The 57,671-nt window shown below is 43.5% G+C and carries 49 protein-coding genes and 6 tRNA genes (1 of these 55 only partly in view); 18 read left to right on the top strand and 37 right to left on the bottom strand.

What is annotated here, in order from left to right; translation table 11 throughout:
• The 6 genes in view from AACX38_RS00415 to AACX38_RS00390 are tightly spaced (at most 3 nt apart) and all read left to right on the top strand, a layout consistent with a single transcriptional unit that may run on beyond the window.
• Positions 1-2,114 carry the final stretch of a non-ribosomal peptide synthetase gene (locus tag AACX38_RS00415; protein WP_228862798.1) on the top strand. Its footprint begins 3,568 nt before the window's first position, so the window shows 2,114 of its 5,682 coding nt (coding positions 3,569-5,682); the start codon falls outside the window, past its left edge; the stop codon is at positions 2,112-2,114.
• Complete coding sequence (locus AACX38_RS00410; protein WP_099121673.1) at positions 2,111-3,361, top strand: MFS transporter; 1,251 nt, start codon at positions 2,111-2,113, stop codon at positions 3,359-3,361. Before AACX38_RS00415 ends, AACX38_RS00410 begins: the two co-directional genes overlap by 4 nt.
• A gap of 1 nt (position 3,362) precedes the next feature.
• The gene (locus AACX38_RS00405) at positions 3,363-4,394 is read left to right on the top strand and encodes a ketopantoate reductase family protein (RefSeq protein WP_228862797.1); all 1,032 of its coding nucleotides are present in this window, start codon (positions 3,363-3,365) and stop codon (positions 4,392-4,394) included.
• Positions 4,394-5,599 (top strand): aromatic ring-hydroxylating oxygenase subunit alpha, encoded by a 1,206-nt coding sequence (locus AACX38_RS00400; RefSeq protein WP_228862796.1) that lies wholly within the window; start codon positions 4,394-4,396, stop codon positions 5,597-5,599. Before AACX38_RS00405 ends, AACX38_RS00400 begins: the two co-directional genes overlap by 1 nt.
• Complete coding sequence (locus tag AACX38_RS00395) at positions 5,596-8,943, top strand: non-ribosomal peptide synthetase (RefSeq protein WP_228862795.1); 3,348 nt, start codon at positions 5,596-5,598, stop codon at positions 8,941-8,943. The genes AACX38_RS00400 and AACX38_RS00395 overlap by 4 nt, the downstream gene beginning before the upstream one ends.
• Positions 8,944-8,946: 3 nt before the next feature.
• Positions 8,947-9,714, top strand: a complete 768-nt coding sequence (locus AACX38_RS00390; RefSeq protein WP_228862794.1) for a thioesterase II family protein — start codon at positions 8,947-8,949, stop codon at positions 9,712-9,714.
• A 71-nt stretch (positions 9,715-9,785) separates the two neighbouring features.
• Here AACX38_RS00390 and emrB read toward each other — a convergent pair whose 3' ends face one another.
• The 5 genes from emrB to AACX38_RS00365 all read right to left on the bottom strand — a co-directional run bounded on the left by emrB (position 9,786) and on the right by AACX38_RS00365 (position 14,553).
• Positions 9,786-11,327: a multidrug efflux MFS transporter permease subunit EmrB gene (gene emrB / locus AACX38_RS00385; protein ID WP_228862793.1), complete on the bottom strand. Its 1,542-nt coding sequence runs from the start codon at positions 11,325-11,327 to the stop codon at positions 9,786-9,788.
• A gap of 15 nt (positions 11,328-11,342) precedes the next feature.
• Positions 11,343-12,539, bottom strand: a complete 1,197-nt coding sequence (gene emrA / locus AACX38_RS00380; RefSeq protein WP_255711869.1) for a multidrug efflux MFS transporter periplasmic adaptor subunit EmrA — start codon at positions 12,537-12,539, stop codon at positions 11,343-11,345.
• A 237-nt stretch (positions 12,540-12,776) separates the two neighbouring features.
• The gene (mprA, locus tag AACX38_RS00375) at positions 12,777-13,304 is read right to left on the bottom strand and encodes a transcriptional repressor MprA (protein WP_099121678.1); all 528 of its coding nucleotides are present in this window, start codon (positions 13,302-13,304) and stop codon (positions 12,777-12,779) included.
• Between the two features lie 129 nt (positions 13,305-13,433).
• Complete coding sequence (gene ygaH / locus AACX38_RS00370) at positions 13,434-13,769, bottom strand: L-valine transporter subunit YgaH (RefSeq protein ID WP_099121679.1); 336 nt, start codon at positions 13,767-13,769, stop codon at positions 13,434-13,436.
• Positions 13,762-14,553, bottom strand: coding sequence for an AzlC family ABC transporter permease (locus AACX38_RS00365; RefSeq protein ID WP_228862792.1), 792 nt, complete (start codon positions 14,551-14,553; stop codon positions 13,762-13,764). Before AACX38_RS00365 ends, ygaH begins: the two co-directional genes overlap by 8 nt.
• A gap of 1,394 nt (positions 14,554-15,947) precedes the next feature.
• On the opposite strand from AACX38_RS00365, the gene AACX38_RS00360 reads away from it, so the two are divergent.
• Together AACX38_RS00360 and cspE are read left to right on the top strand one after the other, a co-directional pair.
• A complete protein-coding gene (locus tag AACX38_RS00360; protein WP_099121681.1) occupies positions 15,948-16,424 on the top strand; it encodes a methylated-DNA--[protein]-cysteine S-methyltransferase in 477 nt (158 codons plus the stop codon).
• 197 nt (positions 16,425-16,621) lie between these two features.
• A complete protein-coding gene (cspE, locus tag AACX38_RS00355) occupies positions 16,622-16,831 on the top strand; it encodes a transcription antiterminator/RNA stability regulator CspE (RefSeq protein ID WP_045969514.1) in 210 nt (69 codons plus the stop codon).
• A gap of 69 nt (positions 16,832-16,900) precedes the next feature.
• Here the strand turns inward: cspE and crcB are convergent, their stop codons facing one another.
• The 3 genes from crcB to lipB all read right to left on the bottom strand — a co-directional run bounded on the left by crcB (position 16,901) and on the right by lipB (position 19,033).
• Positions 16,901-17,275: a fluoride efflux transporter CrcB gene (crcB, locus tag AACX38_RS00350; RefSeq protein ID WP_099121682.1), complete on the bottom strand. Its 375-nt coding sequence runs from the start codon at positions 17,273-17,275 to the stop codon at positions 16,901-16,903.
• A gap of 12 nt (positions 17,276-17,287) precedes the next feature.
• The gene (gene lipA / locus AACX38_RS00345; protein WP_228862791.1) at positions 17,288-18,253 is read right to left on the bottom strand and encodes a lipoyl synthase; all 966 of its coding nucleotides are present in this window, start codon (positions 18,251-18,253) and stop codon (positions 17,288-17,290) included.
• Between the two features lie 144 nt (positions 18,254-18,397).
• The gene (gene lipB / locus AACX38_RS00340) at positions 18,398-19,033 is read right to left on the bottom strand and encodes a lipoyl(octanoyl) transferase LipB (RefSeq protein WP_099121736.1); all 636 of its coding nucleotides are present in this window, start codon (positions 19,031-19,033) and stop codon (positions 18,398-18,400) included.
• Positions 19,034-19,213: 180 nt separating this feature from the next.
• Between lipB and AACX38_RS00335 the strand changes: the two genes are divergently transcribed.
• Positions 19,214-20,674: a TrkH family potassium uptake protein gene (locus AACX38_RS00335; protein ID WP_099121684.1), complete on the top strand. Its 1,461-nt coding sequence runs from the start codon at positions 19,214-19,216 to the stop codon at positions 20,672-20,674.
• 113 nt (positions 20,675-20,787) lie between these two features.
• On the opposite strand, the gene ybeD is transcribed toward AACX38_RS00335, so the two are convergent.
• From ybeD to miaB, 20 genes are all read right to left on the bottom strand, one after another.
• Positions 20,788-21,051: a DUF493 family protein YbeD gene (gene ybeD / locus AACX38_RS00330; protein ID WP_086953830.1), complete on the bottom strand. Its 264-nt coding sequence runs from the start codon at positions 21,049-21,051 to the stop codon at positions 20,788-20,790.
• A gap of 108 nt (positions 21,052-21,159) precedes the next feature.
• Positions 21,160-22,368 (bottom strand): D-alanyl-D-alanine carboxypeptidase DacA, encoded by a 1,209-nt coding sequence (gene dacA / locus AACX38_RS00325; RefSeq protein ID WP_228862790.1) that lies wholly within the window; start codon positions 22,366-22,368, stop codon positions 21,160-21,162.
• Between the two features lie 215 nt (positions 22,369-22,583).
• Entirely contained in the window at positions 22,584-23,612 is a 1,029-nt protein-coding gene (gene rlpA, locus AACX38_RS00320; protein WP_228862789.1) for an endolytic peptidoglycan transglycosylase RlpA, read from the bottom strand.
• Between the two features lie 12 nt (positions 23,613-23,624).
• Positions 23,625-24,737: a peptidoglycan glycosyltransferase MrdB gene (mrdB, locus tag AACX38_RS00315; protein ID WP_099111181.1), complete on the bottom strand. Its 1,113-nt coding sequence runs from the start codon at positions 24,735-24,737 to the stop codon at positions 23,625-23,627.
• A 4-nt stretch (positions 24,738-24,741) separates the two neighbouring features.
• A complete protein-coding gene (mrdA, locus tag AACX38_RS00310; RefSeq protein ID WP_228862788.1) occupies positions 24,742-26,670 on the bottom strand; it encodes a peptidoglycan DD-transpeptidase MrdA in 1,929 nt (642 codons plus the stop codon).
• A gap of 36 nt (positions 26,671-26,706) precedes the next feature.
• Positions 26,707-27,177, bottom strand: a complete 471-nt coding sequence (gene rlmH / locus AACX38_RS00305; protein WP_099111164.1) for a 23S rRNA (pseudouridine(1915)-N(3))-methyltransferase RlmH — start codon at positions 27,175-27,177, stop codon at positions 26,707-26,709.
• A gap of 2 nt (positions 27,178-27,179) precedes the next feature.
• Positions 27,180-27,506: a ribosome silencing factor gene (rsfS, locus tag AACX38_RS00300; RefSeq protein ID WP_099111163.1), complete on the bottom strand. Its 327-nt coding sequence runs from the start codon at positions 27,504-27,506 to the stop codon at positions 27,180-27,182.
• 98 nt (positions 27,507-27,604) lie between these two features.
• Entirely contained in the window at positions 27,605-28,291 is a 687-nt protein-coding gene (gene nadD / locus AACX38_RS00295) for a nicotinate-nucleotide adenylyltransferase (RefSeq protein WP_099121688.1), read from the bottom strand.
• A complete protein-coding gene (gene holA, locus AACX38_RS00290) occupies positions 28,275-29,342 on the bottom strand; it encodes a DNA polymerase III subunit delta (RefSeq protein ID WP_228862787.1) in 1,068 nt (355 codons plus the stop codon). Before holA ends, nadD begins: the two co-directional genes overlap by 17 nt.
• Positions 29,339-29,866, bottom strand: coding sequence for an LPS assembly lipoprotein LptE (gene lptE / locus AACX38_RS00285; RefSeq protein WP_099111160.1), 528 nt, complete (start codon positions 29,864-29,866; stop codon positions 29,339-29,341). The genes holA and lptE overlap by 4 nt, the downstream gene beginning before the upstream one ends.
• Positions 29,867-29,882: 16 nt before the next feature.
• Positions 29,883-32,477: a leucine--tRNA ligase gene (leuS, locus tag AACX38_RS00280; protein ID WP_228862786.1), complete on the bottom strand. Its 2,595-nt coding sequence runs from the start codon at positions 32,475-32,477 to the stop codon at positions 29,883-29,885.
• Between the two features lie 314 nt (positions 32,478-32,791).
• Entirely contained in the window at positions 32,792-33,517 is a 726-nt protein-coding gene (locus AACX38_RS00275; RefSeq protein ID WP_099121691.1) for an amino acid ABC transporter ATP-binding protein, read from the bottom strand.
• The gene (gene gltK, locus AACX38_RS00270; RefSeq protein WP_099121692.1) at positions 33,517-34,191 is read right to left on the bottom strand and encodes a glutamate/aspartate ABC transporter permease GltK; all 675 of its coding nucleotides are present in this window, start codon (positions 34,189-34,191) and stop codon (positions 33,517-33,519) included. The genes AACX38_RS00275 and gltK overlap by 1 nt, the downstream gene beginning before the upstream one ends.
• A 3-nt stretch (positions 34,192-34,194) precedes the next feature.
• Positions 34,195-34,935, bottom strand: coding sequence for an amino acid ABC transporter permease (locus AACX38_RS00265; RefSeq protein ID WP_099124711.1), 741 nt, complete (start codon positions 34,933-34,935; stop codon positions 34,195-34,197).
• Positions 34,936-35,023: 88 nt separating this feature from the next.
• Positions 35,024-35,911: a glutamate/aspartate ABC transporter substrate-binding protein gene (locus tag AACX38_RS00260; protein WP_099121693.1), complete on the bottom strand. Its 888-nt coding sequence runs from the start codon at positions 35,909-35,911 to the stop codon at positions 35,024-35,026.
• Positions 35,912-36,386: 475 nt separating this feature from the next.
• Positions 36,387-37,916: an apolipoprotein N-acyltransferase gene (gene lnt / locus AACX38_RS00255; RefSeq protein WP_228862785.1), complete on the bottom strand. Its 1,530-nt coding sequence runs from the start codon at positions 37,914-37,916 to the stop codon at positions 36,387-36,389.
• A gap of 10 nt (positions 37,917-37,926) precedes the next feature.
• Positions 37,927-38,805, bottom strand: coding sequence for a CNNM family magnesium/cobalt transport protein CorC (gene corC, locus AACX38_RS00250; RefSeq protein ID WP_228862784.1), 879 nt, complete (start codon positions 38,803-38,805; stop codon positions 37,927-37,929).
• 69 nt (positions 38,806-38,874) lie between these two features.
• Positions 38,875-39,342, bottom strand: coding sequence for an rRNA maturation RNase YbeY (gene ybeY, locus AACX38_RS00245; RefSeq protein WP_099121696.1), 468 nt, complete (start codon positions 39,340-39,342; stop codon positions 38,875-38,877).
• Positions 39,339-40,316, bottom strand: coding sequence for a PhoH family protein (locus AACX38_RS00240; RefSeq protein ID WP_228862815.1), 978 nt, complete (start codon positions 40,314-40,316; stop codon positions 39,339-39,341). The genes ybeY and AACX38_RS00240 overlap by 4 nt, the downstream gene beginning before the upstream one ends.
• 160 nt (positions 40,317-40,476) lie before the next feature.
• The gene (gene miaB / locus AACX38_RS00235) at positions 40,477-41,910 is read right to left on the bottom strand and encodes a tRNA (N6-isopentenyl adenosine(37)-C2)-methylthiotransferase MiaB (RefSeq protein ID WP_099121698.1); all 1,434 of its coding nucleotides are present in this window, start codon (positions 41,908-41,910) and stop codon (positions 40,477-40,479) included.
• 216 nt (positions 41,911-42,126) lie between these two features.
• Here miaB and ubiF point away from each other — a divergent pair, with 216 nt between their 5' ends.
• Together ubiF and AACX38_RS00225 are read left to right on the top strand one after the other, a co-directional pair.
• Complete coding sequence (gene ubiF, locus AACX38_RS00230) at positions 42,127-43,314, top strand: 3-demethoxyubiquinol 3-hydroxylase (RefSeq protein ID WP_228862814.1); 1,188 nt, start codon at positions 42,127-42,129, stop codon at positions 43,312-43,314.
• Positions 43,315-43,415: 101 nt separating this feature from the next.
• Positions 43,416-43,544, top strand: a complete 129-nt coding sequence (locus tag AACX38_RS00225) for a hypothetical protein (protein ID WP_255711862.1) — start codon at positions 43,416-43,418, stop codon at positions 43,542-43,544.
• Positions 43,545-43,549: 5 nt separating this feature from the next.
• On the opposite strand, the gene AACX38_RS00220 is transcribed toward AACX38_RS00225, so the two are convergent.
• The 9 genes from AACX38_RS00220 to nagB form a co-directional block, all read right to left on the bottom strand.
• Positions 43,550-43,624, bottom strand: a tRNA-Gln gene (locus AACX38_RS00220).
• A 13-nt stretch (positions 43,625-43,637) separates the two neighbouring features.
• Positions 43,638-43,714 (bottom strand) — tRNA-Met (locus AACX38_RS00215).
• 41 nt (positions 43,715-43,755) lie between these two features.
• A tRNA-Gln gene (locus AACX38_RS00210) sits at positions 43,756-43,830 on the bottom strand.
• Between the two features lie 74 nt (positions 43,831-43,904).
• Positions 43,905-43,979: transfer RNA gene (locus tag AACX38_RS00205), tRNA-Gln, on the bottom strand.
• A 71-nt stretch (positions 43,980-44,050) separates the two neighbouring features.
• A tRNA-Leu gene (locus AACX38_RS00200) sits at positions 44,051-44,135 on the bottom strand.
• Between the two features lie 5 nt (positions 44,136-44,140).
• Positions 44,141-44,217: transfer RNA gene (locus AACX38_RS00195), tRNA-Met, on the bottom strand.
• Positions 44,218-44,370: 153 nt separating this feature from the next.
• On the bottom strand, positions 44,371-45,594 hold the full coding sequence (nagC, locus tag AACX38_RS00190; RefSeq protein ID WP_099121699.1) for a DNA-binding transcriptional regulator NagC: 1,224 nt from the start codon (positions 45,592-45,594) through the stop codon (positions 44,371-44,373).
• A complete protein-coding gene (gene nagA / locus AACX38_RS00185; RefSeq protein WP_228862783.1) occupies positions 45,581-46,795 on the bottom strand; it encodes an N-acetylglucosamine-6-phosphate deacetylase in 1,215 nt (404 codons plus the stop codon). Before nagA ends, nagC begins: the two co-directional genes overlap by 14 nt.
• Before the next feature lie 42 nt (positions 46,796-46,837).
• A complete protein-coding gene (gene nagB, locus AACX38_RS00180; protein ID WP_228862782.1) occupies positions 46,838-47,644 on the bottom strand; it encodes a glucosamine-6-phosphate deaminase in 807 nt (268 codons plus the stop codon).
• A gap of 336 nt (positions 47,645-47,980) precedes the next feature.
• Here nagB and nagE point away from each other — a divergent pair, with 336 nt between their 5' ends.
• The 7 genes from nagE to glnS all read left to right on the top strand — a co-directional run bounded on the left by nagE (position 47,981) and on the right by glnS (position 57,512).
• A complete protein-coding gene (gene nagE, locus AACX38_RS00175) occupies positions 47,981-49,999 on the top strand; it encodes an N-acetylglucosamine-specific PTS transporter subunit IIBC (protein ID WP_228862781.1) in 2,019 nt (672 codons plus the stop codon).
• A 594-nt stretch (positions 50,000-50,593) separates the two neighbouring features.
• Positions 50,594-51,445 (top strand): phytanoyl-CoA dioxygenase family protein, encoded by an 852-nt coding sequence (locus tag AACX38_RS00170; RefSeq protein WP_228862780.1) that lies wholly within the window; start codon positions 50,594-50,596, stop codon positions 51,443-51,445.
• 24 nt (positions 51,446-51,469) lie between these two features.
• On the top strand, positions 51,470-52,231 hold the full coding sequence (locus AACX38_RS00165) for a glycosyltransferase (RefSeq protein ID WP_228862779.1): 762 nt from the start codon (positions 51,470-51,472) through the stop codon (positions 52,229-52,231).
• A gap of 134 nt (positions 52,232-52,365) precedes the next feature.
• On the top strand, positions 52,366-53,013 hold the full coding sequence (locus AACX38_RS00160) for an HAD-IA family hydrolase (RefSeq protein WP_228862778.1): 648 nt from the start codon (positions 52,366-52,368) through the stop codon (positions 53,011-53,013).
• A gap of 240 nt (positions 53,014-53,253) precedes the next feature.
• The gene (locus tag AACX38_RS00155; RefSeq protein ID WP_228862777.1) at positions 53,254-54,378 is read left to right on the top strand and encodes an MFS transporter; all 1,125 of its coding nucleotides are present in this window, start codon (positions 53,254-53,256) and stop codon (positions 54,376-54,378) included.
• A 54-nt stretch (positions 54,379-54,432) separates the two neighbouring features.
• Positions 54,433-55,662, top strand: a complete 1,230-nt coding sequence (locus AACX38_RS00150; RefSeq protein WP_228862776.1) for a DegT/DnrJ/EryC1/StrS family aminotransferase — start codon at positions 54,433-54,435, stop codon at positions 55,660-55,662.
• A 182-nt stretch (positions 55,663-55,844) separates the two neighbouring features.
• Positions 55,845-57,512 (top strand): glutamine--tRNA ligase, encoded by a 1,668-nt coding sequence (gene glnS, locus AACX38_RS00145; RefSeq protein WP_228862775.1) that lies wholly within the window; start codon positions 55,845-55,847, stop codon positions 57,510-57,512.
• Positions 57,513-57,671: the final 159 nt, after the last annotated feature.

The raw sequence follows: 57,671 nt of genomic DNA, 5'->3' as shown, positions 1-57,671 counted from the left end.
CTGATATTACTACTCATCTTAAATCACTGGATGCGTCTTCTATTGCCATAGGAACAGTGCGGAAGGATTTTCTGTATCAGGCACCGATCCATGCCTTGTTTGAGCAACGTGCTTCTGATGCACCACAGGCGTGTGCATTAGTTGATACCAGCTTGCCAGAAGGGGTAAAACAACTTTCATTTTCTGAGCTGAACCGTCAGGCAAATGCGTTGGCTCATCACCTGTTACATCAGGGATTACAGCCAGAAGAACCTGTTTTTGTCAGGGTGCGCCGCGGTGTTCCTTTGGCAATCTCCGTGTTAGCCATACTGAAAGCAGGGGGCGTATATGTTCCTGTCGATAAAAAATTACCGGTGACTCAGGTTGAATATCTGCTCTCAATACTGACTCCACGATTTGCCCTTATCGACGAAGATTATGGCACCTTCAGCACTCTCTCACATGTGCAATATTTAAACTTTTATGATGAAGAGACGCTGCTACGTCAATGTGGCATGGATGAGAGTGAAGTGAGTGAGGGAAATTCGGCGTTACTGAAAAATCCCGAAAAAGTGATTCCAGCAGGCCAGACGGCTTACATTACCTGTACTTCAGGCAGTACTCAGCAACCGAATTGTGTGATGAATTCTCATGGAGCCATTGCCCACCACTGTTTGATGATGAAGGAATATCTGGCGATTGGGCCCGAAGATCGGATGCTTCAATTTACCGATTTATTCTGGGATATTGTTCTTGAGGAGCTTTTCCCTGTCTGGAGCGCCGGCGGTCGGGTTGTCTTTCTGGGAGATACACCGCCAAGCACTTTCTCTGATTTTAATCAATTGCTGACTGAGCAACAGATTACGCTGGCTGATTTACCGTCGACTTACTGGCAAGGCTGGGTGGAAAGTTTAGACGATCCGGCGATGGAGTATCCCTCTCACTTACGACGTATTTTAGTCGGGACGGAAAAAGTTGATCCACAGACACTGAAAAAATGGCAGCAGCACGTTCCGAAAGGCGGAGTTTTCTCCAATGCTTATGCTCAGACTGAGACAACCATCACCGCGACGGATTCGGTAATCACTGCTGATACATGGGTCGGTGAAACAGTTCCGCTGGGCAAGCCATTAGCGAATACCGGTTTTTATGTGCTGGATGAAGCCGGGCAGCCAGTGCCCCGAGGCGAACCCGGTGAATTGTATATTGGCGGCCCGCTGGTATCCAAAGGGTATTACGGTAATAACACCCTGACTGCTGCCAAATATGTGGCTGATCCGTATATTCCGCGTGAAGCCTGCAACCATGCCACTCCGCGTATGTATAAAACCGGTGATTTGGTCAGCATGGATGAGCAGGGATGCCTGTCATTCCTCGGTCGTACCGATTTCCAAATTAAGGTACGTGGCTATCGCATTGAGCCGACTCAGCTGGAAAGTATTATCGGCCAGTGGGAAGGTGTTGAGCAGGTTGTACTGACAACAAACAGTGTCATTGATCCACGTATTCCGCCGGCGGAAACAAAATTACTCTGTTATGTGAAAACTCAGGCGGATAAAGCGGAACAAAAAGCGTTAAGTGAGCGGATACGCCAGTATATCCGTGGTAATTTTGCTCATTATATGCAGCCACATGCCATTATTTATCTGACTGACTTCCCTAAAACCACCAATGGCAAAGTATCGATAAAAAGATTTCCTTTGCAACCTGACCTATTCCCAAATAGCGCGTTACAACACCGTTCATTACAGATGCATGTTTCTGAACGTGTCACGCAAGCGCCATCACCGGCGGATCTTAGCAGCATAGCGGGTCGTTTGCTGATGACTCATCTTGGACAGCATGGTTTGAATATGAATGAAAGCTTTGTTGCATTGGGCGGAGATTCGTTAATTGCGATAAAAATTCTGTCCGCCTTGCAAAAAGAATATGGCATGACGCTGAGACTACCGGAGTTTATGGCCTGTGAAACCTTGGCTGATCTGATTGGGTGGATTGAATCAATGCTGGCTGAGAGCAGGGTTACAGTCCGATCTCAGTCATCCTTACCGAATAATCATGCAGAGATGGCCGGGCAAAAAGCAAAACCCGTATTACAGGCCCGTAGCCGAAAAAAGAAGGTAATGGTTGAATGAAGGGGATCAATGGTTTTTATCCGCTGTGGATTGGCATTGCAGTGTCGATTTTTGGCAGTGAGCTGACCGAATTTGCATTCGGGCTGTGGTTGCTGGAAAAGCAAATGTCAGTCACTGCCTATACGAATATGTATCTGGTATTAGTGCTTCCGGCCTTTTTACTGATGCCGTTAGTCGGGTATGTGATTGATCATTACGATAAACGTAAGGTGTTATTGTTCACAGAGGGCATTGCGGGTTTAGCCCTGGCGATTGTGCTTATTTTCAATCACTTTGGCTATCTCAATAACATCGTGGTTTATCTCTATATCGCATTGACCAGTGTGTTGACGGCGTTACAAATTGATTGTTACAGCACGCTGGTTTTCCGGCTAGTTCCGGCTGCTTCACTGAATCGGGCGAATTCATTGGGCAGCCTCAGCGATTCATTACCACAAATGCTTGCCCCGATCATCGGGGCGTTTCTGTTTTCTCATTATGGTTTGGGGATTGTGCTGACGCTCGATCTACTGACTTTCATGATCAGTGCCTTTGCTGCCGGATTATTGTTCAGGGTCAGCGCTGTGCAGTTTCTGCCGCATGATGATGGCACGCTCTCTAAATTGAACTGGAAAGCCATTTTTCCTGATATGGGGTGTGTCCGGTTGGTCAGGGCATCGCCGGAAATGACTTATATGATTGCGTACACCTTTTTTAAAGCCATTCTGGTCGGGGGAACGCTAATCACTATTGTGCCTTATTTCACCACTTATTTTTCTGTCGCAGATGCTGGTTACATGATGTCTATCGGTGGTGTCTCCATGGTGATCGTCAGCCTTATCTCAGCATGGCGGCCTTCTATATTAAAACGTATGCCGCTATTTGCGCTGGAATTCCTGTTCGCGGCGGGTTTTGTGATATTGACCCAGATAAAGAATATTTATGTCGCTGGCATATGTATTGCGCTTAGCTTTATCACGATGCGGATAAGCATCATTAAAATGCAAACGTTATGGCAAACAACGGTGCCGAAAATATATCACGGCCGAGTCTTCGCACTGCGTAATCTGGTTAAGACATTCAGTAGTTTCATTATTTATCTCATCACCGGAATTGTATTGGATCTCTTACTGGCTCAAGAGGGTGGATGGGCGATTTGGGGGCAGGGTAATCCTATGGATCTTTACTTTATAGGGATTACCTTACTGATATTACCTCCCTTGCTTATCTCGACACGCAGGCTGTTAGTCGCTATAGGGGGAGAATAATATGCTCAGAATAGGCATTATCGGTACGGGGGCGGTTGCGTGTTACTTAGCCCATCAATGTAAACAACAAGGGTGCCAGGTTTTTTTATTGTCTTCACGCGGTACAAGACATCAGGCACATCCGATCAGCCAAATACAGCTGTTCGATGAGACAAAACCAGAATACGCCGCGAGTGTGGATCTCGGTAGCATTACTATTGATGGACATCTTACCGACTACAGTGCTTTTTTGGCTAAAGAGTTTGATCAACTGTATGTGTGCAGTAAAACCGTTTCCAACCTGCATATTTGTCAGCAATTGTCCCGCCATAAAAACCGTCTTAAAGGCCCGGTGATCTTATTTCAGAATGGGTTTGCCACTGAACGGACATTCATTGATGAAGCTCTGGATGTCACCATTATCCGAGGAGTGCTCAATTTCTCTGTGACTCAGCACGGGAAACAAAAACTGAAATTAAGGTTCCTGAAAACCAGTTATCTTGGTGTCCCTGAGCAGATCAAAAGAATCAGAGAACGGCCAGAAACGGACATTTTAGCGGCGTTGGATTTGCTCAACCGCGTGGGCATTCCCTTCGAAGGCTGTACAGATATAGAGCATAAAGCATTTGCTAAAAACACCCTGAATGCGGCGGCTTCCGTGTGTGGGTTAGTCCGTTCCGGCGTAGAAACAGCGATGCGTAACAGCAGTTCCCGAGCCGTGATACAGGCGATTGTTGATGAATGTACGGCTATTGGTGAGAAGGCAGGATACGTCGGAGATAGTGAAAATTTTCGTCGTCAGTCTATGGGATATTTGATGTCGATTCCTGATTTTAAATCCTCATTGGTGCTGGATGTACTTCATGGCAAAGAAACAGAAGCTGAAACCTTGCTCGCTTCTTTTATCAATCTCAGTCAACGAATGGGCATTGCGGTACCAAATCTGGATTTCGTTTATCGTTATTTCGATTTTTACAATACCTATATAACTCAGTCGTGCATAACCCAGTCTTATACATTCACAGATATGACTCTGGTTGAAGGAGATGTGTAATGAGCGGAACAATAGTCAGTTCGCTTGATGATGGTGAAGGCGTTCTGAATAACGTATTTTCTCCTTATTCTGATTATTTTATCGACATACTTAGTCAGCGTAATTCTTTTATTGCAACGCAACCCGTTGGGATCTATGAAAGCCAGATTAAACACTATATTTGTCAGGATTATTTTAAGGACGAACAGCAAAAGCTGTGGAAAAAAATCCCTCAGTTTATAACTCCTATTCAGTCACTGGAAAATATCGGGGATTTTATTACGGTTGATTACCAAGGCCGTGTTCCTATGATCGTAAGCAAAGTAGACAGTGATCGCTGTGCTGTATTTGCAAACGTGTGTCCACATCGGGGAGCAAGGCTGGAAAACCAGACGGAAGGATGCAAGAAAGCCTTTGTTTGCCCTTATCATAGCTGGTCATTCAGCCATCAGGGGCACTTAATTGCTGCGCGCTGGCGGGAAGCCTTCCCCGAAATACCAGACCAATACCGTTCACTGAATTCAATTAATGCCCGACAAAGATTCGGTATGTTGTGGCAAATGCCGAGCGATCCTAAACCTGATTTTTCGCTGGATAACTGGTTCGCTGCCATTGAAGATCAAATGACAGCCATCGGTTTTGAACAGCATCAACTGCTGAATTCCCGCGAAAGAATGGTGCAGGCTAACTGGAAACTGCTGATTGAAAACTTTATCGAATACTATCACGTTCAGTCGTTGCACCGGAACAGTCTGGCACCCACATTGAATGGTCAATTGTACTCACTGGATTCTTTTGCCCAGCACGGCCGTATTCTGACTCCGCTGAAAAATCTGGCTCAGGTTCGCCAGCAAACTCCTCATAAGATACGCCGGGAAATGGTTGCGACTTATTTACTGTTCCCTAACGTGATTATCGGGGTGCAGCCTTATCATGTTTTTGTCTCTTTTTACCATCCTGTATCGGCTAATCAAACGTGGTCGAAGACCTTCAACTTTATCCATAACGCAGATGAAGAGATTAAGGAAGTATGCCAGCTGGATGTGGAGTATTTGGCGGAAGCGTTGGAAGAGGATTACGAGGCCATCGAACAAGTACAGAAGAATCTGGAAGTATCCAGTGCTCCGAGCCTGTTATATGGTGAGGCTGAGTCTCTCATCAGCCAGTTGCACCGCAACTTAGCGGCGATTTTACATCCAAATGGCAGGAAGGAAAGTCAGGCATGAATAAGATGAAAGACCAGATGCATACTGATACTGAGATGGAACGTACCTTTGAAATTGATGAAATACAGGCCTCTGCCGGTCAGCAAGATTTATGGCTGGCGGAGCAGTTGACCGAAAAACAGCTCTACATTGTGCCTGTCACCTACGAGTTGGTCGGAACGTTGGATCAGGTGAGGTTATTGGATGCCATTGAACAGACGATCCAAAACAGTGAAGCTTTCCGTACGGCATTTGTCGAAACTGAACAGGGGCTGGTGCAGCATATTTACCCTGTGGTTGAATTACCGGTGACGGTTGTAGATCTGTCCGGGCAAAATGAGATCCCGGATGATCATCAGCAGTCGCAACTGCAACGTGCACTGGCTTACTGCCAGAATAATCTGGAAACGCCATTTACATTGAGCCAGCCCGGTTTAGCCCGCTTTCTGTTGATCAAATTAGGAGAGCAACGGCATATTCTGCATTTTTGCCTTCATCACCTGATTTGTGACAATGATTCTGTTGCCTTAATTCTCAATAACATTGCGACTGCATACGCAGGAGAACGGTTATTCGGTGATGATGCAGGAGCCGATATCCTCGAGTACGCTGATTTTGCAATTTGGCAGGACGAGTTACTGCGTGGTGATTACTTGGATGGTGATGAAACTTACTGGCTGAATGAATTGTCCGGAGTAGATGGCCGATTGGAGTTTGCTATTGGTAATCCCGTCTCCTCAAAGAGTGAGCAGGGCGGTATGGTTCGACGTTTGCTGGACTCGCATTTAGCTAATACTTTCAATCACTGTGCTTCTGGTCTGGGTATTTCACCGGCACTTGCTTACTTCACTGTATACGCTGCGCTGCTATACCGACTGACGGGACAACAAACGATTGTGTTCGGCGTCCCCACCTCTTTGCGGGATGATGCACGTCTTGATAAAACAATAGGTTATTTTATCAATGTGTTACCCATTAAAGTGACCTTCCACCCGAAAATCAGTTTTGCCGATATTGCTACTCAACTGAGTAACCAGCTTTATACCGGTATACAGCATCAGCAATTTCCTTACAGCTCTATTGTGCGCAGTGTCAGCCATGCGCAGCAGACCTCACAAACTCCGTTATTTAATGTGATGTACAACTATTTTGTCGGTCAGACAGATTGGAGGTTACCCGGTACTCGTGCTTATTTACATGAGTTAACGCCGGTCGGGGGAAAATTCCCACTGACGTTGTTTGTGGTGAATCACGTTGATACCGTGGAGCTATGTTTTGAATATCAATATAACCATGTTGCGGCAGACTATTCTGACGTATTAATCAATAGCTATCAGCAGTTATGTACCGCGATGACTCTTAATGCTGATCAGGAAGTATTGGCTCAGTCTTTGCTGAGCGAGGATGATTACCAACGTCAGGTACTGGCATTCAATCAGACCGATACTCTCTTTCAGGAAGACTTCTGTCAGCATTTTTTGCGCCAATTAAGTACAGAGCCTGAGTTAACAGCAGTTGAATATTTAACTGGCTCACATGATGAAAGTATGAGTTATGAAAAACTATATTCTCTGAGCCAGAAAATCGCTGATGAGTTACGCCGGCATATTACGTCAGAAACGGCGCAGCAGGCCCGGGTTGTGATTTTCTCCGGTGCTACCCCTTTGACTCTGGCGACTATTATTGCCTGTTTGATGGAAGGCATTGTCTGGATACCTGTCGATAGCCATTTACCTCTTAACCGTTTGCTGATGATTATTGAAGATGCCTGCCCTGACGCTGTTGTGATTGAGGAAAGTGGTGTCGAGGGTAAAAATGCGTCTTTGGCTGCGGAGATATCGCGTTTCAATACGCCTGTTATTGAGCTGACGCGCGAATGGGAAACGGCCAGCAGAGACAACAGAAACTTTGGTGCCTTAGTCCCTCAATGGGAACAAATTCCCCAGAATAACAGCCTTTGTTACATGATTTACACCTCCGGTACGACAGGCAAACCCAAAGGCGTTGAAGTTTATCGTAAGGGGCTGAATAACTATCTCAACTGGGCAGCACAAACCTATATTCCGACAAAATCCCATGATTTAGGTGGGCTGGGTGTTCCCGTAACAACATCCTTCGGTTTTGATGCCACTATCACCAGTTTACTTTTGCCGTTAATGGCACGGGGACATGTCATACTGTTCTCCTCACAAGCCAGTCAGGATAGCCAGGATGGGCCATTACTGCGCCTATTAGAACTGAATAAGCCACTGGGATTAATGAAAACAACACCTTCACAACTGGAGCATCTGGCACTCAGTCTGGGGCAGAAACAGACATCGCTGGACGTTAAAGTGGTCGTCGTCGGTGGCGAGCAAATGAGTCGTATCCATCTGGAGTATCTGAGCGCTATTGTGCCTGAAAGTGTGTGTTTTAATGAGTATGGCCCGACAGAAACGGTTGTGGGTTGTTGTGTCGAGCGATTGAATATCGGGTCAGACCTCCAAAGGAATCAGGGGGTGTTACCAATTGGATCTCCCATTGCCAATACACAGATGTATGTTCTCAATGAACGGGGCTGCCATCAGCCAGCCGGAGTGGTTGGTGAGTTATTTATCGGTGGTGCGGGGGTCGCGAAAGGATACTGGCAGCGTCCCGACTTAACAGTGGCTGCATTTATTGAAGATACTTTCTCCTGTATCAACGGCGAACGGCTTTATAAAACCGGTGATCTGGGTTGTTTTACTCTGGATAACACGTTGTTGTGTCTGGGGCGGAAGGATAAGCAAATAAAACTCCGAGGCTATCGTATCGAGCCGGAAGAGATTGAATCTTGGATTAAGCAAGTACCGAATATTGATAAAGCTGTCGTCGTTGTTGAAAAACAGCCCCATGAGCGGCTCTGTGGTTATTTGGTGCCAGCTTCGGGGGTTATGGAGAGCCCTCATCAACTTATTGATCTGGTCAAACAGCACCTGCAAGGCCAATTGCCGGATTATATGATCCCAACGCAATGGCGGGTAATCGATGCTATCCCTTATACCATAAACAATAAGATTGATACTGCCGCTTTATTGATATTAGGGCAAAACCAACATTCTCCACTGACAGAGAAACATGTGGAGTGTGAATTTAACTCTGAGATTGCCAGACAGCTCTGTTCCCATTTCAGTGAGGCTCTCAATCGCAGCACTGTTTCGCCGGAGGACAATTTTTTTGAGCTGGGAGGAGATTCTCTGATGGCTGTACGCCTGCTGGCAAAAATTAATGCCCATTTTAGTATTGAGCTAAAACTTAAGGCCTTTTATCAGCGCCCGTCTCTGACAAATTTGATTGCGTTAGCGGAAGAACAGCTGCGCTCTCGCAATACGCATATGAATAGGTAATTTATGGAAAAACAGGAGGGTAGTTTGGAGAGTAATAAGCTATTTATTATACCTAAGCCGATCCATAACCCGAGGCTGAGAATATTCTGTTTTCCCTATGCGGGGGGCTCTGCCAAGACGTACCATGACTGGGCTAAATATTTTACGGATGATATTGAAATTGTTGCCGTACAGCCGCCGGGTAGAACAACCCGGATTGATGAAGCGCCATATGAAGATTTGCAATTACTGATCGATGAATTAGTGGCTCATGCAGAATTTATTACGACAATCCCATATGCTTTCATCGGACACAGTCTGGGCTCCCGGGTGGCATTTGAGCTTGCCTGCAAACTTCAATCCCGTGGTTATCCGGTTCCTGTGCATTTGTTTGCATCAGGCTGTACAGCTCCGCATTTGAGACATAATTACCCCGTAACTCACGACTTACCGCATGATGAATTTATCTGTGTATTACGGGAAATGAATGGTGCTACGGATGAAGTCCTGTTAAACAGGGAACTGATGGATTTCTTGCTGCCGCTTTTAAGGGCTGATTTTAAAATGGCCGAAACTTATCCGATAAAACGGTGCTTGTTGAAAAGCCCGATAACCGTTTTAAGCGGAGATTCAGACCCGGACATTAAACCAATTGAACTCTATGCCTGGTCAGAATTATCCAGTGAAGGTGTAACCGTACAATATGTTCAGGGCGGCCATTTTTTTATTGATAAAAATAAAGAGAAGGTTATTGAAATTGTGTTAGCGTCACTGCCTGAAGAACCCGAATGATCCCGGGTTCTTTCAGTCAGAGAATGAGCGGCAATTGTCGGAAAAACCATGAACGGAAATATAAAATCCGCTCAGTGTGCTCCGCCACTACCCTGTTTTCCTGCTACAAAAGGTGGTTTCGCCATCCAGATAAGTAATATCAGGATCAAGAATATACCTGCTGAAATCCAAAAAATTTCATTAGCTGAAATGATCAACCCCTGATGAGTGATCTCTTTTGCCAGATAGGCGGCAATTTGCTGATCATTCATTCCCAATTGAGAGAGTTGCTGATGAACCTGCTGATAATTGGGGTTATACGGGGTGATCTGCTCGGTAAAGTTTGCATGGTGCATCGATTCACGTTGTGTCCACAGTGTGGTTGTGATCGATGTACCAATTGAGCCTGATAATATACGGGTAAAGTTTGACAGGCTGGAAGCGGATGCCATGCGTTCAGGCCCCAAACCTGACAAAGTGATGGTTGTCAGTGGCATGAAGAAGCAGGCCATCGCAAGCCCTTGTAAGAATTGGGGCCATGCCGCCGCTGCAAAATCCATTCCTGGTTCGAATGTATATGCCCGCCAGTAAAAACAGATAGCATAAACAATAAAGCTGAAGGTGATGAGGACACGCATGTCAACTTTATGACCATATTTACCGAAAAGTGGTGACAGTAACAGCGGGAGTATCCCCACCGGGGCGGCTGCAAAACCAGCCCATGTTGCGGTATAGCCAAATACTTCCTGTAGTAGCTGCGGTAGCAGAACGATGCTGCCGAAATACAACATAAAGGCGAGGCTGATACTCAATGTTCCGATAGTAAAATTACGCTCCCGGAACAATGAAAGGTCGATAATGGGGTTATCGTCGGTTAATTCCCATATGACCAAAAGCACTAATGAAATAACAGCGATAGTTGCGAGAATAATAATTTCAGTCGAATTAAACCAATCCAGCTCCTTACCCTTATCAAGCATGATCTGTAAGCATCCGACACCTGCGATGAGTAAAATTAAGCCAACTGTATCAATCGGTTTAATTTCTGTTTTGGTTTCCCGGCTCCGCAGGAGTTTCATTGTGACAAAGATAATTCCGATACCAAGAGGGACATTGATAAAGAAAATCCAGCCCCAGTGGTAGTTATCACTGATATAACCGCCCAGTATCGGGCCACAAATGGGAGCAACCACCACCATGACAGACCAGAGTGCCAGCGCCATATTCCGCTTGGCTGGTGGGTAGTTATTCAATAACAGGCTTTGGCAAAGCGGAAGCACTGGGCCTGCTACTAATCCCTGAATAATACGAAAAGCGATTAACATCTCAAGGCTGCCTGAGATCCCACACAGCCATGAAGAGAGGGTAAACAGTGCGGTAGACCAGATGAACAGCCTGACTTCACCAATACGTTTTGCCAGCCAGCCGGTAATGGGGATGGATATGGCGTTGGCAACCCCAAACGAGGTGATAACCCATGTTCCCTGGGAGTTTGATGCCCCTAAATTCCCCGCAATAGTTGGTATGGCAACATTGGCAATGGTTGAATCCAAGACCAACATAAAAGTAGCCATTGCGAGAGAAATGGTCACTAACGCCAGTTTTGCGCCTGTAAGTGGTGCTCGTGTTACCATGGCTCCCCCTTATAATTAATTCTTTAAGTTACTATTAATGATGTCAGTAACTATTTTGTTTGCAGGAGACATGTCTATCGCCAACGCATTTGTGTGATAGGCTGGTTTAATGCGTTCAGTAGTGGATAAGGCAATTCCGTTGGTATCCGCTGTATCAACGGTGGTTTTTGTTGATAGCCCGATGCGGAGAGGATGTTTTATCAGGTTTTCTGAGTCAATTTCAATGCGGACAGGCAGGCGCTGGACAACTTTGATCCAGTTTCCACTGGCATTTTGAGCAGGTAGCAGAGAAAATGCGCTGCCTGTACCCATATCAAGGCCGACAACTTTTCCTTTATACACGATTTTATCACCGTAAAAATCGCTGACGATTTTTGCTGGTTGACCAATCCGCATATTAACGAGCTGGGTTTCTTTGAAGTTAGCTTCAATCCACATGCCGGTGGCGGGTACGATAGCCATCAAAGGCGTTCCTGTATTGATACGGGAGCCTATCTGTACATTACGGCGGGAAACATACCCGTCTACAGGGCTGATAATTTTGGTTCTCTGTAAATTCAGCCAGGCATCACGGACATCGGAGGCTGCTTTTTCCACTGCGGGTTGTTTTTCCAGCGGTGTATGCAAAATAACAGCCTGATTACTATTGTACTGTTCAATTGCGACATTCAAATCTGCCTGAGCAAGCGCGACACTTTCATAAGCATGTTGTAGCTCTTCTTTACCAATTACTTCTCGGCTACCCAGTATTTTCCTGCGGTCAAAATCATTCTGTGCTTTTCTGAGGGCAATTTTTTTCTGTGCAATGATTGCCTGATATTTTTCACTATTAACTATCTGTTGCTGAGTGTTCCGAACCGCCATGGCAAGTCCATTCTGTGCTTTTTCCAGTGCAAGTTCTGCATCTTTAGGATCGAGCTGGACCAGAACACTACCACTTTTCACGAAATCGGTATTATCAAAATAGACCGTGGTAACACTGCCATTCACCTGAGACATGATCTGAATCTGATTGCCTGTGACATAGGCGTTATCCGTTTCTTGCTGGTGGCGCGAGAAGAGATACCAGTAAATGGTGTAAATAACTCCGACGATGAGAAATAATAAAGAGATTAAAATCAATGCATTGCTACGAGAGCGTTTTTTGTTTCTCATATTTTTTTGAGGTTGATTCGAAGTTGGTGGTACTGGATTTCCCTCACTAGAACTCATAGTGAATCTCCGTAATTTCTGTTTATGTTGCTGTATGACATAAATATCATAAAAACCATTCAATTCCAGTAGTGTAGATGACACTACTGGAAAAGATAGACTTATGGGATTGATTATTATCAGAGGATAATCGTTAGCCATATGAAGTATCAAATGATACAGGCTAGCGGAAAAGTTTTTTTAGGTCATATTGCCATAATGTGATTTTTTGACTCAGTACTATTCAGGGAGAAACAATCACTTTTTCAAACAATCCCCAATATTATCCAACTGTGTCAGCAATTTTCTCATCAAATTCTCTAATTGTTTTTGTTCCTCCAGATCAAGGGCAGACCAAAGTTTAACCAAGCACTCATGCTGAGGCGGGAGTAAACTATTCAAAAAAATTGTACCTTTTTCTGTCAGATGAAGATGGAGACAACGGCGGTCGTTGTGGCTCTCCTTTCTTTCTATCCAGCCTTGCTTCTCTAATTCATCAGCAATTCGAGTTGCGTTTGTACGAGAAGAACCCAACGCTGCACTAAGTTCTGATGGCTGAATGCTGCGACTTTCTTTGGTATCCAGGATCATCAGTGCCATAAACAAGGTTTCGTTGATTCCTTGAGCTCTCAGCATGTTATTTCTATTTTCCAGCATCTTACTCTGGACATGCATCGATAAGCGAGTCAGTAATATCTCTTGATAGGGCAAACTTTTGTTCAACTCTTTTTGCTGTGCAACACGGCAATTAAGCAACTCTTCTGTGGGAGTGAATGAACTTTCCATTGTTTAGATACCTTATTAGTTTCAACCGGTAAAGTAACTTCTGTTAAAAACCATACAAATACTATATTAAAAGTTAAATTTAGCAATTATAGTTATTTATTATCATCATATTTCTTTTAATATTGATACCTAATTCATAAATACTTTGAATGTTAATCCAAAAATGGCTGCTCCGGACAGTGTAGATATGATAATGCTACGCGTCTTATAGAAGCATATACCGATAGCCAGACAGCCCAACAGTGTAGGAAAAAACTTGTTATGTGCCCGCATCACCTCAGGAATTCCTGCAACGATGAGGAGCGAACAAATTGATGCCACTCCAATACTGTCCAATATGATCCCGATGTTTCCCATTTTTGCGCCGGGAGAACGATTCGAGCCAAAGCACAGTGGCAGATAGCGGAACAAAAAGTTGGCTATTCCTACAACCATTCCAATTATGAATATCTTATGATCAATCATGAGATGCTTTTTCCCCCACTTGAGTTAGGTGAGCTTGTACAAGAGCACCTAAGCAGCCACCAATAATTCCTGCCAGAATGGCAACCGGGATAGAAAAAAACATGACACCTATTAACGCGCCTGCCAGAGAAGCAATAACGCAGTAACTATTTTGTTTTTTGAAGGAAGAGAGCAGAAAACTTAAAAACAGGGCTGGCAGCATAAATATCATTGCTGCTTCAATAGCGGGGTAAGATTCGAGATAACCATTACCCAGCAATGCGCCCGCTACTGTGCCTAATACCCATGACAGCCACGAACACATGGCAATGGCGACCATCCAGTTTTCGCTCCAGCTGCGCTGATCTTTTATTAATTTCGTTGTAGCAGCAGCGAAAACTTCATCGGTTAATCCGAACGCCCAAATAACTGTTTTCTTTTGGGATAACTTTTGCTTGAGCCGATAGCGTAAGGCTGGGCCATACAGAATGTGGCGGATATCCATCGCCATAACCGTCAGGGCTGCAATCCATAAAGATGTACCTGCACTGAGTAATGCTGTGATGACGAATTGGCTGGCACCTGCGTAGATAACACACGAAAAAAATATGGCTTCGAGAGGAGAAAAACCCAGTTTGACTGCACTTAGACCGAAAGCAAAAGAGATTGGAATATAGCCGATGACAATGGGGAGACTATCAAAAATACCTTCAATAAATGAGGAACTTTTGCCTGTTATAGTGTGGTCATTTATCGGCGTGTCTGAACTTAAGCTATCGGGCACGGGTGTATCAGGTATCGACATAGGGTAATTTATTTTTTTGTTAACAGGTAAAACAACATTAACAAAATATAATAAAAGTGAAAATGTGAAATGTCTAAATTATTTAATAAATATTATTGAGAACAATGATTTTGATCGAAAAAATGGAGTAACCAGAGATATGGGTGTTGATTTGTTAATAAATTTATGTGTGGCTACGAACAGGAGCAGAGGAAAGGATTTTTGCTTTATGGATTTTCTGGTTATTCTGGAGAAGAGCGTATTGAATGTTGTCTGAACAGGATCCCTGTCTGAGTTATCATTTTTCTGCATCACCATGAATCTCTTTTTTCCGGTGTTTTTTTTATCGGGCTCTAAATTTTCTCACCAATGTATATACCCTGATTATATTCTTTGCCGCATTTAAATATGGCATGAGGGAAAATTGGCCTGATCGGAAATTATACTGTTTTTATTGTGGAGAATTTCCCGTCATTAGTTATCTGAACTTATACAATTATCTTGTCTATTGATATTTTTCTGGCTTTTAAACAGTTTTATCAGGCGATTATGAAGACATACATCCTGCTTTTTTTGCAAATGTTCAGATTTATCGTAGTTGAATTTCAATAAATTAACAGCTTGTTTTGGACAATAACTGAATACGTTATATAAATTCTTAACTTTGGGTTTAATTGTCATGTAATAAATATTTAGCTTTGTGAAAAGGTATATTCTCTTTAATGGCTTAATCTAGATAAATTTTCCAAGCTATATACCGAAGCGTTGAGATATGCTGACAAATTATTGTTTATTATTGTTAATCAAAAGATAATCTGTTTTGTAGATAACTGTTTGCATTTAAGACTTAATTTGAATCTTTCATTGCAGACAGCGTGATTTAATAGAAAAAATATTGATGTCATGGCTGGGATGAAAAATAACTCCTCAGGAGTTTATCTCTTCTGGGGGAGGATATACGTTGAGATTTATTTGTTATCGCTGCCAGATGAAAAGTGTTTGCATCTGATTTTCGATGAGTATAACTACCCGTGATCCAATGGTGTTTGCCATAAATTATCACTCTTCTGGTAAAATTCTTTATTGATCCGGGCACTTATTGAAGAATAAAAAAGAGTATTGATGCATTACACTTTGATAATCTCTTTATGAGAACGATACTATATATGGATTTGTATTTATTTTTTGTGTCAATATATGGTGTTTTTATCTTTTTTGAATGTGTGTTATTAAAAGTAAGGTATTATATCTTATTGGCAATCCTCTGATTTTTATTATCAGTAGGCGGTATGGTTTCTTTATCAAATTGTCAGATGTGTAACTGAATTCATCATTGCAAATTGATGAAGGAGAGCTTTAGGCTAGTATAGAAATAGTGCAGAAATTATTAACAATAAATTAAATGGAGGTAGTTTATGTATCACCATTATCTGAATACTCCAGAAGGTTTTCCTAAACCTTATGTGCACGTCACTGCTAATGATGAAGGCGTTACTAGTATTTATTTTGTTAATGAAAAGAAAGAATTAGAATCTAAAAATGCGATAACTAAGCAGTGTGTAAAAGAGTTACAAGAATATTTTAAAGGAAAGCGAGATACATTTACGGTTCCTTTAAGTATGCAGGGAACTGAATTTCAGCAGCGGGTTTGGAAGCAGCTCTGTAATATCCCATTTGGTGAGATGTGGAGTTACAAACAATTAGCACTAACACTGGGTTCGGTAAATTATTGTCGTGCCGTTGGTATGGCGAACTCACGTAATCCTATTTCACTGATTGTCCCCTGCCATCGGGTAATTGGCCATGATGGTAAGTTAGTCGGATATACAGGGGGGCTGAATATTAAGGAATGGCTGCTGGAGCACGAGAAGAAAAAGAAGGTAAAAAAGTAAACAAAACTAAAATGAAACGCCAATTGATTTGTGAAATGGCGATTGGCGTATAAAATAAATCAATGAAATTAAACAAAACGTGCGTTTTTCGCATTTTGTTATATATTTCGTGATCTAGGTTGCAGACAGTAAGCTATATTATTTGTTGTACTGTATGTAGCACGGAGTTTGTGTCATTTTTATTAAAGGTAAGTTTGATGTCTAAAATTAAAGGTAACGTTAAGTGGTTTAACGAATCTAAAGGATTTGGTTTTATCACTCCAGAAGATGGTAGCAAAGATGTTTTTGTACACTTTTCCGCCATTCAATCAAATGGTTTCAAGACACTGGCAGAAGGCCAAAAAGTTGAATTTGAAATCACCGAGGGTGCGAAAGGTCCATCTGCTGCAAACGTTGTCGCGATCTAATTTCTAATCCCGTATTTTGAAAACCCGTTATAAAAACGGGTTTTTTTATGTTTCCTGATACTCGCTGTCTCAGAGCTTGTTTATCACAGCAAAGGCGAGCATGGTCATCAATAATGAACCAATCACATTCGCCAGAATGCTGCCCAACGCCCAGCTGATTTTTCCTGCCTGTAATAAATAAACCACTTCAGCAGAAAATGTAGAGAACGTCGTCAGGCCACCACAGAAGCCTGTTGTTAACAGAAGTTTCCAGACGGGATCGATATGTGTTGCTTTACTGAAATAAGCCAGCCCCAGCCCGATAATAAATGCGCCAACACAGTTAGCCGTCAGAGTCCCGACGGCAATCGGCGCTGAGATATGATTCAGGCGGAGGCTGATAAACCAGCGTAAGACGCTGCCTATGCCACCACCGATAAATACAGCAAGAACAAGATTCATCAGTAGTGGTATCGCTTATTTGACTTCCATGCCTTTGGCCTGCATGTCTGCATGGTAAGATGAGCGAACAAACGGGCCACAGGCTGCATGGGTAAAGCCCATTTCTAAGGCTGCCTCTTTCATTTCATCAAATTCTGCCGGGCTGACATAACGCTGTACAGGCAAATGGTGGCGGCTAGGCTGTAAATACTGCCCCAATGTCAGCATCGTAACGCCATGTTTGCGCAAATCACGCATCACTTCCAGAATTTCTTCGTTAGTTTCTCCTAAACCTACCATCAGGCCAGATTTAGTCGGAATATCCGGATGTGCTTCTTTAAATCTTTCCAGTAATTTTAATGACCATTCATAATTAGCACCCGGACGGATCTGACGATACATACGTGGTACGTTTTCCAGATTGTGGTTAAACACATCAGGTGGTGTTGCGGTCAAAATTTCCAGTGCGCGATCCATACGACCACGGAAATCCGGTACCAGAGTTTCAATTTTAATTGATGGATTTTTTTCACGGATTGCAGTGATACAGTCAGCAAAGTGCTGTGCTCCGCCGTCACGTAAGTCATCACGGTCAACTGACGTAATAACAACGTAGCGTAGCGCCATATCCTGAATGGTTTGCGCAAGTTTAATCGGTTCATTAGCATCAGGCGCGTTTGGTCGGCCATGTGCTACATCACAGAACGGGCAGCGGCGGGTACAAATAGCACCCAGGATCATAAAGGTTGCTGTTCCGTGATTAAAACATTCTGCAAGGTTAGGGCAGGAGGCTTCCTCACAGACGGAGTGCAGCCCATTTTTGCGCATTGCAGCTTTGATTCCCTGAATGCGGCTGGAATCCGCAGGAAGTTTGATTTTCATCCACTCAGGTTTACGCAAGAGTGCTTCACGTTCTGTAACCACTGTTTTCACAGGGATTAAAGCCATCTTATCTGCGTCGCGGTATTTGACACCACGTTCCATCTGAATTGGTTTACTCATAATCGTGCTGGTTCCAGTTATATTCTTCAGATTGTAATTTATTGCCTGATTGCTATTTTGCTGATTAATAAACTAAATTCAGCATCAAATTCATCGGGGCAATAAGACTATTCAAATTTTTTTGAAAAATGTTAAAAAATTATATCATCTTTCATCGGTGAGTTGGAATCCCAAGATCTGGCAGAATTTTTGTGCCAGAACGGGCTGTACATCTTCAACCGTGATCCCGGTAACGAGGTCACTGAGCTGGGTCATTTGCATACCTGCATATCCACATGGATTAATGCGCAAAAATGGCTGTAAATCCATTGCAATATTTAATGCCAGCCCATGAAAAGAGCACCCTTTGCGGATACGCAATCCCAATGAACAAATTTTATTACCATTGACATATACCCCCGGCGCATCGGCCCGGGCATAAGATTCAACGCCAAAATGAGCTAACGTTTCGACAACGGTATTTTCAATCGCGGTGACTAGCTGACGAACCCCGAGCTTAGCGCGTTTCAAGTCGATCAAAATATACATGACCTGCTGCCCGGGACCATGATAAGTGATTTGCCCACCCCTGTCGGACTGAATAACAGGAATATCACCTGCGGCAATTATATGTTCTGCTTTACCCGCCTGACCTTGTGTAAACACTTTCTCATGTTGGACAAACCAGATTTCATCGGTAGTTTCCGCTGTCCGTTGCTCGGTGAACTGGTGCATGGCTTCAGAAACCGGCTCGTAGGGCTGAATACCCAACTGGCGTAAAATAACGGTGTTATGTTGCAATGGACTGTCATCATCGGTTAACAAAAATTGCCCGCCAGTATAACGCTCTAAAAGGATTCTCACCAGTTCACAATGCGCTAATACACGAATAATGTTAATTAGACGAATATATTTAAATTTTATATTATCATAGTTATATATTTTGATGATTTCCCCCTTGTTTTCTGTTTGAGCTAACAGATGGTCAGAAAAAACCAACTTTTGATTGTAGGGCATCTTTGCAGTTCTCTGGTGCTCCTTTACAGCCTCTCAATGTTGCTGCCTACTTTTGTTGCCCTATTTTATAAAGAAAAAAGCGTTTTTGCTTTTTTAGAAACTTTTATAATCGGGTTGATTTTTGGCGGCGTTGGGTGGTATTTCACTCGAAAAACAAAAATACAACCCAGTACTCAGGACGGATTCCTTATTATCGTCCTGTTCTGGTTGCTCTTTTCGTTGTTGAGTGCCTTGCCTTTCGTACTGGATAAAAGCCTGAATATTAATCTTGTTGATGCCATGTTTGAAGGTGTATCCGGTATTACAACCACCGGAGCAACAGTACTGAATGATGTTTCTACACTACCTAAATCCGTTCTTTACTATCGTGCCCAGTTGAACTTTATCGGTGGTTTGGGCGTGATTGTTCTTGCTGTGGCTATCCTGCCACTACTTGGCATTGGTGGCGTAAAACTTTATCAGTCAGAAATGCCGGGCCCATTTAAAGAGGAGAGATTGACCCCACGTCTGGCTGATAGCGCCAAAAGCCTATGGGTAGTTTATCTGTTATTGGGTGGACTATGTTCGTTCAGCTTCTGGGCTGCCGGGATGTCTTGGTTTGATGCCATTTGTCATGGGATATCAACGGTTTCCCTGGGAGGATTTTCGACCCGCAATGAAAGTCTTGGCTATTATGATAACTCCCTGATTGAAATGGTGGGCGGTGTTTTTTCAATATTGTCGGCAGTTAACTTCACACTTTATTTTGTCATTCTGACCCGGAGAAGCCTTAAACCGTTACTGAAAAATGCAGAGTTTAAATTTTTCCTGTTGGTACTTTTCATCGTAGTGTGCATCATTTGGCTGGAGTTATACCGTTCCGGCATGTATGGGCTGAAAGATGCATTTGTGCATGGTTTCTTTATGACCAGTTCAATGATGACAGATAATGGTCTGTCGACTTCCGATTATGCACAGTGGCCACCCCATACGATGTTGATGTTATTGGCTGTCAGTTTCTTTGGTGGCTGTGTTGGTTCCACTTGTGGAGGCATCAAAGCATTACGTTTCCTGATCCTGACAAAACAAAGTTTCAGTGAGATTAATCAACTTATTCATCCGAATGCGATTTCAACCATTAAAGTTGGTCAGGCACCTGTGCAGGAAAGGGTACTGCGTTCGGTCTGGGGTTTTTTCTTCTTATATGTTTTTTGTAGCTGTTTCTTTATTTGGGCGCTAAATCTTCTTGGTTATGATTTGGTGACTTCATTTGCCACGGTTGCTGCATGTATCAATAACATGGGAGTAGGTTACGGCGATACAGTACAAGGTTTTGGCAATCTTAGTGCAGTAGCGAAATGGATGATGTGTGCTGCTATGTTATTGGGAAGGCTGGAAATCTATCCTATTTTGATCCTGTGTTCGAAAGCGTTCTGGCGTTTTTGAGTAGGGATTAACAGATAATCGGATAAAGTCAGGTTAGATAGATCAGATAGAGAAAAGCGCTGGTTTTTTGCCAGCGCTTTGTCGAAATAATCACAGATTAACAAAGTGATGCATTACAGCACGACACGTACCAGTTCCAGTGCGCCTAACTCTTCATACAGTGTTTCAACCTGCTCAATGTGAGTTGCATTGATGGTAATAGAAACAGAGTGGTAGTTGCCTTTGCTGCTTGGTTTCACATCTGGGGAGTAATCGCCCGGTGCGTGGCGCTGAACCACTTCAACAACATGGTCCACCAGCTCAGGCTGAGCTAAGCCCATCACTTTGTAAGTGAATGAGCAGGGGAACTCAAGCAGTTCATTTAATTTCGTTTTCATGGGCACTCCTGATTTATTCGCCACGGTAAAATCAGGCATTCTACCGTAGCATAACTATTTTCTGACAAGTTATATGAATATGTGGTTTAACTTTAATTTTTCAAGATATCAGCCAAGCCAGTGATGGAACATCAAACGGATATAATCAATCAGACGGCTAAAGAAACCACCTTCTTTCACTTCCTGCATCACGACCAGTGGACGTTGCTCAATCGTTTTACCATCAAGCTGGAAATTGATGGTGCCAACAACCTGATTCTGGGGAAGTGGGGCATGTAACTCATTGCTGTTCAGAACATAGCTGGCTTTCAGATCTTTCAGGCGACCACGGGGAATAGTCAGATAAACATCTTTTTCGACGCCCAGTTGTACTTTATCGTTATCACCGAACCAGACGGGTTCAGAGGCAAATTCTTTACCTGCCTGCAAAGGAGAAACAGTTTCAAAGAAACGGAAGCCCCAGGTCAGCAGTTTTTTACTGTCTGTTTCACGGCCTTTGAAGGTCGGGCTGCCCATTACCGTAGCAATCAGACGCATATTGCCTTCCGTGGCGGAAGAGACAAGGTTATAGCCTGCACCGCTGGTATGCCCTGTTTTAATACCATCAACATTCAGGCTCTTATCCCACAGTAAGCCGTTACGGTTAGGCTGGCGAATGTTGTTGTAAGTGAATTCTTTTTCTTTATAGATGGAGTATTCATCTGGTACATCACGGACTAGCGCCTGACCAATCAGAGCCATATCATGAGCAGAGCTGTATTGACCTGCTGCATCCAGACCATGAACCGTCTGAAAATGAGTATTTTTTAATCCTAAGCTCTGAACATATTTATTCATCAGGCTGACAAATGCGTCCTGACTACCTGCTACATAATCCGCCATTGCGACACAGGCATCATTACCTGATTGCAGGTTAATACCGCGGGAAAGCATGGCAACAGAAACTTGATCGCCGGGTTTTAAAAACATCAGGGAGGAGCCTTTGAAAATAGGATTTCCTGTTGCCCAGGCATCTTTACCCACGGTAACGACATCATTCGGGCTAATTTTCCCGGATTTAATAGCCTGACCAATAACATAACTGGTCATCATTTTGGTCAGGCTGGCAGGATCACGGCGGACATCTGAATTCTTTTCAGCCAATATTTTTCCTGAATTGTAATCAATCAGAATATAGGCTTCGGCATCGAGTTGTGGAACACCGGGGATCATGGTTTTGAAGCTATCCTCAGTGTTGGCGAATGCAGAAGCACTGGCTGCCAGAGCAATGCTCAGCGTGGCATTTTTAATAAAACGGGAAGTAACTATGTATTTCATGATTGATTAGATAACATCCGTGAAGAAGCATTGATAAAAGATAAGTCACATCATAACAAATGACGAAAAGAGTGACATTAAACAAAATCGGGACAGAAGTATATTTGCACTTTTTTACTCGATGGCGCTGTACTCGATGACTGCCTGTATTTTACTTGGTTTCTCCCCACTAATAATGGCCTGAATAAAGGCAAATATCAGTGGGGAGCTGCTAATCACGGAGTAGTAATAAAGGAAGATTGCTGCATTTGAGCCGTTAATTTCTTTTGTAACTCTACGGCTTGCTGGCGGGCATTGAAAGGCCCTAGTTGCACGCGGTAAACATGACCAAATTGAATCACTCTTCCGGGAGTATCAAAGCGTTTACTTAACGACTGCTGCCACTCTCTGGCCTTAGCTTCGGTACTGACCGCGCCAACTTGTACCATATAACCTGATACGTCAGCGGATTCTGGTGTAGCAGAAGATGTGACAACTGACTTTGTTTGTGCCGGAGTCTCCTGTACGGTTTCCTGCACAGAAGCAGGCTTTTCAGGTTGTGAGGTGCTTTGACTATCAGTGTTGACAGTATTTGCATTTGCGGATGGATTCTGTTCTGAGTGAGTTTGCTCAGATAAACCGGAGGCCATGCCTGTGGCAGAAGCTGATGATGACGGATTCAGCGCAGGTCTGCCGGGTAGGGCGTAGCTTTGTTTGATAATAGTTGAACCTTCTGTACCCAACCCCGCAAGTGAGCCATCAGGAGCAACCTGAATGCCATCCAGCTTAACTTTGCTTTGCGGCATTAAATTCAGGCGATCAGCAACAGCCCGTGATAATTCGATAATTTTTCCCGACTTATTATAAGGGCCACGATCATTAACCCTGACAATTATCATACGTCCATTACTTAAATTAGTAACCCGCACATAGCCCGGTATTGATAGTGTCGGGTGGGCGGCTGTCAGTGCATAGGGGGTATCCCGTTCTCCAATCGCGGTCAATTTCCCGGTGGATTCTTCACCAAATACACTGGCATACCCTGTCTGAGTAAATTGGGCCGGATCCTTGACGATGTGATAATTCACACCGTCCTTTGTGTAATCCTGATTAGCACTGGGGTGATAAGGCTCATAGACAGGCTCTGCACCTAAAACATCACGGGTCGGAATGGGCAGAACGGAGGTGGCGCCTTTTTCATTTTTTGTTGTACAGCCTGAAATCAGTACAGCCACTATGCCGAGAATAAGCCATTGTTGACGCATGAAATCTCTTCCTCATAGACTTTTGGATAATAACTTGCGATGGGTATGTATCGACATGATAATGCCGAATCCAGCCATTAAGACGATTAATGCCGAGCCTCCATAGCTGACTAGTGGCAGGGGCACGCCGACCACTGGCAAGATACCGCTAACCATACCAATGTTAACGAAAACATAAACAAACAGTATCAATATTAGCCCCCCAACCATGACACGGCCGAAAGTATTTTGTGCTTTGGCTGCAATAATCAGCCCACGGATAATGATCAGTAAGTAAAGGGCAAGTAATACGATGACACCAACTAACCCCAGTTCTTCTGCCAGAACCGCAAAAATAAAATCGGTATGACGCTCAGGCAAAAATTCTAATTGTGACTGTGTGCCCTGTAACCAGCCTTTTCCAAATAATCCGCCCGAGCCAATGGCAATCTTTGATTGAATGATATGGTAGCCTTTTCCCAGAGGGTCGCTTTCTGGATCTAACAGCATCATGACTCTGGCCCGTTGATAGTCATGCATCAGAAAGAACCACAATATCGGTAAAAAACAGGCTGCCAATACAACGGCAATCGCGATTAAACGCCAGTTCATGCCAGCCAGAAACAGGATAAATAGCCCGGATGCGGCGATCAGGATAGATGTACCTAAGTCAGGTTGTGCCGCGACAAGCAGGGTCGGTAAGAAAATCAGAATTAATGCAATTCCCGTATTTTTCAGGGAAGGGGGGCAAAGGTCCCGGTTCATAAAGCGGGCCACCATTAGAGGGACCGCAATTTTGGCAATTTCTGAAGGCTGGAAACGTACAATGCCCAGATCCAGCCAGCGTTGTGCCCCTTTACTGATTTGCCCGAAAACATCAACAAGAATAAGCAGGATCACACAGACAATGTAAAGGTAAGGAGCCCAACTTTCATATATTCGGGGTGGTACCTGAGCAAGGGCTACCATAACCACCAGCCCGATAAGCACCTGTCCGACTTTACGTTCCATCATGCCAGCATCTTGTCCGCTGGCGCTCCACATAATAAAAAGGCTGTAGGCAAGCAGTAGCAGAATGCACAATAGCAGCGGGGTATCTATATGTATTCTGTTCCAGAAAGGAACTTTTTTCTGCGATTCTGTCATAGCATTACTCATTAACTCGTGTCCCGCGGGTTGGCTTCCCAGCGGGTAGTGACCTGTTTTTATCAGCAGGATCAGTAGGTGAAGGATCTTTATCACTCTTGATTAGGATATGATCCAAAATCTGGCGCACGATAGCGCCAACAGATGGCCCTGCACCGCCATTTTCTAAAATAATTGAGATGGCAACAGTTGGATTATCATAAGGAGCAAAAGCAATCATTAGCTTGTGATCCCGCAGATGTTCTGCAAGTTTACTTGCATTATAGGTTTCATACCTGAATACCTGAGCTGTACCAGTTTTGCCTGCGACTTTGTAGGGAGTACCAGCGAAAGCTCTGCGTGCCGTACCGTTCGGGGCGTTGACAACACCATACATTCCCTCTTTGGCGATCTCCCAATAGCCGGAATGAATATCTCCGATAGGTTCAATGACTGGAGGATGGTAAGGATGGACGCTATTGTTCAGATGAGTCTTCAACAGAAAGTGTGGTGTTTTCACCTCGCCGTCATTGATCAATATCATCAGGGCTTTTACCATCTGCATAGGCGTAGCGGTCCAGTAACCCTGACCGATACCGACAGATATTGTATCACCTTGATACCAAGGTTTTTTATAGCGTTTTTGTTTCCATTCCCGGGTTGGCATATTACCCGCAGTCTCTTCTTTCAGATCAATACCGGTAAACTGACCGTATCCAAATTTTATCATCCACTCGGAGATCCTATCGATACCCATATCATAGGCGAGCTGATAGAAAAAGGTATCAGCCGATTCAACAATAGCCTTATGCACATTCAGCAGGCCATGCCCATAACGTTTCCAGTCGCGGTAACTCATATTGGAGTTAGGTAATTGCCATCTTCCTGTATCGTGGATAGTTGTATTCTTTGTAATAACACCGCTGCTTAGCGCTGCAACAGAAATAAATGGTTTTACTGTCGAGGCCGGAGGATATGCGCCTTGTGTTGCACGATTAATCAATGGGCGGTCAGGGTTATTGAGCAGCGCTTTATAATCCTTACTGGAAATACCATCAACAAACAGATTGGGGTCATAGCTTGGAGTCGATACCATCGCCAGCACTTCACCAGTCCGGGGATCGGTAACAACAACGGCGGCCCGGCTGGTTGTCAGGATTTTTTCAATGTAAGTTTGCAGTTCTAAGTCGATTGACAGATAAATATCTTTACCTGCTTGTGGCGGTTGCTCATGTAGCTGGCGGATAACTTTACCACGGTTATTAACTTCAACCTCTTCATAGCCGGGTTTGCCATGCAGAATGGATTCGTAATAACGTTCAATACCCAGTTTTCCGATATCATGAGTCGCCGCATAATCCGGTAATATCCCTTCCTGATCGAGCCGTTCTACATCTTTGTCATTAATTTTAGATACATAGCCGATAACGTGGGTGAGGGCAGAGCCATAAGGATAATAGCGGCGTTGATATCCTCTGATTTCCAGTCCGGGGAAACGGTACTGATTAACAGAGAACCGGGCAACCTGTACCTGAGTCAGCGGTGTCTTCAGGGGAATTGAAGTAAAACGACGGGCCCGTCGCCGTTCTTTTTGGAAATTTTCGATATCTTCATCAGTTAGCCCGACGATAGAACGCAGCTCATTGAGTGTCTTATCAAGGTCATCAACTTTTTGTGGCACAATTTCCAATTGGTAAATTGTACGGTTAGCTGCCAGAAGTATGCCGTTACGGTCATAAATGAGTCCACGGCTTGGCGCAATGGGAACAAGTTTAATACGGTTCCCATTTGAGCGTGTCTGGTAATCTTCGTGCCGGGTGATCTGGAGATTATAGAGGTTGGCAATCAGAACCCCCGTTAAAAGGATAACGCCAACAAACGCCACGAGTGCGCGGCGTATAAAGAGGGCTGATTCAGCCGTATAATCGCGAAAAGGAGTTCGTTTATTCTTCATCCCATTACCAGAATTCACGGTGATAGATTACCTAATTTATTCCCGATGATAAGGGTGATTAGTTGTGATACTCCATGCCCGGTATAGGCTTTCAGCAACCAAAACCCGTACCAGAGGATGTGGAAGAGTCAGTGGGGAAAGTGACCAGCTTTGTTCTGCCGCAGCTTTACAGGCAGGGGCTAACCCTTCCGGACCACCAATCAGTAAACTGACATTTCTTCCGTCCTGTTTCCAGCGTTCAAGCTGTTGTGCCAGTTGGGGCGTTTCCCAACGGGAGCCGGGGATATCCAGCGTGACAATACGGTTGCCTTTACCGACAGCCGACAACATTTGTTCGCCTTCTTTTTCCAGAATACGTTTGATATCTGCGTTTTTGCCCCGTTTTCCTGCCGGAATTTCAATCAGTTCAAATGGCATATCTTTGGGAAAACGGTGTAAGTAATCCATGAAGCCGGTCTGTACCCAGTCCGGCATTTTTGTTCCCACAGCGACAAGTTGTAACTTCAAACTCAGCTCCAGAGTTTTTCCAGTTCATACATCCGGCGACTGTCTTCCTGCATGACATGCACCATTACTTCGCCGAGGTCTACAACAATCCAGTCTGAGATCCCTTGTCCTTCGACACCCAGAGGCATAATGCCGGCTTCGCGGCAGTCATCAACCAGATTGTCAGCGACTGACATCAGATGGCGACTTGATGTACCGGTGCAGATCAGCATGCAGTCTGTAATGCTGGATTTTCCACGAACATCTATAGAAACAATATCCTGTGCTTTTGAATCTTCAAGTTTATCAATAATAAATTGTTGTAGTTCTGTGCCTTGCAAAAGGATCACCTTAATTTTATCAAAGTAGTTGAGTAACGCAGAATAATAGCATGCCCGTCTCTATAAACGTAAGCTACTGAGCCGGGAAATCACATATGATTTAACTATCAACTATATAACTGCTGGGAATCAATATAATTTTGTATTAATGGAGGTAATAAATCATCACAGTTTAAGCCCTGTTGATGGCGGCGGCGAATATCGGTTGCTGAAATGTCCAACAACGGGGTTTCGGCCAGATAAATGTAACCATGTGATTTATGACTTAATGGTGCGGGAGTATCAATTTTATGCTGTTCCAGCCATTCCTGCATTTCCGGTGTTGAAAGCTGCCTTGCATAGCCGGGACGGGAGCAGACCAGTAAATGACAGATATCCAGCAATTCAGACCAGCGATGCCAGGTATGAATGGATTGCAGGGAATCCTGCCCGATGATAAATGCCAGCGGACACTGCTCACCGACTTCTTCACGGAATGACTTTAATGTATCAATAGTGTAAGAAGGTGTCTGGCGCTGCAATTCCCGCGTATCAACAGTAAACAGGGGATTATCCTGTACTGCCAGACGCACCATTTCCAGCCGTTGCTGAGCGGTGGCTTCTGGCTGAGGGCGGTGTGGCGGAACATGGTTAGGTAACAGAATAACCTGTTTAAGCCCCGCCAGTTTTGCTAATGCTTCTACCGGACGTAAATGACCATAATGGATGGGATCAAAAGTACCACCAAATAAAGCATGAATAATCGGTGAATTTAACGATGGATGAGTTAAGGATGAATTAGTGGTGTGAAGCATTCAAAAAGCTCTCTGGTAATATTTTTCCGTGCGTTTTTCCGAGGTCTTTTCCGTATAACAGCAGCATAGAAAGAGTTTCCAGGTCAGCCCAAATAGATTGGCCATAATCCTGTTTGATGCGCAACTCCATCTGGGTCAACAAGTGTATAGCTGAGTGCAGATCTTGCAGTGATAGCCGTTGTAATGCCGAAGTCAAAAGCATCCGACGGTTTTGCCAGACTTTATGTTGATCAAACAGTGTCTTTAAAGGTGTTGTTTTTTCCTGACGCTTAAGGGTTAACAGTAGCATCAGTTCTCGCTGTATAGTACGAAGCAGAATAATCTCTTCGGTATCTTCCTGCCGCAATTGTTTCAGGATATGCCATCCGCGTTTGACTTTGCCCGCCAGTAGCGCATCGACCCAATGGTAAGGGGCAAAATGTGCCGCATCATTGACAGCCTCTTCGACCCGATGAAGCGTCAGGCGATTATCAGGATAGAGCAGTGAGAGCCGCTCCAGCGCCTGTGACAATGCCAGCAGATTTCCTTCGTAGCAATAACACAGTAACTGGTTAGCTTCATCTTCCAGTGACAGGCCCATGCTTTTTGCGCGTTGTGCGACCCATTGAGGAAGACGGTTTTGCTCAGGATTGAGGCAGCTGACATAAACACCATCTTTCCCGATTGCTTTGAACCAGATGCTGTTTTCCTGTGCCTTGGTCAGTTTATGCCCACGGAGTATCAGCAAAACATCGTCATGCAGTAATTCTGATAGCTTAGCCAGACGTTCCGCCATTGCAGCATTGGGACCATTTTCAGGTAACAATAGGGTAATTGACTGACGGCTGGCGAAAAGGCTGAGTGACTGGCATAAACTGAAGATTTCATCCCACTCGGTATGGTTATCCAGTGAAAACGAGAAATGCTCCAGAAAGCCGTGCTGCTCAGCTACCTTCCGGATACTGTCCTGACTTTCCTGTAGCAGCAATGGCTCATTGCCCCATAGCAGGTAGTTATTTCGCAGCCCTTCATTGAGCTGCGAAAGAAGTTGTTCAGGATAGAGTCTGATCATTGCTTTTGTGTTTCAGCAGATTTAGGTTGCTCTGAACTTTGAATTGTCAGCAGTTTGCGTATCAGCTGACGAGCCGCTTGTTCACGCATTTCCTGCTTAACAAGTTCGTTTTCTGCATCTTTAGCCAGTGCTTCCAATGGGTTATCAAAAAACGAACGTTCAACCCTGACCTCTAATGGGTAAATGTTACCATTTGGCATCAGAACCTGTGCATCAACATCCAGCACCAGTTGGCGTTCCGCCGCTTTACCATCCTGAAAGACTGAAACCGTGACATTGTTTTCACTTGAACCCAGTAATTTCAGAATTGGTAGTGAGGCACTGGCCTGTTCAGCAATTCTGACATCGTTCAGACGTAGCTGCTGACGTACTGCCCGTGCCAATGGCCCATAAGGATCACCAGAGTTTAGCTGTAATGTCTGGAGTTCTTTGGGAACCTGTGTTGTGCCACGTAGATGAAAGCCGCAGCCAGCGGTGACAAGCACCGCTAACCCCAGCAACAACGTGAAAATACGATGTCGCATATTCTTTCCTATAATATTAACCAACGACCAGATTCAGCAATTTACCCGGAACATAGATAACTTTCCGGATACTGACGCCTTCAAGGTATTTCGTTACGCTGTATTCCTGAGAAGCCATCTCCTGAACGTATTCTTTTGTCGCATCTGCCGGTACGGTGATACGGCCACGGACTTTACCGTTGATCTGAATGACAACCAGTTTAGTATCATCAACCATGGCTTTTTCATCAGCCTGCGGCCATGCAGCGGTATCAATGTCACATTCATTACCAAGTGCTTTCCACATCACGAAACAGGCATGTGGTGTGATAGGTGAAAGCATACGTACAACGGCTGTCAGCGCTTCTTGCATCAAGGCACGATCTTGCTCTGTTTCCAGCGGTGCGCGGGTCAGTTTATTCATCAGTTCCATGATAGCGGCTATTGCGGTATTGAATGCCTGGCGGCGGCCGATATCATCCGTGACTTTAGCAATAGTTTTGTGCAGGTCACGACGCAAATCTTTCTGTTCGGTTGTCAGGCTGGTGATATCCAGTGGCTGAATTTCGCCTTTATCAGCATTTTTGCTTACATGCTCGTGAACCAGACGCCATACACGTTTCAGGAAGCGGTTAGCCCCTTCTACACCGGATTCCTGCCATTCCAGAGTCAGCTCTGGTGGTGCAGCGAACATCATAAACAAACGAACAGTATCAGCACCGTATTTATCAACCATAAGTTGTGGGTCGATACCGTTATTTTTGGATTTGGACATTTTGCTCATGCCGGTATAAACCAGTTCATGACCATCACTATCCATTGCTTTAGTGATGCGGCCTTTCTCGTCACGTTCAACAATAGCATCAGCCGGAGATACCCAGATTTTTTCACCGTTGCTGCCAGTGTAGTAGAAGGCTTCTGCCAGAACCATGCCCTGACACAGCAGATGTTTTGCTGGCTCATCTGAATTGACCAGACCCGCATCACGCATCAGTTTGTGGAAGAAACGGAAATACATCAGGTGCATAATGGCGTGTTCAATACCACCAATATATTGATCCACTGGCAGCCAGTAGTTAGCAGCGGCAGGATCAAGCATGCCTTTATCATAATCCGGGCAGGTATAACGAGCGTAATACCATGACGATTCCATAAAGGTATCGAAGGTATCCGTTTCACGTAATGCAGGCTGACCATTAATAGTCGTTTTGGCCCATTCCGGATCTGCTTTGATTGGGCTGGTGATGCCATCCATTACAACATCTTCCGGCAGAATAACCGGCAGTTGATCTTCAGGAACCGGAACTACTGTACCATCTTCCAGTGTTGCCATTGGAATTGGTGCACCCCAGTAACGCTGACGGGAAACTCCCCAGTCACGCAGGCGATAGTTAACTTTGCGTTTGCCTACACCCATTTCAACCAGTTTATCAGCGATAGCATTGAAGCCGTCTTCATGGCTCAGCCCACTGAATTCGCCGGAATTGACCAGCGCGTTTTTATCGGTAAATACGCTTTCCTGAACGTTTGGTACATTACCCTCGTTGTCCAGAATGACCGCTTTGATTGGCAGGTTGTATTTAGTTGCGAATTCCCAGTCACGCTGATCATGGCCCGGAACCGCCATAACTGCGCCTGTGCCGTATTCCATCAGAACGAAGTTGGCAACCCAGATAGGCATTTTTTCGTTAGTCAATGGATGGATTACGAACATACCGGTCGGCATGCCTTTTTTCTCCATTGTTGCCATATCTGCTTCAGCAACTTTGGTATTACGGCATTCGTTGATAAATTCTACCAGCTCAGAATTGTTTTCTGCAGCCTGTTTTGCCAGAGGATGACCCGCGGCTACAGCAACATAGGTAGCCCCCATAAAGGTATCCGGGCGGGTGGTATAGACGGTCAGTTTTTCCTGACTGTCAGCAACATTAAAGGTGATTTCAGCACCTTCTGAACGGCCAATCCAGTTACGCTGCATAACTTTGACCTGCTCAGGCCACTCTTCCAGCTTATCCAGATCGTTCAGCAATTCTTCCGCGTAATCGGTGATTTTAATAAACCACTGCGGGATCTCTTTACGTTCTACAGGGCTGTCACAGCGCCAGCAGCAACCATCAATAACCTGCTCATTCGCCAGAACGGTCAGATCGTTCGGACACCAGTTCACTGCAGAGGTTTTTTTGTAAACCAGACCTTTTTCATACAGTTTGGTGAAGAACCATTGTTCCCAGCGATAATATTCTGGTGTACAGGTTGTGACTTCACGATCCCAGTCGTAACCAAATCCCAGCATTTTAAGCTGGCCTTTCATGTATTCGATATTGGAATAAGTCCACGGTGCTGGTGCGGTATTGTTTTTAACTGCCGCGCCTTCCGCCGGTAAACCGAATGCATCCCAACCGATAGGTTGCAGGACATTTTTACCAAGCATACGTTGGTAACGGGAAATCACATCACCAATAGTGTAGTTACGGACATGGCCCATATGTAGTCGGCCAGAAGGGTAAGGTAGCATGGACAGGCAGTAGTATTTTTCTTTGCTGCTGTCTTCGGTCACTTTAAAAGTTTGCTTCTCTTGCCAATGAAGCTGGACTTGTTGCTCTATGTCTTCTGGACGATATTGTTCTTGCATGGCACCGATGATCCTATGGTGAGTAATAATGCTACGCCTTTATGCCCTTCACCTTTCAGGCTGTCTCTTTGTTGGGCTATCTGGGATTAACTCCCTGCCGACGCGAAGCAACTCGAAATTTATTGGGTATAGCGAGTATGTTTGTTTATGAAATTTAAGATGCCATAGCATAGCGGATAGGAATAGGGGCAACAACACCTGTTAGTGGCACAACACAGAAAATTAGTGAATTTTTACCCCTCTTTATCTTTCCTACCGGGCACAGATGTGGCTTAAAGCCGGCGGTATGTTGATACCGCCGGCCAGGAACGTCATCAGTGCAGAATTTTTGCCAGAAAATCGCGGGCGCGTTCTGATTTAGGGTTGACGAAGAAATCTTCTTTTCTGCTGTCTTCGACAATTGCTCCCTCATCCATAAAGATAACGCGGTGAGCCACTTTTTTTGCAAACCCCATTTCATGGGTAACGACCATCATGGTCATTCCTTCGTTAGCCAGTTCAACCATTACATCCAGCACTTCATTGATCATTTCTGGATCAAGGGCAGAAGTGGGTTCGTCAAACAGCATGGCAATCGGATCCATACAGAGAGCACGTGCGATAGCTACCCTCTGCTGTTGCCCGCCGGAAAGCTGGGAAGGGAATTTATGGGCGTGGTTTGATAACCCAACTCTATCTAGCAGTTTCAGGCCTTTTTCTGTTGCTGCCTGCTTATCGCGCTTGAGAACTTTAACCTGAGCCAGCGTCAGATTGTCTATGATCGACAGATGAGGAAACAGTTCAAAATGTTGAAATACCATGCCGACTTGGGAACGTAATTGTGCCAGATCGGTTTTTTTATCATTGACTTTTGTTCCATTGACCGAAATTTCACCTTGCTGGACAGCCTCGAGGCCGTTGACCGTTTTTATGAGTGTGGATTTGCCAGAACCAGAAGGCCCGCAGACGACCACGACTTCGCCTTTTTTGACTTCAGTTGAACAGTCATTCAGCACCTGAAACTGGCCATACCATTTGGATACATTTTTCAGCGAGATCATTAAATAGTCCTTTTCTTTAAATAGTTAACCAGCATCGAGGCGGAAAAACTAATAATAAAATAAACCAACCCGGCAAACAGAACCATTTCAACCTGTGTACCGTCACGTTCACCGATATTACTTGCTGTACGGAAAAAATCCGCCAGACTCAATACGTATACCAGAGAAGTATCCTGAAATAATACAATGCCCTGCGTCAGCAGCAACGGTATCATTGCCCGAAATGCCTGTGGCAGAATGACCAAACGCATACTTTGCATGTGTGTCATCCCTAATGCCAGCGATGCGGCTGACTGACCACGGGAAATACTCTGGATACCGGCCCGGATAATTTCAGAATAATAGGCCGCTTCAAAAATTGAGAACGCTACCATTGCAGAGATTAATCGGATATCAGTTTTTGGTGATATACCCAGAACATTTTGGACTAAGCTAGGCACAATTAAATAGAACCATAACAATACCATTACCAGAGGTACGGAACGGAAGAGGTTAACATACAGGGCCGCAAACCAGCTCAGAGCCTTAATGGAAGAAAGCCGCATCATTGCCAGAATGGTTCCCCAGGCAATGCCAATCACGATAGCTATCAGTGTGATCTCTGCGGTGATGATTAATCCATCCAACAGAAGCGGCAGGCTGGGAACAATTGAACTCCAGTCAAATTGATACATGTTCTATTTCCCTCCTATGTTGCCCGGCAGCTGTATTTTTTTCTCTAGTATGCTCATTGCCAGCATAATCACGAGATTGATACCCACATATGCCAGTGTGATAACAGTAAATGTTTCATAGGCATGTGCTGAATAATCCAGTAATTTCCCTGCCTGTGCTGCCATATCCACCAGACCGATAGTTGAAGCAATCGCGGAGTTTTTCACCAGATTGAGCATTTCTGAGGTCATGGGTGGCGTAATGACACGATAAGCGTTGGGTAGCAGAACGTAACGGTAAGTCTGAGGCAGAGTCAGCCCCATTGCCAGCCCTGCGGCTTTTTGTCCCCGTGGCAGGGATTGAATAGCAGCCCTGACTTGCTCACATACTCGTGCTGCGGTAAATAATCCGAGACAAACCAATGAGGAAAGGAAAAACTGGATATTAGGATCTAAGTCCATTTTGAACCAGTCACTCAGGTTTTTGGGCAGGAATTCCGGAACAACCAGATACCATATAAAAAACTGGACTATAAGGGGAACGTTACGAAATAGTTCGACATAGCAGGTTCCTAACCCGGAAAGAAATTTATTCGGGACAGTTCGCAGAATGCCGAAAAAAGAACCGACAATAAATGCAATAACCCAGGCACATATTGAAAGAGCGACAGTTACCTGAAATCCAGAAATGATCCACCCCAGATAGGTGGTATTACCAAAAGGCGCTTCCTGTAGAAAGATGCCCCAGTTCCAATCAATTGACATACATATGCTCCCTGAAACATAAAAATGAGGTAGGAAACGGCTACCTCATACCCGTCGTGCCAATGAAATCGAGGTTTTAGGTTTATAATTAATTCAATGACTTATCATTTGGTGCTTTGAACAGCTCTTTCATCTCATCAGACAGAGTAAAATTCATATTCAGATTTTTGGGTGGAATCGGCTGCTTGAACCAGATATCGAACCTTTCTGCGGCTTTGCCTGACGTCTGTATTTCTGCAACCGTTTCATCCAGCAGCTTCTTGAACTGAGGGTCATCCTTGCGCATCAGACAGCCATAAGCTTCTTTAGATTGCGGTTCACCAACGATAATCCACTGTTCAGGTTTTTTCGCTTTGGCGCGCTCTCCTGCCAAGAGCGCATCATCAACCATGAAGGCGACAGCACGGCCTGATTCCAGTGTCCGGAATGAATCACCATGATCTTTTGCGCTGATAATACGCATCTTCATTTTTTTCTCGTCATTGAGCTTATTCAGCAACATTTCAGATGTTGTACCGGCACTGACAACAACATTTTTTCCACCCAGATCATCAAATCCTTTGATACCTGAATCTTTATTGGTCAGAAGGCGGGTATTGACGATAAAAATAGTATTGGAGAATGCGGCCTGTTTTTGGCGCTCGGGAGTATTGGTGGTTGAACCACATTCAAAATCAAAAGTACCATTTTGGAGTAATGGAATACGGTTCTGGGAGGTAACCGGAATCAATTTTACTTGTAGATCAGGAGCACCAATTTTTTTCTTAATCGCTTCCACGATTAAATTGGAATGGTCCTGAGCGAAACCGACAACATTCTGTTTTCCATCATAATAAGCAAATGGAACAGAAGATTCTCTGTGCCCGACAGCAACAACTCCACTGTCTTTAATTTTTTTCAGTGTGCCGGTCAGTTCCTCAGCATGGGCAGCTCCTACCGCGCTAAGGAACATTGTGGCTAACATCAACTTACGCATATACAGCTCCTTCATGTGGTTGTTTTATTCAATACTGGGTTTGTTTGCAGGGGGTGGATCTATGCTTTTATTTCTGTTTTACAGATATCGTTAACATAGAAATTAATTTCTAATATTGTTTTGTGTATGAGTCGTAAAAAAATAATTCATAATGTTACTTTTTTGAAACATTGATGTTTTTATTTTGCGAGCCAACTCGAACTATAAACAAACAATTTTGTTTAAGTGTGATTTTGTGGCAAATAATTTTGAATCTTGTTCACAGTTTGCACTTTTTAGGAATAAATACCGTAGTGCGGTGATTTTTTAGGCTGTTTTTGTGTTTTTTGTGAATATTTTAGAAATGGAACTAATGGAGGGATTCGTCTTGGAGAAATTACCTAACATGATATACGAGAAAGAATAAGTTCAGTATGTAAATACATTCTGAACTTATTCTTTGGAGGATTTTTAGGGGGTATTGTTAAATACTTAACTAAGTATGGCGGCGGTTTCTGATTAATCCGACCAAAATAAACAATACAGTCATTCCCCAAACCGGCCAGTTCCCAATACGGAAATAAGGGGTGATCCCGCTGGCTGGAGTGACTTCGGTTTCCAAAACCTGACGGGTGAACTGCGGAATTTCAGCCTGTATTGAACCATCTGGCCTGATTACGGCAGTAATGCCATTATTGGTGCCCCGTAATAATGGGCGACCCAGTTCAAGAGAGCGCATCCGCGCCATCTGGAAGTGTTGCCACGGGCCAATAGATTGACCGAACCATGCGTCGTTGGAAATTGTCAGCAAAAATTCTGTACTGGGTTTGAAATTATCGCGGACTTGCTCACCCAAAATGATTTCATAACAGATAGCAGCAGTAATGTCATAACCAGCCACAGAAAGCTGAGGCTGTATATAACTGCCCTGACTGAAAGAGGACATTGGCAGGTTAAATAAGGGCGCCAATGGACGCAGTAATGATTCCAGCGGTACAAATTCACCAAACGGCACAAGGTGATGTTTGTCATAGCGGTCAGCCGCCGGATACTGGTAAGGCGTTTTCTCTCCTAACACAATAATGCTGTTATAGAATTTGTATCCGTCTAATGTTGGTCGTGCATCGGGAATACCGGTAATCAGGCTGGTGTGATGTTGCCTGAGCAACGCATCCAGTTTGGTCAGGAAGAGACTCTGGTCGTGTTCATAGTCAGGAATTGCTGCTTCTGGCCAGATAATGATGGGAACTTTTCCAATGAAAGGGCGGCTGTTATCCAGATAGATATCCAGTGTTTTGCCCAATGCTGAAGGATCCCATTTTATTTCCTGAGGGATATTCCCTTGTACCAGTGCTATATCAGCCGATTTTTCCGGTAGTAAGGTATACCACTGATAATGCCTCATTGGCCACGGTAACATCAGCAAAGCAATGGCAGCGATGGCAGCCACGGTTTTTTTATGTACGGTAGCAAAAACCAGCAACCCGCTGATAATCATCAACAGGAAAGTAATACCTTCTACCCCGAAAACCGGCGCAATGGCTTTTAACGGGCCATCAATTTGACTGTAACCAAATTGTAGCCACGGAAAACCGGTAAGTACCCAGCCACGTAAAAATTCCGTTAACTGCCACAGAGCAGGGCTGGCAATCATCAGCCTGATCCCGTTTGAAGCAGGGAAAAAACGGTTAAGTAACCCGGCAAACAGAGCTGGATAGAGCGCAAGGTAAGCCGCCAACAAAACAACTAAAAAGATATTAATGGCGGTTGGCATACCCCCGAAACCGGCAATGCTGACATAAACCCAGTTTGTTCCGCTGCCGAACAACCCAAGCCCCCAGCAGAAACCAATAAAGGCTGCTTGTCGGCTGGTTCGGTTTAACGTCAGGATTTGCAGGCCAAAGAGGGAGATAAGAGCAGCAGGCCAGAAATCAAAAGGTGAAAAAGCCAGTGTTCCACTGGCTCCGAAGAAAAGCGCCAGCAAGGCACGCAGCCGCTGGCAACTTATTAATGAGGTTTTGTTCATCCAGATCCCATTAGTCTTTATCAAGGCCAGGAACTTCAGCATCATCCGGTATTTTTACATGAACCTGAATGATTTTACGGCTATCTGCCATGGCTACTTTGAAATGATAGCCATTAATGCTGATGGATTCTCCACGGGAAGGCAGATGCCCGAATGCCTGCATGACCAATCCGCCTATGGTATCAACTTCTTCATCACTGAAATTAGTGCCGAAAATATCGTTGAAATCTTCAATCTGAGCCAATGCTCGTACTGAATAAGTATGGCGGCTCAGGGCACGAATGTCGTTATCTTCGTCATCGTCGTACTCGTCTTCAATTTCGCCTACAATCAGTTCAAGTATATCTTCAATCGTGACCAGACCGGAAACACCGCCGAATTCATCGATAACAATCGCCATATGGTAGCGTTGGGAACGAAACTCTTTCAGCAATCGGTCAACGCGCTTACTTTCCGGCACCACCACCGCTTGCCGCAGAACTTTATCAATGCTGAAAGGTTCTGCGTTCGTACGCATAAATGGCAGAAGATCTTTTGCCATCAGAATGCCTTCAATGTGATCTTTATCCTCGCTGATCACAGGAAAACGGGAGTGGGCTGACTCGATAATGACATCCAGACATTCGTCCAGAGGCTGGTTGCGTTTTAAGGTAACGATTTGTGAGCGTGGGATCATAATGTCACGCACACGCTGGTCAGCAATATCCATCACCCCTTCGAGCATTTCTCGGGTATCGGGGTCGATGAGGTCGTTCTGTTCTGAATCACGGATCAGTTCAACTAAATCATCGCGGTTTTTCGGCTCACCGTGGAAAATCTGATTAAGAAGTGCAAAAAAGCCTTTCTTAGGTCCAGGGCTATCGTTACTAGAAGGATGGTCGTCGCTCATGGCGTTCTAATTGTATTTCCTCATTAATTAAAGTGATCGTAATATTTATCATAAAAATATTATTGGTGGTTATTCTTTTTCCGCAAGATAGGGATCAGGATAACCCATTTTTCCCAGAATTTCTGTTTCCAGAGATTCCATTTCTTCTGCTTCTTCATCTTCAATATGGTCATATCCAAGCAGATGAAGACAGCCGTGTATCACCATATGTGCCCAGTGTTCTTCGACTGTTTTTTGCTGCTCCTGAGCTTCTTTTTCAACAACCTGACGGCATATGATTAAATCACCGAGCAAGGGTAGTTCAACTTCAGGCGGAGCTTCAAACGGGAAAGATAACACATTGGTTGGTTTGTCTTTCCCTCGATAAGTGAGGTTTAATTCGTGGCTTTCTGCCTCATCAACTAAACGGATTGTGACTTCACTTTCTGCCTGAAATTGCGGCAAAACGCCTTCCAGCCAGTTTTGGAACAGGACCTCCTCAGGAAGCCCTTCTGGTTTTTCACATGCAATCTGTAAATCTAATATAACTGAACTCATTGTGCTTCCTGCCTGCGCTTTTCATTAAGCGCCTGTTTACGTTTCTGCTCAGCGGCTTCCCATATTTCATAGGCGATAACGACTTTGGCAACCACCGGATGGCGCACAACATCTTCGCTGTAGAGAAAGTTAAAGCTAAGGTCATCAACGTCAGATAAAACTTCCATCGCATGACTCAGGCCTGATTTCTGGCCTCTAGGCAGGTCTATCTGGGTGACATCACCAGTGATAACTGCTTTGGAGTTGAAACCAATACGGGTCAGAAACATTTTCATCTGTTCGATGGTTGTATTCTGGCTTTCGTCGAGAATAATAAAGGCATCATTGAGCGTCCGTCCACGCATATAGGCCAGTGGAGCGACTTCAATGACATTTCTTTCGATCAGCTTCTCAACTTTTTCAAATCCCAGCATCTCAAATAATGCATCGTAAAGCGGACGTAGATAAGGATCGACTTTCTGGCTCAGATCCCCCGGCAGAAAGCCCAGTTTTTCCCCGGCTTCAACAGCAGGGCGGGTGAGCAATATCCGGCGGATTTCCTGACGCTCCAGTGCATCAACCGCTGCTGCAACGGCCAGATAGGTTTTACCCGTTCCCGCAGGCCCGATACCAAACGTAATATCATGACTAAGAATATTGGCAATATACTGAGCCTGATTAGGTGTACGGGGTTTGACTACCCCCCGTTTGGTTTTGATATTCACGGCCTTACCGTAGTCAGGGACGCTTTCTGCTGTTTGCTCCAGTACGCGGGTTTCCGTGATAGCCAGATGAATCTGCTCAGGTTCAAGATCCGGTATCACTCCGCGTACAGGGGCGGTTTCAACATACAGGCGGCGCAGTATACTGGCTACTGCGCTGACACACAGTGGCTTGCCCACCAATTTGAAACGATTGTCGCGGCGGTTTATCTCTATTCCCAAGCGACGCTCAAGTTGTTTCAGATTGTCATCAAGTGGGCCACACAGGCTCATTAATCGCTGATTATCTGCGGGTTCCAGAAAGATCTCTTGTGTTGCTACTTGTGGGTTGATTTGTGTCACTGATTATCTCTATGTTAAGGCCTGTGAATCCGGCCTATTTGTTAAAGTTATCCTGTTCTTTTACGGCTATCCTGTCATTAAGGCTGACTTGTTATGAAGGCTGATAAATGCCAACACCGATTTCGTCTTCCTTACGGGTTCGGGCAATGACTGATTCAGGTGATTCATAGACACGTAAATCCATTTCATCTTCGGTGCGGATGACCTTACCGCGCAGGGAATTGGCATAGACGTCGACAATTTCAACATCAACAAATTTGCCAATCATATCAGGTGCGCCTTCAAAATTAACTACACGGTTATTTTCCGTGCGTCCAGAAAGCTCCATAATATTCTTACGGGATGGGCCTTCAACTAGAACACGCTGAGTACTGCCAATCATCGCCCGGCTGAAGCTCATAGCTTGTTGATTTATACGTTGCTGGAGCAGGTACAGACGCTGTTTTTTCTCGTCTTCACTCACATCATCCGGTAAATCGGCCGCAGGGGTACCCGGACGTGCTGAATAAATAAAACTGAAGCTCATGTCGAAATTAACATCAGCAATTAATTTCATTGTTTTTTCAAAGTCATCCTGTGTTTCACCCGGGAAACCAATGATGAAATCTGAACTGATCAGGATATCAGGGCGAGCCTTCCGCAAACGGCGAATAATTCCTTTATATTCCAGCGCAGTATGAGCACGTTTCATCAGAGTCAGAATGCGGTCAGAGCCACTCTGGACAGGTAAGTGCAGGAAGCTGACCAGTTCAGGGGTGTCTTCATACACGGCGATGATATCGTCGGTAAATTCAATCGGATGGCTGGTGGTGAAGCGTATGCGGTCGATTCCGTCAATAGCAGCAACCAGACGCAGTAATTCAGCAAATGTGCAGATATCTCCGTCAAATGTTGCACCGCGATAAGCATTCACGTTCTGGCCGAGCAGGTTTACTTCACGCACACCCTGCGCAGCAAGCTGAGCAATTTCAAACAGAATATCATCACAAGGACGGCTGACTTCTTCCCCACGGGTGTAAGGAACCACACAGAATGTGCAGTATTTATTACAGCCTTCCATGATAGAAACAAAAGCCGTCGGGCCATCAGCACGGGGTTCTGGCAGGCGGTCGAATTTCTCGATCTCAGGGAAACTGATATCAACAACAGGGCTGCGGGTGCCTTTCACATGATTAATCATTTCCGGCAGGCGGTGCAGGGTTTGTGGCCCGAATATAATATCAACACTCGGTGCACGCTGGCGAATGTAATCCCCTTCCTGAGAAGCCACACAGCCCCCAACGCCAATGATAACTTCAGGGTTTTTGTCTTTCAGCCCTTTCCAGCGCCCGAGTTGGTGAAAGACTTTTTCTTGGGCCTTTTCACGGATTGAACAAGTATTCAAGAGTAAGATATCTGCGTCTTCGGCGATATCGGTTAACTGATAACCGTGAGTGGTTTCCAGCAGGTCGGCCATCTTGGATGAATCGTATTCATTCATCTGACAGCCCCAGGTTTTGATATACAGTTTTTTTATCGTCGACATTTTGTGTATCCGGTGTTTCCAGTGGAATGATGCGTCAACACTGAAAAGCATAGTCTATTGAACCAGCATATTGAATACAGTGTGTTTAGCATAATGTTACAGACTATTGTATTCATTTGAGGCACCAGTGACCAGACTGTAACACCGGATATTCACAGCCGGAAAGGGAAAATTCCGGTACACTATTTTAATCAAGAAGTTAATAGCGTGATGAATATGAATAATCCACAACAAAAATTCGATATGGTTATCGTGGGTGCCGGGATGATTGGAGCGGCAACGGCATTGGGATTGGCGCAGGAAGGCTGGCGTGTCGCTCTGTTGGAACATCAGCCGCCACAACCCTATTGTGCAGAAAGTGAACCGGATATTCGTATTTCTGCCATTAGTCGGGCATCCGTGGATTTACTGAAGCAATTGGGTGCTTGGGAACATGTTGTACAGATGCGTAGCGCACCTTATCGGAAGCTGGAGACATGGGAACAGAATGATTCCAATGTGATTTTTGATGCAGTAAGCCTCGGCCTGCCTGAACTTGGGTACATGGTAGAAAACCGTATTCTGCAACTGGCTTTGTGGCAGGAGTTTGAACGGTATCCTAACCTGACACTGTTTTGCCCCGCAGAGCTGAAATCGATGCAGCGTCATGGTGACCATAAAACATGGCAGCTTGAATTGACTGATGGTACGGTATTAAACACTCGTTTGATTATCGGTGCTGATGGCGCCCGTTCTCAGGTTCGGCAATTAGCGGGAATTGGCAGCAGGGGATGGCAATATCGTCAGGCGTGTATGTTGATAACTGTTAAAACGGAACAACCTCAGCAGGACATAACATGGCAGCAATTTTTTCCTTCTGGTCCCAGAGCCTTTCTACCGTTATTCGATCAGTGGGCATCGCTGGTATGGTATGACTCTCCCGCCCGCATTCGTCAGTTACAGGCGATGTCAATGACACAGCTTGAGCGGGAAATATTTCAGGCGTTTCCGGCCCGTTTGGGTAAAGTGACTCCGATTGCTGCGGGTTCATTTCCTCTGACCCGCCATCATGCCAGTGATTATGTACGTGAAGGGCTGGTTTTGCTGGGAGATGCAGCTCATACAATCAACCCACTGGCAGGGCAGGGCGTCAATCTGGGCTATCGGGATGTAGATACTTTACTTAACGTATTGATTGATGCCAAAGAATCACTGGAAGAGTGGGATTCCCTGACTGTACTGATGCGGTATCAACGTCGCAGAATGCCGGATAATTTGGTTATGCAGGCGGGAATGGATCTTTTTCACACTGCATTCAGCCATGATCTGCCGGGATTGAAAACTATGCGTAATCTGGCCTTGATGGCAGCGCAGCGCTCAGGCGCACTGAAAAAACTAGCGCTGAAATATGCGCTGGGGGTGTGATTACTGTTTTTAGTCAATATTTTTGAGGGTAGGAGCCGTATTTTGAATACTTCTACCCTTAGATATGTTTTCTACTGAGCACTTCATAAACAGGGTTAGATGTGTCAATTTCAGGCTGGTCATCAAACAAAGATGAAGACTATAAAGCGGTAAGCTGGGGATATTTTTTGGCACAAAAACAAAAAAAACCACCAAAAGGTGGCTATCAGTTCAGTCAACGTTTGTTTTGAAAATTTGGCTGGGGTACCAGGATTCGAACCTGGGAATGCCGGAATCAGAATCCGGTGCCTTACCGCTTGGCGATACCCCAACTGAATTTAAAATGGTGGCTACGACGGGATTCGAACCTGTGACCCCAGCATTATGAGTGCTGTGCTCTAACCAGCTGAGCTACGTAGCCATTTACGTTAACCGTAAATTTTATGAAAACCTTCAGGAGAATGGCTGGGGTACCTGGATTCGAACCAGGGTATGCCAGGATCAAAACCTGGTGCCTTACCGCTTGGCGATACCCCACCTGAATATTTTCATTTTAAACCTTGTTTTATTAATGGCTATCTATTTCTTAGTAATTATCGTTTTCAGAAATATGGCTGGGGTACCTGGATTCGAACCAGGGTATGCCAGGATCAAAACCTGGTGCCTTACCGCTTGGCGATACCCCACCTGAAAAACAACACACTAAAACTTAAAGCAACCTTAGCAAAACTCGATTTAAGTGCAACCGAAGAAGAAATGGTGCGGGAGGCGAGACTTGAACTCGCACACCTTGCGGCGCCAGAACCTAAATCTGGTGCGTCTACCAATTTCGCCACTCCCGCAAAGATGGTGGCTACGACGGGAATCGAACCTGTGACCCCAGCATTATGAGTGCTGTGCTCTAACCAGCTGAGCTACGTAGCCATCTTTTTTCGCTTTGCCTTCATCGGCGGTGCGGGGCGCATTATGCGTATATCAGACAGATGCGTCAACTGCTTTTTTAAAAAAATATGCATAAAATCGCTTGTTTGTTTGCCCTGTAATCATCTTGATGATAAAAGCAGCTAATGTGGCGGATTATCCTCCAAGAAGGTGTTGTAACAGCAGACCATTGAGCATAGCTCGCTTCGTTAAAGCGAATGCGCCTATTGCAGAACAGTGATTTAATTCGGAAACTACGATAGGCAGGTCTTCACGGAAGTTTTTTAAAGTCTGAGTGTTGATGCAATTTTGAATAGCGGTAAGCAGAGCCTGCTCTGCTTCAGTGATATCACCGGCAATAACAACTTTCTGTGGATTAAAGAAGTTAATGGCAATGGCGATGGCTTTACCGAGGTTATGCCCTGCCTGCCTGATCACTTCGACTGCCAGAGAGTCACCCTGATTAGCAGCGCGACATATGTCATGGATGCTGCATTTATCCAATGTCAGCTTGCTTGGAAACCCCTGCTGTAATTGATGCTGTATTTTAGCCTCTATGGCTGGATTGGATGCGATCGTCTCCAGACAACCAAAATTACCGCAATGACAACGTTCACCCAGTGGTTCAATTTGGATATGGCCTATCTCTCCCAGATTGCCACGTTTATTGAGCAAGATATTATTCTTGATAATAACGCCAGCACCTACACCACGATGAACACGTACAAGAAGAGAGTCTTCACAATCGCGAGTGGCTCCGAAATAGTTTTCTGCCAGCGCCAAGCTGCGGATGTCGTGCCCGATAAAACATGAAATATTGAAGTGATTGCGCAGGTTTTGCACTAATGGCCAGTTATCGACTTTAATATGTGGCATATAGCGGATAATGCCATTATGGGGATCAACTAATCCGGGGACAATAATGGAGATTGCAATCAGTTCGCGGTTACGCCGCTGATTTCTGCTGATAAAGTCTTCAATCACGGAGATAATCCGTTGTTCGACTTCTTGCTGGCTATTTTCCAGAACAGGATGTTGCTCTTCAGCCAATTGTCTGGCGCTCATATCAAATAACGCAATCGTCGCATCCCGACGGCCTAGCCGAACACCAATGGTATGAAAATGGCTGGTTTCTGTGACGATGGAAATAGCGCGACGTCCGCCAGTAGATGCTTGCTGATCAACTTCTTTAATCAAACCACGCTCAATTAACTGACGAGTAATTTTTGTCACACTGGCCGGAGCAAGTTGGCTCTCTTCCGCAATTTGTATACGGGATATTGGCCCGAGTTGGTCTATCAACCGATAGACCACGGCGCTATTGAGCTGTTTGACCAGCTCAATATTCGCGATTTGTTTTTGTGTGTTATGGTTGTTCATCAGGCACTATGCTCGATAGTTCAGCTTCATTTCCTTTGTTGTTATTGTCATTAACGATATTTCCGTTAACTATGGTTTTACAGATTTTGAAATCATGAGTGAATGCTGTCAGGTTTGCTACTTTACCCGGCTCAATCGTTCCAAGATGTTTATCGACACCGATAGCTTTAGCTGGGTAAAGGGTTGCCATGCGCAGTGTTTCATCTAAAGCGATACCAACTTTTTCGACACTATTCCTGACACACTCAATCATTGTGGCTGAAGAGCCACTTAATGTGCCATTCTCATCGACACATAACCCGTTACGATAATATATTGTTTTATTAGCGAAGGTGAATTGTTCTATATTACTGCCTTTATCCAGCCCGGCGGGGACAATGGCATCTGTCACAAGCACTAATTTTTCATTTTTCAGACGCTTGGCGCTACGAATGTTGGGCCAGGCAACATGCATCCCATCACAAATAATACCGGCATAGACTTCAGTAGTATCATAAATTGCGCTGATTAACCCCGGCTGTCGGCCAGAAATGGCCGGCATGGCATTGTATAAATGAGTGGAGAAGGTAATACCATTTTGGAATCCCCGTCGCGCCTCTTCATAGGTTGCGTTGGAATGACCCGCGGAAACAACAATGCCCGCTTCAGTTAACTGGTGAATGTAATGATTTTCTACCATCTCAGGAGCAAGAGTAATTTTCTTGATCACATCGGCATTAATACACAAATAATTGACCATTTCCGGTGTTGGTTTGCGTATATAGGCAGCATTATGTGTGCCTTTTTTTACTGGATTGATGTAAGGCCCTTCCAGATGTAAACCAATCGCCTGATTGGGGTTGTTAGCCAGATAGATACGCATTACTTCAATGGCTTTGATCATCAGCTCATCAGGGCTAGTGATAAGCGTTGGCAGAAAACTGGTACAGCCGTATCGCTGATTGGTTTTCTGCATGATATGCAGTGTCCCTTCCGTAATATCTTCCATGCGGTCATTATACTGGACCCCGCCACAACCGTTGACTTGCAGGTCAATAAACCCGGGAGAGAGGTTTGCACCCTGTAAGTCATGCTGTTCAATGCCTGCCGGTAACTCATTTTCCGGACAAATATGCTTAATTATCCCACCTTCAATAATAACAGCATATTCACTGAGCCTGTCGTGTCCGGTGTAGATAATACAGTTGGTTAAAGCGTACATTCTGGACTCCTAAATGCCTGAACCTAAATGCCTGAATAAGTATTAACTGGCGAATTCACTCAGAATATCAGCCTCTATCTGGCGAAAATATTTTACGGTTTTTACTCTTAACTCCATTGTTGCAGCTTCATCACACGCAATAATTGTTTTTGGGTGTATCTGTAGACAGCTTACTGTCCACATATGGTTAACATTACCTTCAATAGCAGCTTGTAGAGCCAGTGCTTTTTGAGTTCCGGTTACGAGAATAATGATCTCTTCAGCATCCATTAACGTACCCACACCAATAGTTAACGCATATTGGGGGACTGATTCCACGTTATTATCGAAAAAACGGGAATTGGCAGTTCGTGTTTCCAGAGTCAGCGTCTTAATTCGTGTACGGGAAGAGAGAGAAGACGCTGGTTCGTTAAATGCAATATGACCGTCGTTACCTACACCGCCCATAAACAGATGAATTTTGCCATACGCTTTAATTTTATTCTCATAGCGTAAGCATTCAGCTTCGATATCTGTCGCATTCCCATTGAGTAAGTTGATGTTTTCTTTTTTAATATCAATATGATTGAAGAGATTCTGATACATGAAAGTGTGGTAACTCTGGGGGTGATCCTCAGGAATGCCAACATATTCATCCATATTAAAGGTTACAACATTTCTGAAACTAACTTTTCCTGCCTGATATAGAGAAATTAGTTCTTTGTAAGTTGCTAATGGTGTACTGCCTGTAGGCAGGCCGAGAACAAAAGGGCGTTCTGCTGTTGGTTTGAATTCATTGATTTTTCTAACAATATAGTGAGCAGACCATCGACCTACATCACTTGCATTTGTTAGGGGGATCAGCCTCATGATGACCTCTTCAAAAAATTATTCATTTATTAAATTAAAATTATACGGACAGTGGTAGGGAAAAAGCTGCCTATCATACCTGTTCTTTACAGCGGTTCTACCGGACACACACGCGTTAATGTTATTTTTTATAATAAAATAAGTTTTTGATTAAGGCCATATTTAGCTCAAAAATATATCAATTTAAGTGATTTTTATCACACATACGAACGATTTAATTTGCGATGAAAAATAAATTTCTTAGACTTAAAATTATTCAACAACAAATAGATGAAGATGTTATTACATCATTTATTAAATAAAAGACTCCATTCATGGGGCTTTAAGGGGGCGTGAGTGAACATTTTAACTTACTTACAACAGATTGGTCGGGCATTAATGGTGCCTGTTGCAACATTGCCTGCTGCGGCGATATTACTCGGGATTGGGTATTGGATTGATCCGACCGGTTGGGGAGCTGACAATAAAATGGCAGCTTTGTTTATCTCATCCGGCAAGGCTATTCTTGACAACATGGCAATATTATTTGCAATTGGTATTGCTTATGGTATGTCAAAAGATAAAGACGGAGCTGCTGCACTGACCGGATTAGTCGGGTTTATGGTTGTTATGAAACTGTGTTCGCCCGAAGTCATCGCGATGATTGAAGGTATTCCGGTTGCTGATGTGCCAGTGGCATTCAATAAAATTAATAATCAGTTTATTGGTATTTTAATAGGGGTTATTTCAGCTGAGCTTTATAACCGCTACAGTAATGTTGAATTACCTCTGGCACTGTCTTTTTTCAGTGGACGCCGTTTGGTACCGATCCTGAATTCTTTTTTAATGATTCTACTTTCTTTTATCCTGATATTTGTCTGGCCTGTCATTTATGATTGGCTGGTGGTATTTGGTGAAAGTATTACCAGCCTCGGGTCTGTAGGGGCGGGGCTTTATGCATTCTTTAATCGTCTGCTAATACCCTTAGGTTTGCACCATGCGTTGAACTCAGTTTTCTGGTTTGATGTGGCGGGTATTAATGACATTCCTAACTTCCTGGGAGGAGGAAAATCTATTGCTGAAGGAACGGCTATTCCGGGTATTACCGGGCGTTATCAGGCTGGTTTCTTCCCCATCATGATGTTTGGGTTACCGGGAGCGGCATTGGCGATATACCACTGCGCCCGTCCTGAGAATAAAGCAATGGTTGGCGGTATCATGTTGGCGGGAGCATTTGCTGCATTCTTTACTGGTATAACTGAGCCACTTGAATTCTCTTTCATGTTTGTGGCACCTGTGCTTTATTTTCTGCATGCCATTATGACGGGTATTTCAGTTTATATTGCAGCGGCGATGCACTGGATTGCCGGTTTTGGTTTCAGCGCCGGCTTTATTGATCTTTTCCTCTCCTCACGCAACCCGTTAGCTGTTCACTGGTACATGCTGATCCCACAAGGGTTAGTATTTTTCTGTATCTATTATGTTGTATTTCGTTTCACTATCAAAAAATTCAACCTGATGACATTAGGCCGTGAGTTACCTTCTGCCGCGGGAACTGATGCTGATATGAAATTGAATGCTGGTGGCAAAAACGATATTCAGGAAGAAGCATATAACTATGTTGCTGCGATAGGTGGATCGGCCAATTTAATCAATATTGACTCTTGTATCACCCGTTTGCGTTTATCCGTGAAAGATTCCAGTTTAGTTAATGAACGAGTTACTAAACGTCTTGGGGCTTCTGGTGTTATTCGCCTGAATAAAGGAAGTGTTCAGATTATTGTTGGTATGCGTGCTGAACTGATTGCTAGCGCCATGAAAGATGTTATTGCTAAAGGTCCGATTTCCGCTGCGACAGAAAATGATATTCCAGACTTTGATACTCCGGTAGAAAAAAAGAGTACGCAGGAAAATAAAGAAATTCTGACTTTGCTAGCGCCTGTAGCGGGTGAGTTAGTCAAGCTGGAAGATGTACCGGATGAAGCTTTCTCCAGTAAATTAGTGGGTGATGGTATTGCAATTAATCCGACCTCGGAAACAGTCTTCTCACCCGTTACAGGTACGGTGGTAAAGATATTTGATACTAACCATGCGTTATGTATTGAGGCGGATAATGGTGCTGAAGTTATTGTCCATATGGGCATTGATACTGTTTCTCTGGGCGGCCGTGGGTTTGAATGTTTGGTGAAAGAAGGCATGAAAGTCAAAACAGGAACGGCGTTACTGAAATTAGACCTTGATTATTTGAATTCTCATGCCAAATCAATGATAAGCCCAGTTATTATCAGCAATATCGATAACTATTCAGGAATCCGAGTGATTGCAAAAGAGGGAGTTATTGCCACAGGAGAAGATTTATTTCAGATATATAAATAATTAATAACCTACCTCATAATTTTCATCTCATAAATATTTTTTAGTATTACCTGTATGCAGAAATGCATGCAGGTAATGTCAGAATGCTTTTCTTCACTTTTAACCCCTAGAAATAGGTAAATTATTTCTAGGGGAGCGAGTTAAAATCATATAATTCTAAATATAGAATTATAGTTCCTATCTTCAAGTTTCTAAAAAACGAAAAATATATCATTAATTATTTTTGGTAAGATATTTATTATTACGATGCATCTGGAATGTGGAAATATAAAATTAAATATATGATGGTTATTTTTTATATTCACGAGAGGTATTTGTTATTGTCATTTTTTCGATAAGGAATAATTGAATGTGGGTATTTTACAATAATTTTTGTTTTTTATTTTATTTGTGATTTACCTCAATTTTTTTATAAAAAATATCCTTTAGTTTTATTTGGCTTAGGTTGAGTTTATTTTAATGATTTATATTCCCGTCCATTTTATAAACATTTTAGATCAAAGTCTAATGCACTTAAATTATCTCTGATAGAGAGATTAAACTGTGTTCGTTGATAAGATAACCAAGTGAAATAAATATAAGTAGGTGGAAATTATGAGTTTATCTATTTCAGAAGGAAAAATGGAAAAGTATTTAAAGAGTTGGGATGATAATGGTTATATCATCATAGAGTCGGCAATAAGCAAAGAACAAGTTCAAAAAACTGTCGATGCTATATTTTATTTTTTGGAAATGGATAAGAGTAACCAGAGTGATTTTTATAACATGGAGATTCGCTCTCGTTCAGGAATTGATGAAATGGGGCGGATTCCTTTTTATCATCATCAGGCTTTGTGGGATAATCGTCAGAATCAAATCATTTACTCTGTATATGAAAAGATTTTTGGTACCTCAGATTTACTGGTTAGTGTTGACAGGGTAAATATGAATCCTCCAGTTAACGAAAACTGGAAATATGAAGGTTTTATTCATTGGGATATTGATGTTTCTAAACGCCCACTGGAAAGAAAAATACAGGGTCTTTTGAGCTTAACTGATGATAATGGTAATTCTGGTGGTTTCCAGTGTGTTCCTGGTTTTCATAAAGTTATCTATGAATGGCTATCAAAACAGCCAGCGGGATATAACAGTAGATTTCCTGATACAACAGGAATGAATATTAAATCAATTCCATTGAAAGCAGGGGATTATGTCATTTTTGACAGTGCACTGCCTCACGGGAATATACCTAATACTTCGAATGAGCCAAGATTAGCTCAATATTTTTGCTTATTTCCACGAACAGATATTACAGAACAACAAGTTGCCGAGAGAATTGTAGCTTATAAAAAAGGTTTGCCGACGACATCTATAACAGGGAAAGCCTTTCCGGTTAAAAAAGCACATCAACAAGATACATCTCAGATACACTTAACAGATTTGGGTAAATTATTATTGGGATTTTAGTACATTATACCTTAAGGTATCATTATGGAGACAAAAAATCATCGCATAGAGGATGATGCTATTGATGTTTCAATTATTCTTCCTCGCTATAATGAAAATTATTCTGTTATTGAAAAAACTATCCAGCGTATCCGAAACATTCAGGAGAAGTTGAAGGTACAAATAATTATAGTCAACGATTCAGATAAAAATAATTTTCATGACCAAGATGTTGTAAAAATAAAGAAAAATTATCCTGATGTTCTGGTGATCTCTAACTGTGGCAACTATGGAAAAGGCTATAGCATTAGAAGAGGCGTCGATTTAGCAAAAGGGAAGTATATTTTTTATACAGATATTGATTTTCCTATAAAAGAAAGTGATTTTTTTATTGCATACAGGAGGATTGAAATTTCAAATATTGACTTGGTTATTGGAGAGCGCTTTTCAAAGAATAAATCAAAAGCAAATTCATATAGGAAGATAACCAGTAAAATATTTTTAAAAATAGTCAACTTACTATTGAATTGCAAAGTTTCTGATTCTCAATGTCCATTTAAAATGTTGAAATCTGATGTGGCAAAAGAAGTGTTTTCTAAGCAGAAGATTAATGGATACGCATTTGATGCTGAAATTATTTATCTGACAAATAGGTTATCTAAGAAATTAGATCAGTTCCCAGTGGCCTGGGAGGATACAAGAGAGAACTGGAGTCTGGCGAGGACGTTAATTAACTATAGCATAATGATATTTGGCATTTTTTCCATTAAGATTTATTGGGTTATAAACGATCCGGAGATAATCTGAAGTGATTAATTAGCAGATGCTGTGATATTGATTTATCCTAATGAAATAGGTCTGATGATTTATTTTGATTCCTATGTTTTATTATAAATGATTGGGATGATTTACAGTGTTTGTTTTTTATTATCGGAGGGGTAATGGGGATTTATAATATAAAGGCTATTTTATTTGATATGGATGGGACTTTGGTTCAATCTTTATCGGAAGTTGAAATGATTTGGTCTAAATGGTGCGAAATGCAGAATGTGCCTATCCAACATGTATTGGAGATATGTCATGGTGTTCGTTCCAGAGATGTTATTTTGTCTATTGCCCCACATTTGAATGTGGAAGAACAGGTTCAGTTATTGGATGATTTAGAAGTTCAACATTCAGGTTCAGCACAAGCTTTATTTGGTGCAAAAGAATTTTTACTTTCTTTAAATGATTGCCCTTGGGCTGTAGTCACTTCAGCCAGCCAGAGAGTTGCATATCATAGAATGAATGTTTGTGGTCTTAAGATACCGGATCTCATTGTGGGTTCTGATGATGTACAGGACGGGAAACCGCATCCTGCTCCCTACCTCATGGCAGCTGAACGTTTGGGAATAAAAGCCAAAGACTGTTTAGTTTTTGAAGATTCATATGCAGGAATACAAAGTGCATTAGCAGCAGGTTGTGAGGTCATACAAATTGGGGGACAAGAGAAAATACACTCTTCAGTTCTCGAAGTAATTAAGCACTGGGATGAAATTAAAATTGATAAAATAGGAATGAATGCTTTTGAAATTAAAATTAATTCATAAGGATGGATTAATGTTTTGATGACTCTATACCCTATGGATTTCGAGTTGCATCGCGGCGGCAAAGGAGAAAGTCCCCTGAGCATAGATAACTATGCGACTGGGGTGAGCGAGTGCAGCCAACAAAGAGGCAGCTTGAAAGATGACGGGTATATACACAACGGATTTCAAGATGAAGTGTATAACCCTGTGTGATTAAGTATAGCGTGGGCTTTTATATAAACATTATGGTTGAGATGGATTATGAATAATGTGATTGCAACTAGAGCTGTTTTCTTAGCTGCTGGTATGGGAATTGCGGCATGGGCTCCTTTGATACCCTTGGTAAAAAATTTTTTAAATATTGATTCAGGAGAGCTGGGTGTTTTATTGTTTTTTCTGGGTCTTGGGTCAATTGTATCCATGCCTGTTACAGGATTTCTGACTACTTTATTTGGTTGTCGTAAGGTTATTATAATTTCAGGGATTTTTGCTATTGTTTCTTTACCGCTTCTAATATTATCTTCGAGTGTTACCCAGCTTGGAATTATGCTTTTTATCTTTGGGGCATCCATTGGTACAGTGGATGTTGCAATGAATATCCAGGCTGTAGAAGTGGAAAAAAATACAAAGAGAAACTTGATGTCAGGCTTCCATGGGTTTTTCAGTTTGGGAGGGATTCTGGGGGCGGCTGGCGTATCGATATTACTTTATATGAACTTTTCTGCTCTTGTCGCATGTCTGGTTATATCTTTTATATTATCGTTGTTATTTATTTTTTCTTTCTCCGGGCTTATAAATAATCACGATAATAATAAAGAAAGAAAGGATAAAGGTTTCTTTTTTCCGAAAGGTATTGTTATCTTGGCGAGCTTTCTTTGTTTTCTAATGGGGATCATTGAAGGTTCAGTTATTGACTGGAGCGGCGTTTTTTTGGTTAATGAACGTAATGTTGATATTGCATTTAATGGATTTGGCTATGCTGCATTTGCAGCAGCGATGACGACAGGACGATTTTTAGGGGATCGAGTTATATCTAATATAGGGCGTGGGAAAGTCTTTTTTGCAGGGACATTTAGTATTTTTATCGGTTTCTTTATTGTTGTTAGTGTAAGTTCTTTCTATCTATATATGATAGGTTTTTTCTTTATAGGATTAGGTGCATCAAATATTGTTCCGATATTATGCTCTATATCGGGAACTCAAACAGTTATGCTCCCCGGTCATGCAATAGCTTCAATTGTTACATTTGGCTACTTTGGAATAATGATTGGGCCTGCGTTAATCGGGTTTATTGCTCAGAGTTTTAGTCTTGAAACAGCATTTTATTTATTATCTGTTGGTGCATTAATTATGTTAGTTAACTCAAGGTTTATAAAAAATAATTAATTTGTTTTTATATAAATAAACTTATCTCTTGTAATAATATTAAGGTGTGATTTTATGAAATTCCCACAATGGCCTGATTTTGCCGAAAAAACATTAAAAGATATTCAGCAGCCACTGTTATCCGGTGAAGTTAATTACTGGACCGGAAAAAAAGGCATGGAATTTGAAAATAAATTTGCCGACTGGATTGGCGCAGAAATGGCAATCTCCTGTAATTCAGGCACCTCTGCTGTGAATATTGCTGTGGGGGCATTAAATATCGGCCCTGGTGATGAAGTTATTGTTCCTTCATATACCTTTATTGCTACTTCCTTTGCTGTATTACAGTGCGGTGCTATTCCTGTATTTTGCGATACGACGGAAGAACACACTATCGACCCTGATAAAATAGAAGCTCTGATTACCGAGCGCACAAAAGCTATTATCGTTGTACATCTTTATGGTGTTGTCTGCGATATGGATGCAATTCTTGCTGTTGCCCGCAGACATAATCTCAAAGTAATAGAAGACAGCGCGCAATGTCTCGGTGGAAAGTATAAGGGGAAATCTGTTGGAACGATTGGTGATGTTGGCACATTCAGTTTCTGTCAGTCCAAACATTTTACCACCGGTGGTGAAGGTGGCATGGTTGTGACCAATAATCCTGAAATCGGTTGGGAATGCCGTGCCTATCGTGATCACGGGTTTGATGTGAAAAGGAAGTTTGACTTACTTGCTTTGGAAGAGGTGTCATGGCATGTGCATAATCGCATTGGCTATAATTACCGTATGACTGAAATTCAGTCGATCATCGGGATTAATGAGCTGGAGCGGTTTGATGACTGGAATATGCATAACCGTAAACAATACGCGAAAATCTATGACGCAAAATTTGCAGAAATCGATTTAATTCATAGTCTGCCGCTGAATAATGAAGACAGGCAAAACGCATATTGGCTATATCCTATCGTGTTTGATCTTGCCAAACTGGATTGCACAGCTGAAATCATTTTGCGTGATTTGAAAAAAATCGGTGTGCCTGCGTTTAAAATCCAGTGGCCGGAAGCCTATGGTGAACGGGTTTTCAAAGAGCTACGTGGTTTTGGCTCTGCCAATTTCCCTTTCCATTCCAGTGAGTACACATCGCCTGAATCGGTAAATTATTGCGATGTTGTGTGTGAAACAGCCCGTTCTTTATTGCCCCGGACAATCAGCCTGTATTTGCATCCTAGCTGGAATGAAGAACATATCGTTTATTGTGCAGATCAGTTAATCACAGTGCTGGAAAATCACCGTATCCGCTGATTTTACTTACTTCTCGTATAGAAATGGCAGGCCTTTACTCAAAATGGCCTGTCTATATCCTTTTTTCACTGAGACTTTCTTTTTTTCCTCTATTTCCCACTAACTAAGTGTTGTTTCTCGGTTCAGCTTAATAGATTATAGAGGGTTATATTGAAGCGCTTTTTGCATTGAGGAATAAAACGATGAGTGAGGCAGATACTCGCCCGACAAACTTTATTCGTCAGATTATTGACGAAGATTTGGCAACTGGTAAACATACTTCCGTTCATACCCGTTTCCCGCCTGAACCTAACGGCTATCTGCATATTGGTCATGCAAAGTCGATCTGCCTGAATTTCGGCATTGCGCAAGACTATCAGGGGCAATGCAACCTGCGTTTTGACGATACGAACCCGGTTAAAGAAGATATTGAATACGTTGAGTCAATCAAGCAAGACGTACAATGGTTGGGTTTCCAGTGGAGTGGTGATATCCGTTATTCTTCTGATTACTTTGACCAGCTGCATCAATACGCCATTGAGTTAATCAATAAAGGTCTGGCGTATGTGGATGAGCTAAGCCCTGATGAGATCCGCGAATATCGTGGTACGTTGAAAGAGCCGGGTAAAAACAGCCCGTACCGTGATCGTAGTGTGGAAGAAAACCTTGCTCTGTTCGAGAAAATGCGGGCGGGCGAGTTTGCAGAAGGTAAAGCGTGTCTGCGTGCCAAAATTGATATGGCCTCTCCTTTTATGGTCATGCGCGATCCGGTTCTGTATCGTATCAAATTTGCAGAACACCATCAGTCTGGTAATAAATGGTGCATCTATCCGATGTACGATTTTACCCACTGTATTTCCGATGCGCTGGAAGGGATTACACACTCTATTTGTACACTAGAGTTTCAGGATAACCGCCGCCTGTATGACTGGGTATTGGATAACATCACAATTGACTGCCACCCTCGTCAGTATGAGTTTTCCCGCCTGAATCTGGAATACGCAGTAATGTCCAAGCGTAAACTTAATCAGCTTGTGACTGAGAATATTGTTGCTGGCTGGGATGACCCTCGTATGCCAACCATTTCAGGCCTGCGTCGTCGTGGGTATTCTGCTGCGTCAATCCGTGAATTCTGCCGCCGTATCGGTGTAACTAAGCAGGATAACAATGTTGAAATGGCTGCACTGGAATCTTGTATCCGCGATGATCTTAATGAACATGCACCACGAGCTATGGCAGTTCTTGATCCGGTGAAACTGGTTATTGAAAATATGCCGGAAGGTGAAGTTATTCTGACCATGCCTAACCATCCGAATAAGCCGGAAATGGGCAGCCGTGAAGTACCATTCAGCCGTGAGCTCTATATTGATCGTGCAGACTTCCGTGAAGAAGCTAACCGTCAGTATAAGCGTCTGGTCATGGGTAAAGAAGTGCGTTTGCGTAACGCTTATGTGGTTAAAGCTGAGCGTGTTGAGAAAGACGCAGAAGGCAACATCACCACGATTTACTGTCATTACGACGAGCAGACTCTGAATAAAGATCCGGCTGATGGCCGCAAAGTGAAGGGTGTTATTCATTGGGTAAGTGCAGTACATGCCGCGCCAGCTGAATTCTACCTGTATGATCGTCTGTTCAGCGTGCCAAATCCGGGTGCGGCAGAGGATTTCCTGTCCACGTTTAATACCGAGTCATTAGTGGTACGTAAAGGTTTTGTTGAGCCAGGTCTGGTCAATGCCATGCCGGAAAAAACTTACCAGTTTGAACGTGAAGGGTACTTCTGTGCTGATAGCAAACTTTCAACGGCTGAACACTTAGTGTTTAACCGCACTGTAGGTCTGCGTGATACCTGGGCGAAAATCTCTAAAGAGTAATATCAGCTAAGAACACATACCTGATAGATGTCTAGTTATATCGAGATGGTATGTGAATGGCAGATTCTCGGTAACGAATTTGCCTAGTTAAAAGCTGGTTTTTGGTGAGAGGCTTCGACCTCTCACCAATCTTTAGCAGAATGGATAACGGTATACCTT

The organism is Xenorhabdus sp. PB30.3 (assembly GCF_963895965.1).
In the GTDB taxonomy this organism is placed as follows: domain Bacteria; phylum Pseudomonadota; class Gammaproteobacteria; order Enterobacterales; family Enterobacteriaceae; genus Xenorhabdus; species Xenorhabdus stockiae.
Note: the sequence above shows the minus strand (reverse complement) of the source record. Positions and strands in the feature narration are given on the sequence as shown.

Excerpts from the sequence above, each read along its gene's own strand:
- AACX38_RS00410 (WP_099121673.1), top strand. The coding sequence starts at position 2,111 with ATGAAGGGGATCAATGGTTTTTATCCGCTGTGGATTGGCATTGCAGTG.
- AACX38_RS00405 (WP_228862797.1), top strand. The coding sequence starts at position 3,363 with ATGCTCAGAATAGGCATTATCGGTACGGGGGCGGTTGCGTGTTACTTA.
- AACX38_RS00400 (WP_228862796.1), top strand. The coding sequence starts at position 4,394 with ATGAGCGGAACAATAGTCAGTTCGCTTGATGATGGTGAAGGCGTTCTG.
- AACX38_RS00395 (WP_228862795.1), top strand. The coding sequence starts at position 5,596 with ATGAATAAGATGAAAGACCAGATGCATACTGATACTGAGATGGAACGT.
- AACX38_RS00390 (WP_228862794.1), top strand. The coding sequence starts at position 8,947 with ATGGAAAAACAGGAGGGTAGTTTGGAGAGTAATAAGCTATTTATTATA.
- emrB (WP_228862793.1), bottom strand. The coding sequence starts at position 11,327 with ATGGTAACACGAGCACCACTTACAGGCGCAAAACTGGCGTTAGTGACC.
- emrA (WP_255711869.1), bottom strand. The coding sequence starts at position 12,539 with ATGAGTTCTAGTGAGGGAAATCCAGTACCACCAACTTCGAATCAACCT.
- mprA (WP_099121678.1), bottom strand. The coding sequence starts at position 13,304 with ATGGAAAGTTCATTCACTCCCACAGAAGAGTTGCTTAATTGCCGTGTT.
- ygaH (WP_099121679.1), bottom strand. The coding sequence starts at position 13,769 with ATGATTGATCATAAGATATTCATAATTGGAATGGTTGTAGGAATAGCC.
- AACX38_RS00365 (WP_228862792.1), bottom strand. The coding sequence starts at position 14,553 with ATGTCGATACCTGATACACCCGTGCCCGATAGCTTAAGTTCAGACACG.
- AACX38_RS00360 (WP_099121681.1), top strand. The coding sequence starts at position 15,948 with ATGTATCACCATTATCTGAATACTCCAGAAGGTTTTCCTAAACCTTAT.
- cspE (WP_045969514.1), top strand. The coding sequence starts at position 16,622 with ATGTCTAAAATTAAAGGTAACGTTAAGTGGTTTAACGAATCTAAAGGA.
- lipA (WP_228862791.1), bottom strand. The coding sequence starts at position 18,253 with ATGAGTAAACCAATTCAGATGGAACGTGGTGTCAAATACCGCGACGCA.
- AACX38_RS00335 (WP_099121684.1), top strand. The coding sequence starts at position 19,214 with ATGGTCAGAAAAAACCAACTTTTGATTGTAGGGCATCTTTGCAGTTCT.
- ybeD (WP_086953830.1), bottom strand. The coding sequence starts at position 21,051 with ATGAAAACGAAATTAAATGAACTGCTTGAGTTCCCCTGCTCATTCACT.
- dacA (WP_228862790.1), bottom strand. The coding sequence starts at position 22,368 with ATGAAATACATAGTTACTTCCCGTTTTATTAAAAATGCCACGCTGAGC.
- rlpA (WP_228862789.1), bottom strand. The coding sequence starts at position 23,612 with ATGCGTCAACAATGGCTTATTCTCGGCATAGTGGCTGTACTGATTTCA.
- mrdB (WP_099111181.1), bottom strand. The coding sequence starts at position 24,737 with ATGACAGAATCGCAGAAAAAAGTTCCTTTCTGGAACAGAATACATATA.
- mrdA (WP_228862788.1), bottom strand. The coding sequence starts at position 26,670 with ATGAAGAATAAACGAACTCCTTTTCGCGATTATACGGCTGAATCAGCC.
- nadD (WP_099121688.1), bottom strand. The coding sequence starts at position 28,291 with ATGCTTCACACCACTAATTCATCCTTAACTCATCCATCGTTAAATTCA.
- holA (WP_228862787.1), bottom strand. The coding sequence starts at position 29,342 with ATGATCAGACTCTATCCTGAACAACTTCTTTCGCAGCTCAATGAAGGG.
- lptE (WP_099111160.1), bottom strand. The coding sequence starts at position 29,866 with ATGCGACATCGTATTTTCACGTTGTTGCTGGGGTTAGCGGTGCTTGTC.
- leuS (WP_228862786.1), bottom strand. The coding sequence starts at position 32,477 with ATGCAAGAACAATATCGTCCAGAAGACATAGAGCAACAAGTCCAGCTT.
- AACX38_RS00275 (WP_099121691.1), bottom strand. The coding sequence starts at position 33,517 with ATGATCTCGCTGAAAAATGTATCCAAATGGTATGGCCAGTTTCAGGTG.
- gltK (WP_099121692.1), bottom strand. The coding sequence starts at position 34,191 with ATGTATCAATTTGACTGGAGTTCAATTGTTCCCAGCCTGCCGCTTCTG.
- AACX38_RS00265 (WP_099124711.1), bottom strand. The coding sequence starts at position 34,935 with ATGTCAATTGATTGGAACTGGGGCATCTTTCTACAGGAAGCGCCTTTT.
- AACX38_RS00260 (WP_099121693.1), bottom strand. The coding sequence starts at position 35,911 with ATGCGTAAGTTGATGTTAGCCACAATGTTCCTTAGCGCGGTAGGAGCT.
- lnt (WP_228862785.1), bottom strand. The coding sequence starts at position 37,916 with ATGAACAAAACCTCATTAATAAGTTGCCAGCGGCTGCGTGCCTTGCTG.
- corC (WP_228862784.1), bottom strand. The coding sequence starts at position 38,805 with ATGAGCGACGACCATCCTTCTAGTAACGATAGCCCTGGACCTAAGAAA.
- ybeY (WP_099121696.1), bottom strand. The coding sequence starts at position 39,342 with ATGAGTTCAGTTATATTAGATTTACAGATTGCATGTGAAAAACCAGAA.
- AACX38_RS00240 (WP_228862815.1), bottom strand. The coding sequence starts at position 40,316 with ATGAGCCTGTGTGGCCCACTTGATGACAATCTGAAACAACTTGAGCGT.
- miaB (WP_099121698.1), bottom strand. The coding sequence starts at position 41,910 with ATGTCGACGATAAAAAAACTGTATATCAAAACCTGGGGCTGTCAGATG.
- ubiF (WP_228862814.1), top strand. The coding sequence starts at position 42,127 with ATGAATAATCCACAACAAAAATTCGATATGGTTATCGTGGGTGCCGGG.
- nagC (WP_099121699.1), bottom strand. The coding sequence starts at position 45,594 with ATGAACAACCATAACACACAAAAACAAATCGCGAATATTGAGCTGGTC.
- nagA (WP_228862783.1), bottom strand. The coding sequence starts at position 46,795 with ATGTACGCTTTAACCAACTGTATTATCTACACCGGACACGACAGGCTC.
- nagB (WP_228862782.1), bottom strand. The coding sequence starts at position 47,644 with ATGAGGCTGATCCCCCTAACAAATGCAAGTGATGTAGGTCGATGGTCT.
- AACX38_RS00170 (WP_228862780.1), top strand. The coding sequence starts at position 50,594 with ATGAGTTTATCTATTTCAGAAGGAAAAATGGAAAAGTATTTAAAGAGT.
- AACX38_RS00165 (WP_228862779.1), top strand. The coding sequence starts at position 51,470 with ATGGAGACAAAAAATCATCGCATAGAGGATGATGCTATTGATGTTTCA.
- AACX38_RS00160 (WP_228862778.1), top strand. The coding sequence starts at position 52,366 with ATGGGGATTTATAATATAAAGGCTATTTTATTTGATATGGATGGGACT.
- AACX38_RS00155 (WP_228862777.1), top strand. The coding sequence starts at position 53,254 with ATGAATAATGTGATTGCAACTAGAGCTGTTTTCTTAGCTGCTGGTATG.
- AACX38_RS00150 (WP_228862776.1), top strand. The coding sequence starts at position 54,433 with ATGAAATTCCCACAATGGCCTGATTTTGCCGAAAAAACATTAAAAGAT.
- glnS (WP_228862775.1), top strand. The coding sequence starts at position 55,845 with ATGAGTGAGGCAGATACTCGCCCGACAAACTTTATTCGTCAGATTATT.